42 protein-coding genes (2 of these 42 only partly in view) are annotated in these 57671 nt (G+C 67.2%); 27 read left to right on the top strand and 15 right to left on the bottom strand.

Annotated elements, in window-relative coordinates:
• From AC1DCU_RS13750 to AC1DCU_RS13730, 5 genes are all read right to left on the bottom strand, one after another.
• Window positions 1–941 carry the 5' portion of a copper resistance protein B gene (locus AC1DCU_RS13750; protein WP_442252152.1) on the bottom strand. It extends 46 nt beyond the left edge of the window, so only the first 941 of its 987 coding nucleotides appear in the window; it begins with the start codon at window positions 939–941; its stop codon lies beyond the left edge, outside the window.
• Window positions 938–2782 carry a copper resistance system multicopper oxidase gene (locus tag AC1DCU_RS13745; protein ID WP_032975079.1) on the bottom strand — a complete coding sequence of 615 codons (1845 nt, stop codon included), beginning with the start codon at window positions 2780–2782 and terminating at the stop codon, window positions 938–940. The genes AC1DCU_RS13750 and AC1DCU_RS13745 overlap by 4 nt, the downstream gene beginning before the upstream one ends.
• A gap of 75 nt (window positions 2783–2857) precedes the next feature.
• A complete protein-coding gene (locus AC1DCU_RS13740) occupies window positions 2858–3244 on the bottom strand; it encodes a CopL family metal-binding regulatory protein (RefSeq protein WP_442252153.1) in 387 nt (128 codons plus the stop codon).
• A gap of 174 nt (window positions 3245–3418) precedes the next feature.
• Window positions 3419–5224 (bottom strand): DNA helicase RecQ, encoded by a 1806-nt coding sequence (recQ, locus tag AC1DCU_RS13735; protein WP_025874645.1) that lies wholly within the window; start codon window positions 5222–5224, stop codon window positions 3419–3421.
• A 603-nt stretch (window positions 5225–5827) separates the two neighbouring features.
• Window positions 5828–6376 (bottom strand): Dps family protein, encoded by a 549-nt coding sequence (locus AC1DCU_RS13730; protein ID WP_025879374.1) that lies wholly within the window; start codon window positions 6374–6376, stop codon window positions 5828–5830.
• A gap of 86 nt (window positions 6377–6462) precedes the next feature.
• Here AC1DCU_RS13730 and hrpA point away from each other — a divergent pair, with 86 nt between their 5' ends.
• On the top strand, window positions 6463–10548 hold the full coding sequence (gene hrpA, locus AC1DCU_RS13725; RefSeq protein WP_442252302.1) for an ATP-dependent RNA helicase HrpA: 4086 nt from the start codon (window positions 6463–6465) through the stop codon (window positions 10546–10548).
• A 138-nt stretch (window positions 10549–10686) separates the two neighbouring features.
• Here hrpA and AC1DCU_RS13720 read toward each other — a convergent pair whose 3' ends face one another.
• Window positions 10687–11223: a hypothetical protein gene (locus tag AC1DCU_RS13720; RefSeq protein ID WP_025879372.1), complete on the bottom strand. Its 537-nt coding sequence runs from the start codon at window positions 11221–11223 to the stop codon at window positions 10687–10689.
• A gap of 130 nt (window positions 11224–11353) precedes the next feature.
• On the opposite strand from AC1DCU_RS13720, the gene AC1DCU_RS13715 reads away from it, so the two are divergent.
• The 8 genes from AC1DCU_RS13715 to tsaB all read left to right on the top strand — a co-directional run bounded on the left by AC1DCU_RS13715 (window position 11354) and on the right by tsaB (window position 23504).
• Window positions 11354–13510, top strand: a complete 2157-nt coding sequence (locus AC1DCU_RS13715) for a bifunctional (p)ppGpp synthetase/guanosine-3',5'-bis(diphosphate) 3'-pyrophosphohydrolase (RefSeq protein ID WP_032974983.1) — start codon at window positions 11354–11356, stop codon at window positions 13508–13510.
• Window positions 13511–13540: 30 nt separating this feature from the next.
• Window positions 13541–15112, top strand: coding sequence for a hypothetical protein (locus AC1DCU_RS13710; protein WP_442252304.1), 1572 nt, complete (start codon window positions 13541–13543; stop codon window positions 15110–15112).
• A 63-nt stretch (window positions 15113–15175) separates the two neighbouring features.
• The gene (locus AC1DCU_RS13705; protein WP_032974981.1) at window positions 15176–16072 is read left to right on the top strand and encodes an NAD-dependent epimerase/dehydratase family protein; all 897 of its coding nucleotides are present in this window, start codon (window positions 15176–15178) and stop codon (window positions 16070–16072) included.
• A complete protein-coding gene (locus tag AC1DCU_RS13700; protein WP_032974980.1) occupies window positions 16069–17103 on the top strand; it encodes a glycosyltransferase family 2 protein in 1035 nt (344 codons plus the stop codon). Before AC1DCU_RS13705 ends, AC1DCU_RS13700 begins: the two co-directional genes overlap by 4 nt.
• Window positions 17104–17187: 84 nt before the next feature.
• Complete coding sequence (gene mrcB / locus AC1DCU_RS13695; RefSeq protein ID WP_032974979.1) at window positions 17188–19629, top strand: penicillin-binding protein 1B; 2442 nt, start codon at window positions 17188–17190, stop codon at window positions 19627–19629.
• Window positions 19626–20162: a hypothetical protein gene (locus AC1DCU_RS13690; protein WP_080150494.1), complete on the top strand. Its 537-nt coding sequence runs from the start codon at window positions 19626–19628 to the stop codon at window positions 20160–20162. The genes mrcB and AC1DCU_RS13690 overlap by 4 nt, the downstream gene beginning before the upstream one ends.
• Window positions 20163–20732: 570 nt before the next feature.
• Window positions 20733–22781: a DNA repair helicase YoaA gene (locus AC1DCU_RS13685; RefSeq protein WP_442252407.1), complete on the top strand. Its 2049-nt coding sequence runs from the start codon at window positions 20733–20735 to the stop codon at window positions 22779–22781.
• 9 nt (window positions 22782–22790) lie between these two features.
• The gene (gene tsaB, locus AC1DCU_RS13680; protein WP_025877742.1) at window positions 22791–23504 is read left to right on the top strand and encodes a tRNA (adenosine(37)-N6)-threonylcarbamoyltransferase complex dimerization subunit type 1 TsaB; all 714 of its coding nucleotides are present in this window, start codon (window positions 22791–22793) and stop codon (window positions 23502–23504) included.
• A gap of 543 nt (window positions 23505–24047) precedes the next feature.
• Here tsaB and AC1DCU_RS13675 read toward each other — a convergent pair.
• Both AC1DCU_RS13675 and gshB read right to left on the bottom strand, forming a co-directional pair.
• Entirely contained in the window at window positions 24048–24932 is an 885-nt protein-coding gene (locus AC1DCU_RS13675; protein WP_025877745.1) for an energy transducer TonB family protein, read from the bottom strand.
• A complete protein-coding gene (gshB, locus tag AC1DCU_RS13670) occupies window positions 24932–25879 on the bottom strand; it encodes a glutathione synthase (protein ID WP_049466293.1) in 948 nt (315 codons plus the stop codon). The genes AC1DCU_RS13675 and gshB overlap by 1 nt, the downstream gene beginning before the upstream one ends.
• Window positions 25880–26119: 240 nt before the next feature.
• On the opposite strand from gshB, the gene pilG reads away from it, so the two are divergent.
• The 7 genes from pilG (at window position 26120) to AC1DCU_RS13635 (ending at window position 38073) form a co-directional block, all read left to right on the top strand.
• On the top strand, window positions 26120–26521 hold the full coding sequence (gene pilG, locus AC1DCU_RS13665; protein ID WP_005418455.1) for a twitching motility response regulator PilG: 402 nt from the start codon (window positions 26120–26122) through the stop codon (window positions 26519–26521).
• Window positions 26522–26539: 18 nt separating this feature from the next.
• Window positions 26540–26902 carry a response regulator gene (locus AC1DCU_RS13660; RefSeq protein ID WP_025877749.1) on the top strand — a complete coding sequence of 121 codons (363 nt, stop codon included), beginning with the start codon at window positions 26540–26542 and terminating at the stop codon, window positions 26900–26902.
• Window positions 26902–27432, top strand: coding sequence for a chemotaxis protein CheW (locus tag AC1DCU_RS13655; protein WP_025877750.1), 531 nt, complete (start codon window positions 26902–26904; stop codon window positions 27430–27432). Before AC1DCU_RS13660 ends, AC1DCU_RS13655 begins: the two co-directional genes overlap by 1 nt.
• Before the next feature lie 41 nt (window positions 27433–27473).
• Window positions 27474–29510 (top strand): methyl-accepting chemotaxis protein, encoded by a 2037-nt coding sequence (locus AC1DCU_RS13650; protein ID WP_032974974.1) that lies wholly within the window; start codon window positions 27474–27476, stop codon window positions 29508–29510.
• 100 nt (window positions 29511–29610) lie between these two features.
• Window positions 29611–36294, top strand: coding sequence for an Hpt domain-containing protein (locus AC1DCU_RS13645; protein ID WP_478014192.1), 6684 nt, complete (start codon window positions 29611–29613; stop codon window positions 36292–36294).
• Window positions 36281–37612: a chemotaxis protein CheB gene (locus tag AC1DCU_RS13640; RefSeq protein ID WP_032974989.1), complete on the top strand. Its 1332-nt coding sequence runs from the start codon at window positions 36281–36283 to the stop codon at window positions 37610–37612. Before AC1DCU_RS13645 ends, AC1DCU_RS13640 begins: the two co-directional genes overlap by 14 nt.
• Window positions 37609–38073, top strand: a complete 465-nt coding sequence (locus tag AC1DCU_RS13635; protein WP_025877758.1) for a chemotaxis protein CheW — start codon at window positions 37609–37611, stop codon at window positions 38071–38073. Before AC1DCU_RS13640 ends, AC1DCU_RS13635 begins: the two co-directional genes overlap by 4 nt.
• Before the next feature lie 53 nt (window positions 38074–38126).
• Here AC1DCU_RS13635 and AC1DCU_RS13630 read toward each other — a convergent pair whose 3' ends face one another.
• A complete protein-coding gene (locus AC1DCU_RS13630) occupies window positions 38127–38864 on the bottom strand; it encodes a 16S rRNA (uracil(1498)-N(3))-methyltransferase (RefSeq protein WP_442251820.1) in 738 nt (245 codons plus the stop codon).
• Entirely contained in the window at window positions 38855–40246 is a 1392-nt protein-coding gene (bioA, locus tag AC1DCU_RS13625) for an adenosylmethionine--8-amino-7-oxononanoate transaminase (RefSeq protein WP_059064850.1), read from the bottom strand. The genes AC1DCU_RS13630 and bioA overlap by 10 nt, the downstream gene beginning before the upstream one ends.
• Window positions 40247–40323: 77 nt before the next feature.
• Here bioA and nudE point away from each other — a divergent pair, with 77 nt between their 5' ends.
• From nudE to AC1DCU_RS13600, 5 genes are all read left to right on the top strand, one after another.
• Window positions 40324–40887, top strand: a complete 564-nt coding sequence (gene nudE, locus AC1DCU_RS13620; protein ID WP_025877762.1) for an ADP compounds hydrolase NudE — start codon at window positions 40324–40326, stop codon at window positions 40885–40887.
• Window positions 40884–41687, top strand: a complete 804-nt coding sequence (gene cysQ / locus AC1DCU_RS13615; RefSeq protein ID WP_025877764.1) for a 3'(2'),5'-bisphosphate nucleotidase CysQ — start codon at window positions 40884–40886, stop codon at window positions 41685–41687. The genes nudE and cysQ overlap by 4 nt, the downstream gene beginning before the upstream one ends.
• A gap of 14 nt (window positions 41688–41701) precedes the next feature.
• Complete coding sequence (gene mazG, locus AC1DCU_RS13610; protein WP_442251821.1) at window positions 41702–42538, top strand: nucleoside triphosphate pyrophosphohydrolase; 837 nt, start codon at window positions 41702–41704, stop codon at window positions 42536–42538.
• Complete coding sequence (locus AC1DCU_RS13605; protein WP_032974968.1) at window positions 42535–42861, top strand: YnfA family protein; 327 nt, start codon at window positions 42535–42537, stop codon at window positions 42859–42861. The genes mazG and AC1DCU_RS13605 overlap by 4 nt, the downstream gene beginning before the upstream one ends.
• Window positions 42862–42954: 93 nt before the next feature.
• The gene (locus AC1DCU_RS13600) at window positions 42955–43257 is read left to right on the top strand and encodes an Mpo1-like protein (protein ID WP_032974966.1); all 303 of its coding nucleotides are present in this window, start codon (window positions 42955–42957) and stop codon (window positions 43255–43257) included.
• Window positions 43258–43290: 33 nt separating this feature from the next.
• Here the strand turns inward: AC1DCU_RS13600 and AC1DCU_RS13595 are convergent, their stop codons facing one another.
• The 5 genes from AC1DCU_RS13595 to AC1DCU_RS13575 are packed head-to-tail and all read right to left on the bottom strand — an operon-like array spanning window position 43291 to window position 50193.
• The gene (locus AC1DCU_RS13595; protein ID WP_442251822.1) at window positions 43291–44475 is read right to left on the bottom strand and encodes a GDSL-type esterase/lipase family protein; all 1185 of its coding nucleotides are present in this window, start codon (window positions 44473–44475) and stop codon (window positions 43291–43293) included.
• 14 nt (window positions 44476–44489) lie between these two features.
• The gene (locus AC1DCU_RS13590) at window positions 44490–45242 is read right to left on the bottom strand and encodes an SDR family NAD(P)-dependent oxidoreductase (protein ID WP_032974965.1); all 753 of its coding nucleotides are present in this window, start codon (window positions 45240–45242) and stop codon (window positions 44490–44492) included.
• 51 nt (window positions 45243–45293) lie between these two features.
• Complete coding sequence (locus AC1DCU_RS13585) at window positions 45294–46598, bottom strand: MFS transporter (RefSeq protein ID WP_033831792.1); 1305 nt, start codon at window positions 46596–46598, stop codon at window positions 45294–45296.
• Window positions 46595–48844, bottom strand: a complete 2250-nt coding sequence (locus tag AC1DCU_RS13580) for an oligoalginate lyase (RefSeq protein ID WP_313283501.1) — start codon at window positions 48842–48844, stop codon at window positions 46595–46597. Before AC1DCU_RS13580 ends, AC1DCU_RS13585 begins: the two co-directional genes overlap by 4 nt.
• Window positions 48841–50193: a polysaccharide lyase 6 family protein gene (locus AC1DCU_RS13575; RefSeq protein ID WP_234003379.1), complete on the bottom strand. Its 1353-nt coding sequence runs from the start codon at window positions 50191–50193 to the stop codon at window positions 48841–48843. Before AC1DCU_RS13575 ends, AC1DCU_RS13580 begins: the two co-directional genes overlap by 4 nt.
• 330 nt (window positions 50194–50523) lie before the next feature.
• On the opposite strand from AC1DCU_RS13575, the gene AC1DCU_RS13570 reads away from it, so the two are divergent.
• The 6 genes from AC1DCU_RS13570 to gcvH all read left to right on the top strand — a co-directional run.
• Window positions 50524–53415, top strand: coding sequence for a TonB-dependent receptor (locus AC1DCU_RS13570; RefSeq protein WP_442251824.1), 2892 nt, complete (start codon window positions 50524–50526; stop codon window positions 53413–53415).
• Window positions 53416–53517: 102 nt separating this feature from the next.
• Window positions 53518–54261: a FadR/GntR family transcriptional regulator gene (locus tag AC1DCU_RS13565; RefSeq protein WP_025877780.1), complete on the top strand. Its 744-nt coding sequence runs from the start codon at window positions 53518–53520 to the stop codon at window positions 54259–54261.
• 121 nt (window positions 54262–54382) lie between these two features.
• A complete protein-coding gene (locus AC1DCU_RS13560; protein ID WP_025877782.1) occupies window positions 54383–55342 on the top strand; it encodes an SPFH domain-containing protein in 960 nt (319 codons plus the stop codon).
• 1 nt (window position 55343) lies between these two features.
• A complete protein-coding gene (locus AC1DCU_RS13555; RefSeq protein WP_025877784.1) occupies window positions 55344–55778 on the top strand; it encodes an NfeD family protein in 435 nt (144 codons plus the stop codon).
• A gap of 552 nt (window positions 55779–56330) precedes the next feature.
• Window positions 56331–57443: a glycine cleavage system aminomethyltransferase GcvT gene (gene gcvT / locus AC1DCU_RS13550; protein ID WP_032974958.1), complete on the top strand. Its 1113-nt coding sequence runs from the start codon at window positions 56331–56333 to the stop codon at window positions 57441–57443.
• Window positions 57444–57537: 94 nt separating this feature from the next.
• On the top strand, window positions 57538–57671 hold the beginning of the coding sequence (gene gcvH / locus AC1DCU_RS13545; RefSeq protein ID WP_025877788.1) for a glycine cleavage system protein GcvH. It continues 262 nt past the right edge of the window; 134 of the gene's 396 nt are visible here — the first part of the coding sequence; its start codon is at window positions 57538–57540; its stop codon lies off the right edge, out of view.

The following is a 57671-nucleotide window of genomic DNA, read 5'->3' as shown; positions in this document are numbered from 1 at the left end:
TGGTCGCCCGCATAGTCGGCGGTATCGCCGAAGGCGCGTTCGTGGCTGATGCCGATGTACGGCGCGAAGCGGCGATTGAACTCGTAGCGCAGGCGCAGGCCGGCTTCGACCTTGTTGAGGCCGCGGCCGATGCCGTGCTCCGGTTCGTCCTTGCTGGCCACGGTAGCTTCCAGCAGGGGCTGCAGGATCAACCGGTTGGTCAACAGCACGTCGTATTCGATCTCGGCCTTGGCCATCAGCTGGCCACCGGAACCGGCATACAGCGTGGCCGAGCTTTCGAACTTGTACGGCGCCAAGCCCTGGATGCCGATCGCCGCCCAGGTGCGTGAATCGGCGGGGCGGAAGTCCTGGCGTACACCGACCAGCACGTCCCACCACGGCGAAATTGCACGCCCGTACAGCGCTTCCACGCCTGATGATTCCGTGCGGCCTTCGCTGCGTTCGCCATCGGTGCGCAGCCACAGGCGGTTGATGTTGCCGCCGATCCAGCCACTGGCCTCCCAGGCTTGGCCGTTGCCGTTCTTTCCATCCCAGTGTTCCAGGCGATCGATCAGCAGCAGGCTGTGGATTTCCGGTGGGTGCTCCATCGCACCATGCGCGATGGGTGGAAACGCGGCCGCACGATCGGCATCGGTAGGGACAGGTATCGGTTCGCGCGGCTGCGTCGGCGCGGGCGTGCCGTGGCCCATTGTCGCGTGATCCATCGCGCCATGGTCCATCGTTGAATGGTCCATCGTTGAATGATCCATCGCACCGTGGTCCATCTTCGAATGGTCCATCTTCGAATGATCCACGTCGGCCGCTGCCGCTGCCGCTGGCGTGGCATCGGCAGGAGGCGAGTGCGCTGTCATGTCATGGCCGGCATGGGACTGCGCAAACGTGGGCAGCGCGGCCAACAGGCCGAGGGTCAACAGGCTTGGGGCAAGCAGGGAACGGCTCATTCTTCGATCCTCACTTCGCGCATCATGCCTGCTTCCATGTGGTACAGCAGGTGGCAGTGGTAGGCCCAGCGGCCGAGGGCATCGGCACGTACGCGATAGGTGCGGCGTGTACCGGGCGGCATGTCGATGGTGTGCTTGCGCAGCTGGAATTCACCCTGCGCGTTTTCCAGGTCGCTCCACACGCCATGCAGGTGGATCGGGTGCTGCATCATGGTGTCGTTGACCAGCACGATGCGCATGCGCTCGCCGTAGTTCAGACGCAGCGGTTCGGCACCGGCGAAGGGAATGCCGTCGAACGACCAGGAGAACTTTTCCATGTGGCCGGTCAGGTGCAGCTCGATCTCGCGGCCGGGCTCGCGGCCATCGGGGTCTTCGAACAGGCTGCGCATCGCACCATAGGTCAGCACCTGGCGGCCGTTGTCGCGCAGGCCGATGCCGGGGTCGTCCAGCTTGGGCTCGGTGGCCGAACTCTGCATGTCCACCAGCGGATTGTTGCGCTCGCTGGCCGGATGTTTTGGCGCTTTGCTGGCGGTATCGCCGCCGCCATGTGCGCCGTGGCCCATGCTGGCACCGCAGCCGCCTTCCATGCCCTTCATTGCTGCCATGTCGTGTCCGCCGTGGCCACCGCCGCCCATGTCGTGACCCGACATTCCTGTGACATGGGCCATGTCATGGCCCATGTCGCCCATCGTCAGCAACGGGCGCGGATCGCGCGCGGGAATCGGTGCCTGCAGCCCATGGCGCACGGCGAGGGTGCCGGCGGCATAGCCCGTGCGGCCCATGTCCTGGCAGAAGATGGTGAAGGCATCCTGGCCGCTGGGTTCCACCAGTACGTCGTAGGTTTCGGCCGGGGCGATGCGGAACTCGTCGATGCTGACCGGATGGATGTACTGGCCGTCGGCGGCGACCACGGTCATCTTCAGGCCGGGAATGCGCACGTCGAAGTAGGTCATCGACGCACCGTTGATGAAACGCAGCAGCACCTTTTCGCCACTGCGGAACAGCCCGGTCCAGTTGCCGGCCGGCGCGGTCCCGTTCATCAGGTAGGTATAAGTGTGCGCGTTGATGTCGGAGATGTCGCTGGGCGTCATCCGCATCCGGCCCCACATGCCGCGGTCGGACAGCGCGGCCGACCAGCCATCGCGACGGGCGTCGCGCAGGAAGTCGGGCAGGGTGCGCTTGTAGTAGTTGTCGTGCTCGGCGAGCTTCTTCATGCGCCGGAACAACGCGCCGGGATCCATGTCGGTCCAGTCGGACAGCATGATCACGTGCTCGCGGTCATGCCGGTACGGCGCCGGTTCGGCCGGGTCGATGATCAGCGCGCCGTACAGCCCCGCCTGTTCCTGGAACAGCGAATGGCTGTGATACCAGTAGGTGCCGGACTGCTTGAGGTCGAAGTGGTAGTGGTAGGTCTCGCCGGGGCCGATGCCGTTGAAGCTCAGGCCCGGCACGCCATCCATGTTGGCCGGCAGCAGGATGCCGTGCCAGTGGATCGAAGTAGGGTGCTGGCCGAGCGTGTTGCGCACGAACAGGTCCACGGTCTGGCCTTCGCGCCAGCGCAGGATCGGTGCCGGCAGCGATCCGTTGACGGTGATCGCCGGGCGGGTGCGTCCGGTGAAGTTGGCCAGCGACTCGCCGATCGCCAGTTCGACGCGGGTATCGCTGATGACCGAAGGTGCGCCGGCCAGGCGTGGCGCGGCAGAAGCGGCGGCGAGCGCGCGCTGCGGGATGCCGGCCGCGGCGATGCCGGCGACCACGCCGCCAGCAGCGATGCCCTGCACGAACAGACGGCGCGACGGCATGGGCACAGCGCCCGGGCCGGGAGGAATACGGGTACTCATGGTGGTGACTCCAAACACGGAAAGACGCCAGCGCAGGGCCGGCTTCAGTGCGCAGCGCGCACGAGGTGTGTTGGATCAGCCGATGGGAGGGCGCGAGATCGGCGGCAGCGGCGGTGCCGGGCGGCCATTGGCAGGCATCGGCTGCGGGGTCAGGGAAAGACCGGGACCGGTCAGGAAAGGCAGTGCCTGCACGGCCAGCAGCGGGTGCTGGGCACAGCTGCGCATGCAGTCCTTGATCTGGCAGTGTGCGTCGTGGGCGGGGGCCTTGGCCTGCGGCGCCTCGTCTGCAGTCATGCCGGCGTGGTGGTGGCAGTCAGCGTCGCCTTCATCGGTCGTTGCCGAGGCCATCGCATGGGCCATGCAGCCCATGTCCTCGTGCCCGCTGGCCATGGCCGCGTTCAGCCCGTTGAGAAACAGGCTGAGCATGAGCACGACACGGAGCAGGGTCGAGGCGAGGGACATGGCGCTAATCTAGCGGCAAGTGGGCGGACATGCACATCCGGCTGAACGGGTGGTTCAAGGTTTGAGCCGGGCGAGGGTGCGCAATCGCGCAGCCTGGTAGCTTCTGGCCATGCCCGGCGAGCGTGAGGCCCGGTCGATATGCGGGCCGCCGGGCATGGCCCGGCGCTACCGGGGTCATCCCTCTTCGCGCACGATCTCGACCAATCTCGGGCCATAGCGGCTGAGCTTGGTGCCGCCGATGCCACCGACCCGGGCCAGCTCGTCCAGCGAGGTCGGGCGCTGTTCGGCGATGTTGCGCAGGGTGCTGTCGTGGAAGATCACGAAGGCCGGCACGTTCTGCTCGCGCGCCAGCTCGGCGCGCAGGCCGCGCAGCGCATTGAACAGGGCCAGGTCCTGCGGCAGCACCGACAGGCCGGTGCGTTGCGCGCTGCGTTCGCGCCCGGCGCTGGCACTGACTGCATCGCGGCGCATGCTGATCTGGCGGCGACCGGTCAGCACATCGCGGCTGGCATCGGTCAGGCGCAGGCCACCGTGGCCCTCGCTGTCCACTTCCAGCAGGCTGGCGGCCACCAGCTGGCGGAACACGCTGCGCCAGGTGCGCGCGTCCAGGTCGCGGCCGATGGCGTAGGTGCTCAGCTTGTCGTGGCCCTGCTGCTTGACCTTCTCGTTCTCGCTGCCGCGCAGGACGTCGATCAGGTGGCCGACGCCGAAGCGCTGGCCACTGCGGTATACACAGCTCAACGCCTTCTGCGCGGGGATGGTGGCGTCCCAGGCCGCCGGCGGAGTCAGGCAGTTGTCGCAGTTGCCGCAGGGCTTGGGGTAGGTCTCGCCGAAACCGGCCAGCAGCACCTGCCGGCGGCACTGCATCGATTCGCAGTACCCCAGCAGGTGGTCGAGCTTGGACCGCTCCAGCTGCTTGCGCTCCTCGCTGGCCTCGGACTGCTCGATCATCTGCTTGAGCAGCACCACATCGCCCAGGCCGTAGCAGAGCCAGGCCTCGGCAGCTTCGCCATCGCGCCCGGCGCGGCCGGTTTCCTGGTAGTAGCCTTCCATCGACTTGGGCAGGTCGGTATGGGCGACAAAGCGTACGTCCGGCTTGTCGATGCCCATGCCGAAGGCGATGGTCGCGCACATGACGATGCCGTCTTCGCGCAGGAAACGGCGCTGGTTGTTGGCACGCACTTCCGCGGGCAGGCCGGCGTGGTAGGGCAGGGCATTGAACCCCTGCGTGCACAGGAACTCGGCGGTTTCCTCCACCTTGCGCCGTGACATGCAGTAGACGATGCCGGCCTCGCTGCGATGGCTGCGCAGGAAATCGCTCAGCTGCTTGCGGGCGTTGTCCTTCTGCACCACGGTGTAGCGGATGTTGGGGCGATCGAAGGAGCTGACGAAGTGACGTGCTTCGGCCAGGTCCAGGCGCTCGGCGATCTCGCGCTGGGTTGGCGGGTCGGCGGTGGCGGTCAGGGCGATCCGCGGAATCTCCGGCCAGCGCTCGTGCAGGACGGTCAGCTGCCGGTATTCGGGGCGGAAGTCGTGGCCCCATTGCGACACGCAGTGGGCTTCGTCGATGGCGAACAGGGCGATCCGGCTGCGCGACAGCAGCGACAGGAAGCGGCCGGTCAGCAGGCGTTCGGGAGCGACATAGAGCATGTCGAGCTCACCGGCGAGCAGTTCGCGTTCGACCCGGCCAGCCGTTTCGGCGTCCAGGGTCGAGTTCAGGAATTCGGCGCGCACGCCGAGCTGGCGCAGGGCTTCGACCTGGTCCTGCATCAGCGCGATCAGCGGCGAGATGACGATGCCACAGCCGTCACGCAGCAGGGCGGGCACCTGGTAGCACAGTGATTTGCCGCCGCCGGTAGGCATCAGCACCAGGGCATCGTGACCGGCAGCCACATGCTCCACGATGTCCTGCTGCGGACCACGGAAATCGTCGTAACCAAAGACGCGGCGGAGCAGGTCGTGCGCGGGACGGGAAGCCATCCAGCTAGTTTACCCCGGCGGGGGTTCGGCCGGGTTGCACCCGGCACCTGCCGTGGTGCCGGCCGCTGGCCGGCAATCCTGGCAACAGCAACAGCAACAGCAACAGCAACAGCAACAGCCGGCTCTGGGGTGATCCGTGGTTTGGCGGGGTGGTGTGGGCTTGCAGGACACGCCGTAAATCCGTCCATGGGGCTCGATGGCGCCATCCATGGCACCAACGGTCCTGCAAACCCACACCGCCCCACCCCCGACAGATTTCCGGTGACGGTTGGTAGATCCACGCCATGCGTGGATGAAATCTGTCAGATATCGACAAATAAAATGGGGTCGGATCCGTTTTCCTGCGGAAAACGGATCCGACCCCAAGCTTTAAGAGTTGGCCCGACAGATTGCGGAAGACTGTCGAAGGCGGGGTGGGTCCGGTGGCAGGGGTGTCCGCGGCATGGATGCCGCGGCCAAGCCCCCATGGACGGGTTTACGGCGTCCCCTGCCATCGGACCCACCCCGCCTACCCACAGGAAGCCAGCTTTTGCTCTGGCTCTGGCCTTGGCTTCAAGGCCTCTGCAGGTGCAGGGCGCAGCCCTGCCGAACCACCCAAAACCCTTACTGGAGCAGCGAGCGCAGCATCCACGCGTATTTCTCGTGGGTCTGCAGGCGCTGGGTCATCAGATCCTCGGTCGGGGCGTCGTCAGCGTCGTCGGCCACATCCAGCACTTCACGTGCCGTACGGCATACCGCTTCGTTGGCGACCACCAACTGGCGTACCATTTCACGCCAGTCCGCACTGTCGGTCAGGCCCGGCTCCTCGACGATCGAGGTCAGCGCAGCAAATTCCCGGTAGGAGCCCGGGGCATTGAAGCCCAGTGCGCGGATGCGCTCGGCCACATCGTCCAGTGCCGCCCACTGCTCGGTGTACTGCGTCTCGAACATGGTGTGCAGCGAGTTGAACATCGACCCGGTGACATTCCAGTGGAAGTTGTGGGTCTTCAGATAGAGCGTGAACGCATCGGCCTGGAACCGCGCCAATCCGTCGGCGATCTTCTTGCGGTCGCCCTGGGTGATCCCGATATCGATGTTGGGGGCCGACGGCGCGGAAGCCGCAAGCTTCTGCTTGCCGGTCTTGGGCTTGGTCGTGCTCTTGGTCTTCGCCATGGGGTTCCTCCTTATGGAATCGTTGGCCTTCACAATAAATCAGTCTTGATGACTGGTCGCATTCAAAGTTTTAAACGAACCGATTGATGAACGCTATCGACAAAATGCCGCAGTCCCGCCAGCGCCAACAGCGTGCCGCCATCGACGGCGCCATGAGCCGCGACCGTGGACGATTGCTGGGAATGCTCTCGCGTTGCCAAGCCAAGCCACAGGATGCGGCGTTGGCCGCCAGTTTCGAGCAGGCCTTGCAGGTTTCGGTGCAGCGCCGCCACGCGCGGGCGCAACAACAGCCGGCCATTACTCTGGACCCACAGCTGCCGATTGCGCGTGAAGCCGAGACCATCACCCAGTTGATCCGCGACCACCAGGTGGTGGTGATCGCCGGTGAAACCGGCTCGGGCAAGACCACCCAGCTACCGAAGCTGTGCCTGGCCGCCGGCCGTGGCCAGGCCGGCATGATCGGCTGCACGCAGCCGCGCCGGATCGCCGCACGTGCGGTGGCCAGTCGTGTCGCGCAGGAACTGCAGAGTGAACTGGGCCAGCTGGTGGGCTACCAGGTGCGCTTCAACGACAAGGTCGGCGAAGACACCCGCATCAAGTTCATGACCGACGGCATCCTGCTGGCCGAAATCGCCAGTGATCGCTGGCTGTCGAACTACGACACGATCATCGTCGACGAAGCGCACGAACGCAGCCTCAACATCGACTTCCTGCTTGGCTATCTCAAGCAGCTGCTGCGCAAGCGCCCGGACCTGAAGCTGATCGTCACTTCGGCGACCATCGACACCGAGCGCTTCGCCCAGCATTTCGACAATGCGCCGGTGATCAGCGTCGAAGGCCGTACCTATCCGGTGGAGGTGCGCTATCGCGCGCTGGAAGGCGAGGGCGAAGACCAGGGCGAACGCACGGTCAACGATGCGATCGTTGCGGCCATCGACGAAATCACCCGCCTGGATTCCCGTGGCGACGTGCTGATCTTCCTGCCGGGCGAGCGTGAGATCCGCGATGCACACCAGTCACTGGAGCGGCGCAAGTACCGCAGTACCGAAGTGCTGCCGCTGTACGCGCGGCTGTCCAACCAGGACCAGGACCGGGTGTTCAACCCCGGCCCGAACCGGCGCATCGTGCTGGCCACCAATGTGGCCGAGACCTCGTTGACGGTGCCGCGCATCCGTTATGTGGTCGACCCCGGTTTCGCCCGCGTCAAGCGTTACAGCCCGCGCAACAAGCTGGACCGGCTGCACATCGAGCCGATCTCGCAGGCCAGTGCCAACCAGCGCAAGGGCCGCTGTGGCCGCGTGGCCGAGGGCATCTGCTATCGCCTGTATGCCGAGGCCGATTTCCAGGCGCGGGCGGAGTTCACCGATCCGGAAATCCGTCGTTCCAGCCTGGCCGGGGTGATCCTGCGCATGCTGCAGCTTGGCCTGGGCCGCATCGAGGATTTCCCGTTCCTTGAGGCGCCGGATGAGCGGGCCGTCGCTGACGGTTGGCAGCATCTGACCGAGCTGGGGGCGATCGACAGCGAACGCCACCTGACCGCGATCGGCAAGCAGATGGCGCGCCTGCCGGTGGACGTGAAACTGGCGCGCATGCTGGTGGCGGCGCAGGCGGCAGGCTGCCTGCGACCGATGCTGGTGATCGCCTCGTTCCTGGGCATCCAGGATCCGCGCGAGCGGCCGCCCGAGGCGCGTGGCGCCGCCGACAACGCACACGCGCAGTTCGCCGATGGCCGCTCCGAGTTCGTCGGTGTGCTGCGTCTGTGGGACGCCTATCGCCAGTCCCATGAGGATCTGACCCAGTCCAAGCTGCGCGACTGGTGCGGCCGCCACTTCCTCGGCTTCCTGCGCATGCGTGAATGGCGCGAGCTGCATCGACAGCTGCGCCTGCTGTGCGAGGAACTGGGCTGGAAGGAAGAGGCCAACGAGGCATCGATGGCCCCGCTGCTGGCCCGCAGCAGTGCGCCGGCTCCGGCGCGCGATGATGCTGCTGCGGTGAAGGCGACCCGTGGCCAGCTGCACCGTGCTGCGCGCCTGGCCCGCGAGGGCAAGGCCGAAACGGCGCCCGCGCCGGTCGCTGCCCGTGCGCAGAAGGACCAGGCGCCCGACGGCGGTGGTTACAGCGAACGCGTTCGCGCCACGGCTTACCAGACCCTGCATCGGGCCCTGGTGGCGGGCCTGCCCACGCAGATCGGCCATCGCAGCGAGAAGGGTGATTTCCAGGCGCCGCGCCAACGCCGTTTCCTGCCATTCCCCGGTTCGACGCTGTCCAAGCGGCCGCCACCGTGGCTGCTGGCCGCCAACCTGCTGGATACGCAGAAGGTGTGGGGCATGACCCTGGCGGCGATCGAGCCGGACTGGGTGATCGCCGAACTGCCGCACCTGCTGCTGCGCAAGCACTTCGACCCGCATTGGTCGCGTGCGCAGGGCCAGGTGCTGGCCTCCGAGCAGATCAGCCTGTTCGGGCTGGTGCTGGCGCCGAAGAAGCCGGTGCATTACGGCCGCATCAACGCCGGCGAGGCGCATGACATCTTCGTGCGCCAGGCACTGGTGACCGGTGAGATCAACACCCGTGCCAGCTTCGTGGCCGACAACCAGAAGGTGCTGGAGCAGGCACGCGAGGAAGAAGCCAAGCTGCGCCGTGCCGGCATCGTTGCCGACGAGGACTGGCAGGCACGCTGGTACCTGGACCGGGTGCCGCCGCAGATCCATTCCGCGTCCGGGCTGGATGCGTGGTGGAAGGCGCTGCCGCCGGAACAACGCAAGGGCCTGCACTGGTCGTTGATGGATCTGCTGCCGGGCGAAGGCAGCGAGCAGGAGCGCTACCCGAAGTACCTGGCGTTGGGCCAGGCGCGGTTGCCGCTGCACTACCGCTTCGAACCGGGAGCCGACGATGACGGCGTGACCCTGGACGTGCCGCTGCACCTGCTCAATGCATTGGATGCGGTGCAGTTGGGATGGCTGGCGCCGGGTTTCGTTGCCGACAAGGCGGCGGCCTTGATCCGCAGCCTGCCCAAGGCAATGCGGCGCAACTACGTGCCGGCACCGGATTTCGCGCGCGCGTTCTACGAGGCCTTCCCGCAGCCCAGCGCGGACGCGATCACCGGCGAGCTGGCGCGCTTCCTGTCCCGCGCAACCGGGGCAACCGTGGCCGCTACCGATTTCGATCCCGGTTCAATCGAACCGCACCTGCACATGAACCTGCGCCTGCGCGATGAGCAGGGCAAGGTGCTGGCAACCTCGCGCGACCTCGATGTGCTGCGTGCGAAGTTCGGTGGCCGTGCCGGCGATGCGTTCGCCGCACGTGCCGGGCGCGAGATGGCGGCCGATGGCCTGCGCACGTTCCCGGCCTCGCCGATTCCGCTGCAGGTACCGGGCGAGGCCGGCGTGCCGGCCTATCCCGCGCTGAAGGATGAGGGTGACAGCGTTGCACTGCGCATCTTTGCTGATCGCCAACAGGCCGAGGAAGCACACCCGCTGGGCGTGCGTCGACTGCTGGAGATCGGCCTGGGCGAGAAGATCAAACAGGCACGCAAGCAGTTGCCGGTAGCAGCGAAAACCGGCCTGTTGTACGCCTCGATCGAAACCCAGGAACGCCTGCGTGGCGATCTGGTCGATGCGGCGCTGAATGCCGTGCTGGCCGACGGCCTGGGCGATATCCGCGATGCGGCGGCGTTCGAACAGCGTCGCGAGCACGCCGCAAAAACGCTGTTCGGCGAGGCCATGCAGCGGTTGAAGCTGGCCGAGACGATCCTTGCCCTGGTGGCCGAATTGAAGCCGATGCTGGAAGCACCGTTGATGGGCTGGGCGCGCGGCAATCTGGATGACATGGAAGCGCAGCTGGTTGGGCTGATCCATCCCGGCTTCCTGCGCGACACGCCGGCCGACGCCCTGGCGCAGTACCCGCGCTACCTGAAAGCGATGATCCTGCGCACCGAACGCGCCAAGCGCGATCCCCCGCGTGACCAGGCGCGCATGCTGGAACTGCACCCGTTCCTGGAGGCATTGCAGGTGGGCGAGCAGCAGGGCCTGCGCGAGCGGCCGCAGTGGCAGGCCTTGCGCTGGGATCTGGAGGAGCTGAGGGTATCGTTGTTCGCGCAGGAGCTGGGCGCACGCACCGGCGTTTCGGCGAAGAAGCTGGCGCAGCGGGTGACCGCACTGCGCCAGGCCTCGTAATCCCTGGGCTGGCCCCGCCGGGCACTGGCTGGCGGGGTCAAACGGAATGGCATCCACGCATGGCGTGGATCTACTGCGGGACGTGGCGCAGCAGGTTGCCGCCAAACGTTGGCTTGGCTCTACAGCAAAACCAGGCCGTTACTTGGTGCGGCGCACCTTGGGCTGGGTGTTCACGCCTTCGACCTTCAGGTACCACACGCCCATCACTCCGGGGCTGATGCTGACCTTCGGCGACTGCTTGCGTACGCCGGAAATCGAGGTGGCATCGGTCTGTTCCCACTGCTGGCCATTGTCCAGCACGTAGATCCGGCCCTTGCCGAAACCGCGGAACTCGCCCTGCAGCACGCCGCTGATCGGCTCGTTGCTGCCGAAGTCGAAGAAGCCGCGGTTCTTCACGATCACTTCCTGGCGGCCTTCCTCGCGCGCTTCTTCGCGCACCGCAGCGACGGCCTCGGTGGTGGCGGCTTCAACCTTGCCCTGCAGCCAGCGGTTCAGCGTGGCCAGCTCGGCGGCATTGAGCTTGTCCAGGCCAGCGGCCTTGAATTCGGCCGGTGACATCTGCTGCTGCAGGTCACCCTGCACCACGCGCTGGGCCAGCGCAGGCGTCGACAGGGACAGCAGCACGGCGGCACAGGCCAGCAGGCGAGGGCGGAAAGGCAGGGTGATCGAAGGCATGGCGGAACTCTCCCGTGGATGTCGGCGAGTGTAGCGGCATGTCCACATTCCCGGCGATGCTGGCCGCGGCGATTGTTCCTGAACGGCTGCGGCGCTAGTGTAGGGGCTTCTGTCTTGCCTGCTCGATGCTGTGAACCGCGCTTCCGTCCCCGGCCTGGATGCCTTGTTGAACCGCCCCTCGGCAGCCGTGCTGCCGGCTCCGCTGCGCCAGGCCCTGCGCGGGTATTGGGAAGCGCCCGACTGCGACCCGCAGATGCGTGCCAGCTGGTCGGTGCTGGGCGATACCCTGGACGCGCTCGCGATGCTCTCGGCAGACGAGGGCGCCGTGGTGGCGGCCCTGCTGTTCGATCTGCCGGGCCTGCGCGTCCACCTTGATGCATTGCCGCTGGGCAGCCACAAAGCGGCGGTGATCGGCCTGCTCGATGGACAGGACGCGGCCGATCCCGTCTGGGCACTGCATGCCGGTCGCGAGGCCGGCCGCAACAGCGAAGGCCTGCGCCGGTTGCTGCTGGCGATCATCCGCGACCTGCGGGTGGTACCGATCCTGCTGGCCCGGCAGCTGGCGCGCATGCGCGCGGCCGACAAGCTCGAAGAGGAGCAGCGCCGCGCGCTGGCCCAGTTGACCCGCGACATCCATGCGCCGCTGGCCAACCGGCTCGGCATCTGGCAGTTGAAGTGGGAGCTGGAAGACCTGGCCTTCCGTCACCTGGAGCCGGAAACCTACCGGCGCATCGCGCGTGAGGTCGACGAAACCCGCATCGCCCGCGAGCGCTACGTCGAGAATGTGAAGAAGGTGCTGTCGCGCGAACTGGGCGTGCAGGGCATCCGCGCCGAGGTCAGCGGCCGCCCCAAGCACATCTACAGCATCTGGCGGAAGATGCAGAAGAAGCGCCTGGCCTTCGACCAGCTGTATGACATCCGAGCGGTACGGGTGATGGTCGACGACGTCGCCGCCTGCTACGCCGCGCTCGGCGTGGTGCATGCGCTGTGGGCACCGGTGCCGAGCGAGTTCGACGATTACATCGCCCGGCCCAAGGCCAACGATTACCGCTCGCTGCACACGGCGGTGGTTGGCCCGGAAGGGCGCACCATCGAAGTGCAGATCCGCACCCACGACATGCACGCGCAGGCCGAGCTGGGCGTGGCCGCGCACTGGAAGTACAAGGAAGGCGGCAAGGGCGCGGAGAAGTCGTTCGATCGCAAGATCACCTGGATGCGGCAGCTGCTGGAGCAGGCGCAGGACGGGCAGGGCAATGAACTGGCCGGGGCGCTTGATGCCGAGCTGACCGAAGACCGTGTCTACGCGCTGACCCCGAAGGACGAGGTGCTGGACCTGCCGCAGGGCGCAACACCGCTGGATTTTGCCTACCAGGTGCACACCATGGTCGGACACCGCTGCCGTGGGGCCAAGGTCAACGGCCGCATCGTGCCGTTGACCTACCGCCTGCGCAGCGGGGATCGCGTCGAGATCCTCACCGGCAAGGAGGCCGACCCGCGCCGCGACTGGCTGATGCCGGCCAACGGCTTCCTGGCCAGCAACCGCTCGCGCGAGAAGGTGCGCAGCTGGTTCCACAAGCTGGACCGTGCGCGCAACGTGCAGGCGGGGCGCGAGCTGCTGGAGCGCGAACTGAAGCGGCTGGGCCTGCAGCATTCGGACCTGTCCGCGGCGGCGAAGAAGTTCCACGCCGACAGCGTCGACGACCTGTACATCCAGGTTGCCCTGGGCGATACCGGCCCCAACCAGGTCAGCCGTTCGCTGCTGGAGGCCGAGCGTGCGGCCAGCCAGCCGGCGCCGACGTCGGCCTTGCCGCGGCCGACCGCGCGCCGCGAGAACCTGGGCAAGTCCAAGTTCACCGTACAGGGCGTGGGCAACCTGCTGGTGCAGCTGGCGCGTTGCTGCCAGCCGGTGGCGGGTGAACCGATCGTCGGCTACCTGACCCGTAGCCGTGGTGTCACGGTACATCGTGCAGACTGCGTGGCATTGGCACGGCTGGCTGCGACCAGCCCGCAGCGGATCCTGCCGGTGGAATGGGGCCAGGCCGGCGGTGGCTATGAAGTGGACGTGGTGGTCGACGCGGTCGACCGCCGCTGGCTGCTGAAGGACATCACCAACCTGATCGCACAGGAAGACGCCTACGTGCTGGACATCCACAGCGACAACGTCCGCAACAGTGGCCGCGCGCATCTGCGCCTGCGGTTGAAGGTCAGCGACTACGGCCAGTTGTCGACTCTGCTGGGCAAGCTCGATGCGTTGCCGGGCGTGAGCGAGGCGCGTCGTCTGGGCTGAGCTTCACGCTGCCCCGGCTACCCTGCACGCATGGAACGCGAGCCCCCGCATCGTTCACACGGCGCCGCACATCCGGCGCTGGATCGCGTTCGCCGTGAAAGCCGCTGGTGGTGGCTGCAGGCGCGCCACGCACGACGGGTGTGGCGTTGGGCATTGCTGGCTGCCGCAGCCGTGTTCGTGCTGCTGGTACTGGTGCGCAAACCGCTGGCGGACTGGTTCTGGGATGAGCCACAGATAGAACAGCTGCTGGCCGAGGGCGATCGCGCAGTGAGCGAAGGACGCCTGACCGCGGCCGACGGCAGCGGCGCGCGTGAACGCTACCAGGCGGTGCTGGCCCTTGATGGCGACCGCCCGCAGGCGCGACAGGGCCTGGCCCGCACCGGCGCGGCAGCGTTGCAGCAGTCGCGTGAGCGGCTGCAGGCGGGCGACCTGGACGGCTGCGCGCAGGCGCTGGCGTTGGCACGTGAGCTGCAGGTGCCGCGCGCCGAGGCAGATGCGGTGGCCCAGCAGCTGCAGGCGCGTCGTCGCGCCGGTGCTGGCATCGGTGCATTGCTTGCGCAGGCCCGCAATGCCTTTGCAGCGGGGCGGCTGGACGACGGCGACAGCAGCGCGCTGCCGTTGTTCCAGCGCGTGCTGGCACTGCAGCCGGACAACCTGCCTGCACTGGAAGGTCGCGAGGATGCATTGAGCGATCTGCTGCAGCAGGCGCGTGCACAGGCCGCACGCGGTGAACTGGCCACGGGGGCAGCGATCCTGCAGCGCGCACGCCAGTTCGATCCAGGTCATTCCGAACTTCCTGCCAGCCAGGAAGCGCTGGCCCGTGCAATCGACCAGCGCCTGCAGCAGGGGCATCGCGCGCTCAAACGGCAGCAGCTCGAGACGGCTGCGGATAGCTTCCAGGCGGTGCTGGCGGTCACCGCCGATGATCCTACGGCACTGCGTGGGCGTGAGCAGACCGTGCAGGCGTTGCTGGCGCGCAGCCAGAAGCGGGCCGACGACTTCCAGTTCGAGGCGGCCGACAAGGATGCCGCGCTGGCCGCGGGGCTGGGTGCCTCGCAGGCAGCGCAGCAGCAGCTTGCACAGCGCCTGCAGCGTGCGCGGCAGGCGCGCCAGTCGTTGCAGCAGCCGGGTATCAGCACGGCCCAGCGTGAGCGCCAGCTGCGTGATCGGTTGCGCCAGATCGACCGCGCCGAGCGTGCCGGGCAGTGGATCAGCCCTCCCGGCCACAGCGCCTTCGATGCGCTGCGCGAAGCGCAGGCACTGGCGCCGCGCGACAGCCGGGTCAAGGCAGCGGCAGCACGGCTGCTGCCCGCCAGCCGGTCCTGTTTTGATGACAACCTGCGGCAGAACCGGGTGCAGGCTGCGGGCGCCTGCCTGCAGGCCTGGCAGACCCTGGCGCCGACCGCCACAGGGTTGCCCGATGCGCGTGCCCGCCTGGCACAACGCTGGCTGGCGATCGGCAGCGAACGGCTGGGTCGCGGTGATGTGGCTTTTGCCGAACGTGCACTGGAACAGGCGAACCAGCTGGGTGCCGGTCCGGCCACCGCCGAATACCAGCAGTTGCAGGAGCGGCTGCGCGACATCGGTAGCGTGCCGCCGTGACCCGATGGATCGCGTTGACGCAGCTATAGTAATGGCCCCCTGTTGCCTTGCCCTGGATAGTAGATGACCGTTCTTGTTTCCGGCGCGACCAGCCAGATCGGTCGTTACCTGTTGCCACGGCTGGTCCAGGCCGGCATGGACGTGCAGGCGGTAAGCCGACGTCCACAGGCGGAGCAGCCAGGAGTGCAGTGGCTGGGCGGCGACCTTTACGATGCACTTGACCAGAGTGGCCCGCACGCTTGGCAGGCCATTGCCAGCTCCAGCCCGATGGAGCTCTGGGCGGAATGGCTTTCCCGGCAGACGGTGGCACCGGCGCCCCGGATCATCGTCACCAGTTCGATGAGCGTGCTCACCAAGCAGGAATCGGCGCAGGCCGATGAGCAGGATGTGGTTGCAATGCTGCAGCGCGGGGAACGGGGGCTGATTGCGCAGGCCGAGCGTCTTGGCATGGAGTGGACGATCCTGCGGCCGACGCTGATCTACGGTGCCGGCATCGATCGCAGCATCTCCCCGATCGTGGCGCGCGCGCGCCGTCTTCGAGTGTTTCCCATTCCGATGACCCATGGCATGCGTCAGCCGGTGCACGCCGACGACATCGCCCAGGCCATGGTGCAGGCCATACGAACCGGGGCCGCCGCAGGCCGGGTGTTGGAAATCGGTGGCGGTGAACGGCTGCCTTACCACGAGATGTTCCGTCGCATGCGTGCCAGCCTGGTGGAATCGACCCTGCCTGTGCGACTCCCGGATCTGTCGCTGCGCGCGCTGGCTGCGGTTCTGCCCCGCGCGCGCGGCCCGGTGTCGCGCCTGCAGCAGGACCTGATCGCCGACAACAGCGAATTGACGGCGCTGCTGGGCGTGCGGCCGCGCGCTTTCCGGCCGGATGCTGGTACCTGGCAGCCCATGACCCCCGAACTGGCATCCGCACGCGTTGCGGCCTCTCCGCCAGGGGTAGTGGCATGACGTCCGTACGTCCCAGCGTGGGAGTTGCGTTGTGTACCTACAACGGTGCGCGCTACCTGCAGGCGCAGTTGGACAGCATCCTGGCGCAGAGCGAGCCGGTGGATGAGGTGGTCATCGGCGACGATGGCTCTTCGGATCAGACCATGGCCCTGCTGCAGGTATTCAGCAGCCGGGCGGGCGCGATGGGCATACGCGTCGAGGTCGTGCAGCATGCACGCAATCTCGGCTACATCCTGAATTTTGCCGATGCGCTGCAGCGCTGTCGGTCCGACATCCTGTTCCTGTGCGACCAGGACGACGTCTGGTATGTCGATCGGGTTGCAACTTACCTGCAACGGTTCCAGGCCGATCCGGGCCTGCTGCTGCTGCACAGCGATGCGCGCCTGGTCGATGGCGATGGCGTTGCGCTGGGTGGACACCTGCTTGAAGTGCTGGGAGTGCATCCGGCCGAAGTGGCGCTGGAGCGATCCGGGCTTGTGATCGATGCGGTTCTGCTGCGCAACTTCATTACCGGGGCAACCTGTGCGCTGCGCCGGGGGCTGCTGGAGAGTGCGTTGCCGATCGCTCCGTGCTGGAGCCACGACGAGTGGCTGGCTGTAGTCGCCTCGCTGGACGGTGGGCTGGACATGATCGCGCGGCCTACCATTGATTATCGCCAGCATGGCAACAACCAGATCGGTGCCGGCCGCCGTGGACTGATGCGGCACCTGCGCCAGCTTGACCTGTTTGAACGCCAACGCCGGCAACGCACGGCCGATCGCCTGCTGGCGCTGGATGCGCTGCTGCGTCGGCGTGACGTGCTGATTGCGCCTGTTCGTTTCCACGGCCTGGCAGCGCTGGCCTGGCGCATGGCCTGGTCGCGGCTGCAGCTGTATCGGCGGGCCGATGTGTCGCTGCGCTGGATTGCCCAGGACGCGCCTCGCCTGCTGGCCCGGCTCGCCAATGTGTGCCTCGCCGGGGCAGGCTGGAGAGGCATTCACGCGGCCGCGGCCGGCGCCCGCAGGGGCTGGACGGAATCGCACACAGCTTGAACTGCAGTGAAACCCGGGGCCGGCGCCTGCCTGCCTTCGCGGCGGCTGCGTTAGACTCGCCGGACCCTATCAATCCGCATTCCCGTGCCCCGACGCTACGATTCCGACGACATCGACGATTCCGACGACGACCTGCAGGACGATGGCAGCCCGCTCTGGCGGCGCCGACTGATCACCTGGACCATGGCTGCGGTCGCGTTGGGATTGGGTTTCCTGATCCCCTATACGCTGTACCTGAACCAGCAGGTGACGCAACGCTTCGGTGAACTGCGCTGGCAGATCCCGACGCGCGTCTATGCACGCCCGCTGGTGCTGATGCCCGGCAAGGCGATGGATGCGGCAACCCTGAAAACCGAACTGGCCGCCTCGGCCTATCGCGATGATGGCCAGGGCAAGGATCCGGCAACCTATGCGGTGCAGGGCGGCCGCTTCGTCATCTCCAGCCGCGGCTACAACGATGTCGACGGCCACGTTGCTGCGCGCCGGGTCGAGCTGTCGCTGTCCGGCGGCAGCATCGCATCGTTGCGGGACGCCGACAGCCGCAAGGCGCTGAAGGCGGCCCGCATGGATCCCGCGCGCATCGCCACGCTGTATGGGCAGAAGCAGGAAGAGCGCCGCCTGATCCGCATGAACGAGGCCCCGGACCTGTTGGTCACTGGCCTGCAGGCGGTCGAGGACAAGGACTTCAACCGCCATCACGGCATCGATCTGTCCGGTATCGCGCGCGCGGTCTGGGTGACTGTCCGCTCCGGTGGGCAGAGCCGCCAGGGCGCTTCCACCCTGACCCAGCAGCTGGCCCGCAGCGGCCTGCTGGGAATCGGCAAGGAACAGACCGTCACCCGCAAGTTCAACGAAGTGCTGTATGCATTGATCATGGAAGCACGCTATGACAAGCGCACCATCTTCGAGGCGTACCTCAACCAGGTGTATCTGGGCCAGCGCGGCAGCCAGGCGATCCACGGCATGTCCTCCGGTGCCGAGTTCTGGTTCGGCCGCGATCTCTCCTCGCTGGAAACCGAGCAGATCGCGCTGCTGATCGGCCTGGTCAAGGGACCGTCCTACTACGACCCGCGGCGCAATCCCGAGCGCGCGCTGGACCGTCGCAACTTCGTGCTGGGCAAACTGCACGAGGCGACCCTGATCGACGATGCCGAGTACCAGCGCGCGTTGAAGGCGCCGCTGGGCGTGCCCAAGACCCCGGGCCTGGTGGCGGCCAACCGCTTCCCGGCCTACGTTGACCTGGTGCGTCGCCAGCTTGCCCACGACTATCCGGAATCCGCCCTGCAGGGCGCTGGCCTGAGCGTGATGAGCGGCATGTCGCCGTCCGCGCAGGCTTATGCCGAAGGTGCGGTCACGCGCACCATCAAGTCGCTGGAAAGCAAGCGTCGCCCCGAGCTGCAGGCCGGCCTGGTGATGACCGACGTGCACAACGGTGACGTGGTGGCGGTGATCGGCAGCCGTGAAGTGTCCGAGGTCGGTTTCAACCGCGCCATCGAGGCGCAGCGCCCGGTCGGTTCGCTGCTCAAGCCGTTCGTGTACCTGCTGGCACTGGCGCAGCCGGACCGCTATTCGCTGGCCAGCTGGGTCGATGATTCACCGGTGACCGTGCAGCTCAGCCGCGGCCGCAACTGGAACCCCGGCAATGCGGACAACCGCAGCCACGGCACCGTGCGCCTGATCGATGCGCTCGCCCACTCCTACAACCAGGCGACGGTACGGGTGGGCATGCAGGTCGGCCCGGAACGGGTGACGCAGCTGATCCACGTGCTGGCCGGCATCAAGGCCGAGGCGAACCCGGCGGTGATCCTCGGCTCGACCGACCAGAGCCCGTACGCGATGGCGCAGCTGTACCAGTTCCTGGCATCGGGCGGCGAGATCCAGCCGCTGCACGCGGTGCGTGGCGTCCTTGATCCGCAGGGCAAGCTGCTCAAGCGTTACGACAAGACCCCGGCACCGGCACAGGAAGGTGACTCGATTGCCGCCAACCTGATCAGCATCGGCCTGCAGCAGGTGGTGGCCAGTGGTACCGCGCAGCGTTTGAACGCCGATGGCCTGGGCCGCCTGCAGCCGGCCGGCAAGACCGGCACCACCAACGATGGCCGCGACAGCTGGTATGCCGGTTACACCGGCGATCACCTGGCGGTGATCTGGATGGGCAATGACCAGAACGAACAGGCCGGCCTGTATGGCGCCACCGGCGCGATGCGGGTGTGGTCGGGCATCTTCCAGCGCCTGCCGACGGCGCCGTTGAAGGTCAGCAACAAGGGCCTCGACTGGCAGCCGGTTGCGGCCACGGGAACCAACAGCACCGATGAAGGGTGCCCGGGTGCCCGCCGCTTCCCGTTCGTGGTGGGCTATGCGCCTGCGTATGAACCGTGCGCACCGGCGGCCTTGCCGGACGCGCAGGGCGGTGCGGAAGGCGAGGGCGGCGGCTGGCGCAGCTGGTTCGGCCTTGACCGTAAGCCCGAACCCGCCGCTGAACCTGCCGCAGCACCCGCTGCAGCGACTCCTCCTCCAAGCCGATGATGCCGATGACTATCCGTTCGCTGTTCCAGCCCCTGGTCCTGAGTGGCCTCAGCCTGGCCCTGGCGGCCTGCGTGAGCAGCGCGCCGCAGGTGGTCAAGCCGGTGGATACCACCACGCCCGCACAGCGGCTGGCAGCCGTGGAAGCCGCAGCCGGGCCGGATGACAAGGAACTGTCGGTGCAGCCACTGCGCGATTCCCAAGTTGAGGATCTGCGGCAGACGGCGCTGACCCAGCGCAAGGCCAATGATCTGGCTGGCGCGGCCGGCAGCCTGGACCAGGCGTTGCAGATCGTGGCCGGTGATCCGTCGGTATTGCAGGAACGCGCGGAACTGGCGCTGCTGCAGGGCCAGTGGGCGGAGGCGGAAACGTTCGCACGCAAGGCTGTGGACCTTGGCTCGAAGACGGGGCCGTTGTGCCGCCGGCACTGGGCGACGATCGAGCAGGCGCGCCTGGCGCGGGGCGAGAAGGAGAATGCGGTGTCCGCGCACGCGCAGATTGAAGGCTGCACGGTGCCGGGGATCAAGCGGTACTGAGTTTCCCAGCCAACGGCGCAGCCCCTCGTGGCTGGCTGCTTGGTCGCGCAAAAGCCGCGCTGGCCGGGCAGGTTGGATTCGCGGGGGACGCCGTGAACCCATCCCTGGGGGCTTGGCCGCGGCATCCATGCCGCGGACACCCCCGCGAACCCAACCTGCCCGGCCTCTGACAGTTTCCGTGTGCGGCCAGCCACGGAAAAGAAAAAGAAAATCAATAGCGGGTCGCGCGCTGCGCGCACTCGCTGCGGGGTCGGATCCGTTTTCCGCAGGAGAACGGATCCGGCCCCTTCTACTTTCTCCGTTACACCAACCGCTTCCGCTCTGCCTTTGCATTCCGTCACCGGGAAACTGTCGAAGGGGGGGGGCTGTGGGTTTGCGGGGTGTCCGCGGCATGGATGCCGCGGCCAACCCCCCAGGGATGGGTTTACGGCGTCCCCGCAAACCCACAGTCCCCCGCCAGCCCTCAGTCCAACCCAGAGCCATGAACAAACGCTGTTGCCGTTGCTTTTGCTTGTGCTCTGGCCTGAAACGGGTGCCGGGCAACGCCCGGCCGGGTATCCTTTCCACCTGATGTCCGACCTTGTCCATGCCAGCCGCGAAGCCCTCAGCGAAGGCGGCGCGCTCGCCTCCCATCTGGATGCGTTCGTCCCGCGTCCTGCGCAGCTGCGCCTTACCGAGGCCATTGCCGCGTCGATGCAGCAGCGCGACCTGCTGCTCGCCGAAGCCGGTACCGGCACCGGCAAGACCTTTGCCTATCTGGTGCCGGTGCTGCTGTCCGGAATGCGCACCATCATTTCCACCGGCACGCGCGCGCTGCAGGACCAGCTCTACCACCGTGACCTGCCGCGCGTGCGCCAGGCACTGGGCGTCGGCGTGCGCAGCGCGCTGCTGAAGGGGCGCAGCAACTACCTGTGCCGCTACCGCCTGCAGCAGGCACGCGGCGAGCCGCGCTTCTCCAGCCCGGAACAGGCGGCACAGTTCCAGCGCATCCTGGCTTGGTCCGGCCGCTCGGAATCAGGCGATATCGCCGAACTCGATGGCCTGGCCGACGACTCGCCGCTGCTGCCGATGGTCACTTCCACCGTCGACAACTGCTTGGGCAACGAGTGTCCGTTCTGGGATGACTGTTTCGTCGTGCGGGCCCGCCAGCGTGCACAGGCCGCCGATCTGGTCGTGGTCAACCACCACCTGCTGCTGGCCGATCTCGCGCTGAAGCAGGAGGGCTTCGGTGAACTGCTGCCCGGTGCGCAGGCCTTCGTCATCGACGAGGCCCATCAGCTGCCCGAACTGGCCGCGCAGTTCTTCGGCGAAGGCTTCGGCATGCGCCCCTGGCAGGAACTGGGCCGTGACTGCCTGGTTGAAGCGCGCGGCGTGGGTGGCGCACAGTCTGCACTGCAGGAACCGGTCGATCATCTGCAGCAGGCATTGTCTGCACTGCGTGCTGCGATGGAGGGGCTGCCAGCGCGTGGCACCCAATGGCGCGCGCTGGCAATGCCGCAGGTACGCGAGGGTTTCGATGCGGTGATGTCCAGCCTGGTGGTGCTGGAGCAGGCATTGCAACCGCTGCGCGAAGCCGCTGCTGGCCTCGATGCCTGCCATGCGCGCGCACGTGAGGCGATTTCGCGGCTGGGCCGTTGGCTGGGGGATGAAGAACCCGCGCTCGACTTCGATGCCGATCCTGCAGAAGCGACCGCCGTCGCTGGTGACGTGCTCTGGTATGAATTGACCGCGCGCGGTTTCCGCTGCCAGCGCACGCCGATGGATGTGTCCGCACCGCTGCGCGAACATCGCGAGCGCAGCCATGCCGCATGGATTTTCACCTCCGCCACGCTGACCGTTGGCGGTGGCTTCGAGCACATCGCCACGCGCCTGGGCCTGGATGATCCGCAGACGCTGGTACAGCCCAGTCCGTTCAACTGGCCCGAGCAGGCACTGTGCTACCTGCCTGAAGGCCTGCCGGATCCGGCTGCGCGCGGTTTCGGAACCGCACTGATCCAGGTCCTGCGTCCGGTGCTGCAGGCGTCGCAGGGCAGGGCGTTCCTGTTGTTTGCTTCGCATCGTGCGCTGCGCGAGGCGGCCGAGGCGCTGCGTGATGGGCCCTGGCCGCTGTTCGTGCAGGGCGAAGCGCCGCGCGCGACCCTGCTGCAGCGTTTCCGCGAATCCGGCAATGGCGTGCTGCTGGGCTCGGCCAGCTTCCGCGAGGGCGTGGATGTGGTCGGCGAGGCATTGAGCGTGGTGGTGATCGACAAGCTGCCCTTCGCCACGCCCGATGATCCGGTGTACGAAGCGCGGCTGGATGCCATACGCACCCAGGGCGGCAATCCCTTCCGCGACGAGCAGTTGCCGCAGGCGGTGATTGCCCTGAAGCAGGGCGTTGGCCGCCTGATCCGCAGCGAGACCGACCGTGGCGTGCTGGTGCTGTGCGACCCGCGCCTGCTCAACCGGGGTTATGGCAAGGTCTTCCTGCAGTCGCTGCCGCCGTTCCGGCGAACCCGGGCCCTGGCCGATGTGCAGGCCTTCTTTGCGCCACAATGGGCGCCCGTGGCGGATGCCGCTGCCCCGACCGCTGCCGTGGCGGGGCCGGAGCCGGCTCCCGGCGCCACGTTCCCCCTGTTCTGACCCGATCCGATGAAACTGCTCGCCTTTGAAACCGCCACCGAAGCCTGTTCCGTAGCCCTGCATGTCGATGGGCAGGTACGGGAACGCTTCGAGATCGCCCCCCGCCGGCATGCCGAACTGAGCCTGCCGTGGGCGGAGGAGCTGCTGGCCGAGGCCGGCATCAGCCGCCGCCAGCTGGACGGCATCGCGCTCAGCCGTGGTCCCGGTGCGTTCACCGGTGTGCGCCTGGCGATCGCGTTGGCGCAGGGCATCGCGCTGGCGCTGGATCGGCCGTTGCTGCCGGTGTCGACGCTGCAGGTGCTGGCGCTGCGCGCGCCGGTGGAAGAGAAGCAGATCCTGTCGGCGATCGATGCGCGGATGGGCGAGTTGTACGTGGCACGCTTCGAGCGCGTGGATGGACTGCCGGTGGCGCGGGATGCCGAGCGCGTGTGCGTGCCGGCGGCGGTGTCGTTGCCGGATGCTGCGTCCGTCTACGGCGTCGGCACCGGGTTTGCCGCGGCCGAGGGCGCGCTGGTCGCGCAGCTGGGGGCTGGCCTGCGCCGCTTCGATGCAACGGCGCTGCCACGTGCAGCGGATGTGCTGGCACTGGCGGTACCGGCGTTCGCGCGCGGCGAAGGCATTGCGCCGGAGAAGGTCGAGCCGGCGTACCTGCGGGACAACGTGGCGCTGACGCTGGTCGAGCAGCAGGCGGCGCGGGATGCCAAGGCGAAGGCCAACGGCTGAGCCCCTCGTGGCGGGGTGGTGGGTCGCTGACAGCAGAAGCCGTGGGTTGGCCGGGCGGGTGGGCTGCGCAGGGGGCGCCGTGAATACGTCCATGTAGGCTCGGGCGCGCCGTCCATGGCGCTTACGCCCCTGCGCAGCCCACCCGCCCGGCCACGGACAGTTTCCGTGCGCGTTCGCCACGGAAAATCAAAAAAAATCAAATTCAAAAGCCGGTCGCTTCGCTCGCATCCACGCATGGCTTGGATCTACCGTGCAGGCATGGCGTGGATGCATCGTGTCGACCAAGGTCGACAGCTACCAACAGCAAAGATGCGCCGCGATTGGTCAGGGGTGGGGCGGTGTGGGCTTGCAGGACCGTTGGCGCCATGGATGGCGCCATCGAGCCCCCATGGATGGGTTTACGGCGTGTCCTGCAAGCCCACACCGCCCCGCCAAACCGAACAGCCCAACCGCGGCTCTTGATCTTGACGTTGCAGTTGCCGTTGCCGTTGCTGTTGCTGTTGCTTGCAGCGGGTCCCGGGCCGCAGGCCCGGGCAGAAAACCTTACCGGTCGTCGCGCAGTTCGCCACCGGGCAGGAACACCCACGTGCGGGTGACCTGCAGGATGTCGATCTGGTCTTCGCTGTCGGGCAACGGCGGGAACGGTTGTGCCAGCTGGATCACCCGCAGCGCGGCCTCGTCCAGCAGCGGCGTGCCGCTGGACTTCAACACCCGGCTGCTTTCCACGCTGCCGTCGCGGCGTACCCCCACGCTGATCACCACCTGTCCCCCCAGCCGGCGCTGCCGTGCTTCGTCGGGGTAGTTCAGGTTGCCGACCTGCTCGGCGCGGTCCACCCACGCACGCAGGTAATTGGCGTAGGCGTATTCGCGCGTACTGGCCGAAACGAATTTCCGGTTCGGCCGCTTGGCGTACTGCGCCGAACGCAGGTGCACTTCCGCCGCCAGCCGCGCCATTTCAGCATCGCGCTGTTCGCGCGCGGTCATCGGTGCATCCGGTGTTGGTTGCAGCGGGGTAGGGCGCGACTGCGCCACGGCCACGGTGTCCTGGCCATTGCGGCTGCTGACCACCCGCGCCTGCGGCGGCGGTACCGGTGCTGCCGACTGCTGCTGCTGGGGTACCGGACTGATGCCGGCCTGGGCCTGCGGCACGATGCCGGCCTGGTTGTCGCGGGGGCGCTGCGCACGATCGTGCTCGCCACCGCCTTCCTGGCTGGCGGCGGCCAGGAAATCGGCCTGCTTCGGGGTCAGCGCGGTGCGGGTCTGGCTGAAGATCACTTCCAGGGTCGGCACCAGGGGCGCGTCGCCTTTCACGGCAAAGCCGACCCCGAGGATCAGCAGGGCGTGCACCAGCACCGACAGGGCGATGGTGGCGCCCAGCCGCTGCGCTTCACGCGGCGGCGGGGCGAGGACGGCAGGTGCGGCATCCATCAGCGCAGATCGGCCTCGATCGCGTCGAACAGGGTGCCGGCGATGTTCAGGCCGTACTGCGCGTCCAGCTCGCGCACGCAGGTCGGGCTGGTCACGTTGACCTCGGTCAGGTAGTCGCCGATGACGTCCAGGCCGACGAAACGCATGCCACGACGCTTCATTTCCGGGCCGACCTGGGCGGCGATCCAGCGATCGCGTTCGCTCAGCGGACGGCCTTCGCCACGGCCACCGGCGGCCAGGTTGCCGCGGAACTCATCGCCCTGCGGAATGCGCGCCAGGCAGTAATCGACCGGCTCGCCATCGACCAGCAGGATGCGCTTGTCGCCGGCAGTGATGTCGGGAATGAACTTCTGGGCCAGGGCGAGCTTGCGGCCGCCGTCGGTCAGCGTTTCCAGGATCACGTTCAGGTTGGGGTCGCCCTGTCCGCTGCGGAAGATCGAGCGCCCGCCCATGCCATCCAGCGGCTTCAGTACCGCCTGGCCGTGTTCCAGCGCGAAGGCCTTCAGTGCCTTGGCGTCGCGGCTGACCAGGGTCGGCGGGCAGCACTGCGGGAACAGCAGCGCGGCCAGCTTCTCGTTGTAGTCGCGCAGGCCCTGCGGGTTGTTGACCACGCACGCACCGGCGGCGGCAGCGACATCCAACACCTGGGTGTCGTAGACATACTCGGCGTCGACCGGCGGGTCCTTGCGCATCAGCACGATCTGGCCGGGACCGAATTCGGTCCGGCTGAATGCGCCCAGCTCGTACCAGCCGGCCGGGTCGTCGCGCACCTGCAGGGGGGCGGTCCAGGCCACGGCCACCCCGCCTTCCAGCGCCAGCCCGCCCGGGCGCACGTAGTGCAGGGCATGGCCGCGGCGCTGGGCTTCCAGCAGCATGGCGAACGTGGTGTCCTTGGCGATCTTGATGTGGGCGATGGGGTCCATCACCACGATGACGTTCAACGGCATGGGTGCACCTGTCAGGCAAGGCGTTGATGGTAGCGGCAACGCCGGCCGTGCGCCTCCCCGGCGATGTGCAACGCAGCGTCCCTTGCCGGGCTGCGCAGTGATTGCCAATCCGGTCACGTTCAGCCCGGCGCCACGCCCCGCGCCACGGACCGCCCTTGAAGCGGGCGCGGGAAGTGCGATATAGATACGCTTTCGCAGCGGCTCCCGCCAAAGATTGGGCCGTGCGCTTGGGGAATGGCAATGACTGAAAACACGACTGCGGGCGGGGAGCTCGCAGGACTCCGGGTGATGGTCATCGATGACTCGAAGACCATCCGCAGGACTGCGGAAACACTGCTGAAGCGCGAAGGCTGCGAAGTAGTGACCGCGACGGACGGTTTCGAGGCCCTGGCCAAGATTGCCGACCAGCAGCCGCAGATCATCTTCGTCGACATCATGATGCCGCGCCTGGATGGCTACCAGACCTGCGCACTGATCAAGGGTAACCAGCTGTTCAAGGCGACCCCGGTGATCATGCTGTCGTCCAAGGATGGTCTGTTCGACAAGGCGCGGGGGCGCATCGTCGGCTCGGAGCAATACCTGACCAAGCCATTCACGCGCGAAGAACTGCTGGGTGCCATCCGCACGTACGTCAACGCCTGACCAGGGGGGAAAGGCACAATGGCTCGTATCGTCCTGATCGAGGATTCACCGACCGACCGCGCGGTGTTCACCCAATGGCTGCGCCGTGCCGGCCATGAGGTGCTGGAAGCGGACAATGCCGAAGATGGCCTGCAGCTGGTCCGCGACCAGGTGCCGCAGCTGGTCCTGATGGACGTGGTGCTGCCGGGCATGAGCGGTTTCCAGGCGACCCGGGCGATGGCCCGCGACGCAGCGATCAAGCACATCCCGGTCATCATCGTCAGCACCAAGGCGATGGAAACCGACAAGGCCTGGGGGCTGCGCCAAGGCGCCGCCGACTACATCGTCAAGCCGCCGCGCGAGGAAGAACTCATCGCCCGGATCAACGAGCTGGTGGCCTGATGCGCTCGCCCTTCGACATTCTTGAAGCCTACGAACGGCGCAGCCTGGCCCACGCGGTGCAGCTGCCCGGGCGGCAGTTCGCGCAGGACCTGTGGCGTGGCGTCGGTTTCCGTGTTGGCCAGCGTCGGCTGGTGTCCGATTTCCGCGAAGTGGTGGAGATCGTGCCGATGCCGCCGGTGACCCCGGTGCCATGCGCGCAGCCGTGGCTGCTGGGCGTGGGCAACCTGCGCGGCAACCTGTTCCCGGTGGTCGACCTGAAGTACTTCCTGGAAGGGGCGCGCACTGTCCAGCAGGAAGGCCAGCGCGTGCTGATCATGCGCCAGGCCGGTGGCGACGTCGCCCTGACCATCGATGAACTGTTCGGCCAGCGCAGCTTCGAGCTGACCCAGCAGATCGAGGCCGGTTCACTGGCCGAGGGACGCTACGGCCACTTCGTCGATCGCGCTTTCCATGCCGATGGCAACGATTGGGGCGTGTTCTCGCTCTCGCTGCTGTCGCGTACCCCTGAATTCCGGCAAGCCGCGGCCTGAGGCCGGGCATCGCCCCCTGCATTGAAAATCGAGGTTGAACGATGAGTACTGCTTCGGATGCCACCAAGTCCGGCAAGCTGCGGCTGGGCGGCAGCAACCTCTGGCTGGCGCTGCTGGCCCTGTCGATGATCCTGTTCGGTGTGAACACCGGCGTGTCCACCTGGCAGGGCAGCCGCCTGGCCGATGCCGGTTCCAAGGCCGCGGACCTGCAGGTGCTGTCGCAGCAGCTGGCCAACCAGGGCCGTGACGCGGTCGGCGGCAACGCGCAGGCCTTCACCGCCTTCAAGGCCACCCGCAACGCGATCGAGCAGAACGTGTCGACCCTGCAGGGCCGCTACGGCAACGAGCCGGGCGTCTCCCGGGCGATCTCGACCCTGGCCGACACCTGGGCGCCGCTGGGCAAGCAGGCTGGCCAGCTGGTGGCCAGTGAACCGGCAGTACTGGCCCTGGCCGGCAACGCCAACAACTTCTCCGGTGCGGTGCCGGGCCTGCAGGCCCAGTTGAACGAGCTGGTGCGTGCGATGTCCGCCTCCGGCGCGCCGTCGTCGCAGGTCTACAGCGCCCTGCAGCAGGTGGTGGTCGCCGGTTCGATGGCGCGTCGCGTGACTGAAATCCGCGCCGGCGGCACGGCTGCGGCCGCTGCCGGTGACGCGCTGGCCCGCGACATCACCGTGTTCTCGCAGGTGCTCGATGCGCTGCGCAATGGCAACGAGGACCTGGGCATCACCGCCGTGCGCGGCGCTGCCGCCGTCGCTGCGCTGGAGCAGTCGCAGCAGAAGTGGCAGGCGATGAAGCAGGACGCCGACGCGATCCTGGCCAGCTCGCGCCAGCTGTTCGCCGCGCAGTCCGCTGCCTCCGCACTGGGCCAGGGTTCGGCGAAGATGCTGACCGACAGCCGCAAGCTGTTCGAAGCCTTCTCCTCGTTCGGTTCGGTGTCCGACACCCGCCTGTTCCCGAATTTCTGGATCGGCGTGGTGTCCGGTGCGCTGTCGCTGATCGCGATCATCGGTTTCGTCTCCACCAACGTGCGCAGCCGCTCGCGCGAGCAGGAACTGCGCTACCAGACCCAGGTGGAGTTCAACAGCCGCAACCAGCAGGCGATCATGCGGCTGCTGGACGAAATCTCCTCGCTCGGTGAGGGCGATCTGACCGTGAAAGCCTCGGTGACCGAGGACATGACCGGCGCGATCGCGGACGCCATCAACTACGCGGTGGATGAACTGCGCCACCTGGTGACCACCATCAACGACACCTCGGCCAAGGTCGCGCTGTCGACCCAGGAAACGCAGGCCACCGCGATGCAGCTGGCCGAAGCGGCCGGCCACCAGGCCAACCAGATCACCTCGGCGTCGGACCGGATCGGCGAAATCGCCGCCAGCATCGAACAGGTATCGCGCAACTCGGCCGAGTCGGCCGACGTGGCACAGCGTTCGGTGGTGATCGCCGCCGAAGGTGCCGGCGTGGTCCGCGAGACCATCCAGGGCATGGACCAGATCCGCGACCAGATCCAGGAGACCTCCAAGCGCATCAAGCGACTGGGCGAATCTTCGCAGGAGATCGGCTCGATCGTGGAACTGATCAACGACATTTCCGAGCAGACCAACATCCTGGCATTGAACGCGGCCGTGCAGGCGGCTTCGGCCGGTGAAGCCGGTCGTGGTTTCGCGGTCGTGGCCGACGAAGTGCAGCGCCTGGCAGAGCGCACCTCCGGTGCGACCCGACGTATCGAGAACCTGGTGCAGGCGATCCAGGCCGACACCAACGAAGCGGTCACCTCGATGGAACAGACCACCGCCGAAGTGGTGTCCGGTGCACGCTTGGCCGAGGACGCCGGCACCGCGCTGACCGAGATCGAGCGCGTGTCCAACGCACTCAATACCCTCATCAAGAACATCTCCATCGCCGCCCAGCAGCAGTCGTCGGCGGCGTCGGACATCACCCGCACGATGGGCGTGATCCGCCAGATCACCGGCCAGACCTCGCAGGGTGCCGGGCAGACCGCCGAGTCGATCGGCCACCTGGCGCAGCTGGCGGCCGACCTGCGTCGTTCGGTCGCCGACTTCAAGCTGCCGGCGTGACACGGGCAGGGCGGCGAGCAAGGAACCAGTCGATGAAGCATTTCCATTCCCCACGCCAGGATCCGCGCGACCGTCGCGCGGCGGCGACCGGAGCGCATCCATGAGCAGCCTGCGCGATGCGATGAGCCACGCAGCCCTGGGCTGGGTCAAGCCCGAGCTGGACGAGACCCTGCGCCTGGTGCGCAACGAGGTCGAGTACTTCGCCGAAGATCCGGCCGACAGCAGCCGCATGCGCATCTGCGCCGGCTACCTGCACCAGGTGCAGGGCACGCTGCGCATGGTCGAACTGTATGCACCGGCGATGGTGGCCGAGGAGCTGGAACAGCTCGCCATCGCCGTCGGCAAGGGCGAGGTCGCCGAGCGCGACGAGGCCTGCGCCACCCTGATGCGCGGCAGCGTGCTGCTGCCCGATTACCTGGAGCGCCTGCAGAACGGACACCGTGACATCCCGATCGTGCTGCAGCCGCTGCTCAACGAGATCCGCGCCGCCCGTGGCGAAGCGCTGATCAACGACAGCGTGCTGTTCGCGTTCGCGCCCGATTCGGTGACCGCCACCGAAGCGGAACTGGACCATGCACGCGGCAGCCTCAGCGGCCGCAACCGCGAGCTGCTGGACACCGTTGGCAACGCGGTCAAGGAAGAACTGCTGCAGGTCAAGGACGCGCTGGACCTGCACCTGCGTACCGACGGTTCGCCGCAGCAGCTGCAGGAGCAGGTGACCAAGCTGGGTTCGGTGGCCGATACGCTGGGCATGCTCGGCCTGGGCGCTGCGCGGGGCGTGGTCGTGCAGCAGCGCGACGCGCTGCGCGGGGTCGTCGAGGGCCGCCAGCAGATCGACGAAGACATGCTGCTGGATATCGCCGGTGCGCTGCTCTATGTCGATGCATCGCTGGATGACCAGGTCGCACACCTCGGTGCCAGTGGCAGTGGCCAGGATGATCCGAGCGCGGTGGAGAACCGGCGCACGGTGGAAGTGCTGGCGCACGAGGCGATCGCCAATTTCGCCGCCGCCCGCGAGCATTTCGTCGCTTTCATCGAAACCAGCTGGAACCACGCCGAACTGCAGGACGTGCCGCGCCTGCTCGGCGATGTCTCCGGCGCATTGCGCATGCTCGACCTGGGCACCGCGGCAGACTATCTGCGCGGCGTGCAGCAGTACATCGAAGCCGAACTGATCGGTCGTCAGCGGGTGCCCAGTGGTCGCCAGCTGGACACCCTGGCCGACGCCATGGCCAGCCTGGAGTACTACCTGGAAGCCCTGCGTGACCGCCGTCCGGGTCGCGAGGACATCCTCGACATCACCCGCAGCAGCCTGGAAGCGCTGCGCTACTGGCCGCTGCCCGAGCGCGGCGTGGTCGCTGTCGAAGACGTGCAGCCGGTCATGCGCGAAGCTGTGGTCTTGCCAGCCGAGCCGCTGCAGATCGAACCGCTGGATATCGACGTGCAGGCCTCCGCGCCGGCACCGGGTGACGTGCCGGCGTCGCTGCCCGATTTCACCTTCGACCCGCTGCCGGAGGCTACGCCCGCCGACAACGGCCTGATGTTCGGATCGCTGGGTACGCCAGCGTTGTCGGCCGAACCGCACGGCACCCCGGCGCCCCTGTTGTTCGCTGCCTCCAGCGCCCCCGCGCCGGAAGTGCCGCAGTGGGAACTGGGTGGATTCGACGCGCCGGCAGGGAGTGCTGCCGAACGCAGCGACGAGCGTGCGCCGACGTTCGACAGCTTCGATCCGGTCAGTTTCGATCCTGTGTCCGTCGAACGGTCCGACGCTGCTGCCTGGACGTTGTCCGCGATTCCGGTGCCGGAAGAGGACGACACGCAGGCAAGCGCCGTAGACGGCAATGATGACGCCTTCCTGGCGACGTCGTTGGACGAGACGTCGTCTGCCGCGTCGCTGGACGTGGTCATTTCGCTGGCCTTCGATCCGGTTGYCGCCGAGCAGGACGGCCAGACGTCGCTGAGCGACGATGTGGTGTTCCGTTTCGACAGCAGCCTGCTGCACAACGCCGATGACGTGTTGTCGCTGGAGACAATGGAAACGCTGTCGTTGGACGACGAGCAGGCCTCGCCTGCGACGCTGGAGTTCATTGACGCCGGTGCGGTGGTGCAGGCCGACGATGGCCTGGCCATCAACGAACGGCTCGACTCCACCGTTGACGGCGACGCGGCGACCGATGCGGCAGTCTACGTCGCACCGGCCGCTGATCTGCCCGCATCCGAAGACCTGTCGGCAGTGTCTGCTGCGCCGACCGTGGCGCTGGTCGATGTGGATACCATCGCGCCGATCGACTTCAGCGAAGCCGATGCGCAGTTCTTCGCAGAGCTGAATGCCGCTGCCGCCGGCTTCAATCCCCAGGCCATGCCGGCCGCCGTCGTGCCGACCGAAACCGTGCCGCCAGCCGTGGCCGAGGGCGGGTTCGATGCGGGTTTCGACGACGATGCCGAGAACATCGACCAGGACATCCGCGAGGTGTTCCTGGAAGAATTCGACGACGAGCTGGGCAATCTCGGCACGCTGCTGCCGGCATGGCGCATGCAACCGGACAACATGGACCGGCTGCGGCCGATCCGCCGCATTTTCCACACACTGAAGGGCAGTGGCCGCCTCGTCGGCGCACGTACCCTGGGTGAGTTCGCGTGGAAGATCGAGGGCATGCTCAACCGCGTGCTCGATGGCACCCGCGCCCCCACGCCGGCGGTACTGGCGATGGTCGATCACGCATACACGGCACTGCCGCAGTTGAACGCGGCACTGCGCGATGGCCAGCGGGTCAGCGTCGACCTGCAGGCGATGCAGGCCATCGCCGATCGCGTGGGTGCAGGCGAAGAAACGTTCTACGTTGCGCTGCCGGGCGCCACCGCGCCGACGGCCGAGGCGCCGACCGATGCTGCCGCGCCGCTGGACAGCGCCGTGCAGGATGTCGATGCCCCCGCACAGAGCGCTGTTGAAGCGCCGGGTACCCCGGCCAACATCGACAGCGTGCTGCGTGAGATCCTGGAGGCCGAGGTGGAACTCCACCAGGCCACGCTGCAGGGCTGGTTGCGCTCGGCGCAGCAGGCGCCACAGCCGGTCAGCGATGCGTTGCTGCGCGCGGTGCACACCATGAACGGTGCCTTCGCGATGACCGAGGTGCCGGAAATCACCGCTGTCACTGGCGGCGCCGAGTCGTACATCAAGCGCGCGCTGGCCGCCGAGGTGGTGCCGGGTGATGACGCCGTGGCAGCCCTGGACGAAACCGCGCAGGCGATCAACGCGACCATGGACGCGCTGCAGGCCGAGCAGCCGCGGATTGCGCCGCAGGCTGAACTGGCGCAGCGCCTGCAGGCGCTGGCCGGCGAGCTGCCGGAAGCACGCTGGCCGATGGCCGGGCTGGACGTCGAGGATGAAGACGAAGACCCGCTGCTTCCGCTGGTCGCAGAAGCAGATGCCGCCGACGCCGACATGGTCGAGCCGGGGCATGCGGTAGAGATCGAGCCGGAGGTCGAACGCGACACCGGTGCCGAGGTGCTGGAGGCGCTGCAGGTCAGCGAGGACGCGTTGAGCGATGCGGGCCTGGAGTCCGCCGAATTGACCGGCAGCGATGATCTGTCGCGCTACTTCGATGCAGGGTGGCCGTCGATGCCGGACGGCCCGGCGCCGCAGTCGACGCTGGAAGTGGCTGCTTCCACGCTCGTTGCCGCGGAAATTGAAGCCGGACAGGCGGTGGCGACATCGGAAGACACCGCATTGGAAGACACCGCGCTGACTGCGGCGGATGATCTGTCGCCGTATCTGGATGCCAGTGCGCTGCCGGTTGACGACCGCGATCCGGATGTCCTGGATGTCGCAAACGACCTGAATACGCCGCTGCCATCCACACCTGAAACGGCGGTGGATGAAGACGCTGCTGCGCTGCCGCTCGACAGCGAGCTGTCCAGCCTGCAGGATGAAATGGCTGTGCCGGGCTTCGCAGACCCGGTCACGCTGGAAGCCGCGCTCGAGGCCGGCCTGCACGTGATCGACGAGGAGCAGGGCCAGGACGAAGACGGGCAATGGCCCGTGCTCGGCCTGCAGGCCAGCGAACTCGCGCCTGGCGAGGCGGAAGCCTTTGCCGAGGATGCGGACGTCGGCGGGGAGGCGGCGGTCGGTGAAGGAGAGAGCACCGACCAGCCGTCCCCGGCGACGGTGGAAGACGTCGGGGCCGCGGAGACGGCGCAGGACGCCATCTCGCCCTCGCGTTTCTTCGAGCTGGAAGATGCTCCGGGCCAGGCTGCCGCGGCGGACAGCGGCATGATCGTGGTGCCGGTCGCGGCGGAGGCTGCGGCGGTCGAGGTCGAACCTGTCGCCGTCGACAGCGTCGATGCGGCGGTACCGGCGGATGCGCCCCTGCCCGAAGCCCAGACCGAAGAAGCCCGGACCGACTCCGAAGCCGAAGAGAGCGCCGACCTGCTCGACTTCAGCATCTATGATCGCGAGCTGGTCGACATCTTCGTCGAGGAAGGCAAGGACCTGCTGGATCATTGCGATGGGCTGATCAGCGAGCTGCGCGAAGCGCCGCAGGATCGCGAAGCCCTGGCCGGCCTGCAGCGCGATCTGCATACGCTCAAGGGCGGCGCGCGCATGGCGGGCATCAATGCCATCGGTGATCTCGGCCACAGCATCGAATCGCTGCTGGAGGCTGTCGCTGGCGGGCGCACCGAGATCGAACGTCGTGATGTGCAGTTGCTGGAACGCGGTTTCGACCGTCTGCACCAGCTGCTGACCCGTACCGGCGAACATCGCATCGTCGAGCCGGCACAGGATCTGCTCGACGCCTTTGAAGCACGCACCACCACCGACATCACCGCCGCTGCCAGCGCAGCTGCAGCCAGTGCTGTCGTCGTGGCGGAGCAGGCCCCACAGGCGGCTCCGGCCGTGGCCGTGGTCGATGCCCCGTTGTCGGCACCGTTGCCGGTGGAAGGTTCCAGCGAGGAAGACCCGCTGGCCCGTCCGCAGCAGGAACAGGTGCGTGTGCGCGCCGACCTGCTCGACCGCCTGGTCAACCACGCCGGTGAAGTGGCGATCTATCGTTCGCGCCTGGAACAGCAGCTCGGCGCCTTCCGTGGCGCGATGGGCGAACTGGAACGCACCAATGCGCGTCTGCGCGACCAGCTGCGTCGCCTGGACCTGGAAACCGAAGCGCAGATCGTGGCCCGCTACCAGCGCGAGCAGGACCAGGCCGACCAGAAGTTCGATCCACTGGAACTGGACCGTTTCTCCACCCTGCAGCAGCTCAGCCGCGCGCTGAACGAGTCGGCCGCCGATCTGGGTGGCCTGCAGGGCGTGCTGGATGATCTGTCGCGCCAGTACGATTCGCTCCTGCAGCAGCAGTCGCGTGTCAGTTCGGAACTGCAGGATGGCCTGATGCGCGCGCGCATGGTGCCGTTCGACGGCCTGGTGCCGCGCCTGCGCCGTGTGGTCCGCCAGGCCGGCATGGATACCGGCAAGCAGGTTCACCTGACCCTGGAAGGCACCCACGGCGAGCTCGATCGCAACGTGCTCGATCGCATGGTCGCGCCGCTGGAGCACATGCTGCGCAACTCGGTTGCCCATGGCCTGGAAGCGCCGGAACAGCGTCGTGCCGCCGGCAAGCCGGAAGAAGGCGAAATCGCCATCCGCCTGCACCGCGAGGGCTCGGAAATCGTACTGGACGTGGCCGATGATGGCGCTGGCCTGGATCGTGAAGCGATCCGCCGTCGCGCCATCGACCGCGGCCTGCTGCCTGCCGATGCACAGCCGAGCGAACAGGAACTGGACAACCTGATCTTCGCGTCGGGCTTCTCCACCGCCGACCAGGTCAGCCAGCTGGCGGGCCGTGGCGTCGGCATGGACGTGGTCGGCAACGAAGTGCGCCAGCTCGGCGGCTCGGTCGACATCCAGTCGGTGCGTGGCCAGGGCGTGCGTTTCACCCTGCGCCTGCCGCAGACGCTGGCGGTCACCCAGGCGGTATTCGTGCAGATCGGCGAAACCACCTTCGCGGTGCCGGTCGCCTCGGTCAGTGGTATTGGCCGGCTGTCGCACGAGCGCTTCGAAGCAGCCGACAGCAGCTACCGGTACGGTGGCGAAGACTATCCGCTGTACGACCTCGGCAGTCTGGTCGGCCAGGCCCCGGCACGCGCTGACGGCCAGGCCCAGGTGCCGCTGCTGCTGGTCCGCGCCGGCGACCTGCGCGCCGCCGTTGCGATCGATCAGGTGCTGGGCAACCGCGAAGTCGTGGTCAAGCCGGTGGGCCTGCAGATCGCCTCGGTGCCGGGCATCTACGGCGCCACCATCACCGGCGATGGCCGGGTGGTGGTGATCCTGGACGTGGCCCCGCTGGTGCGTCGTTTCCTGGCCAACCCGACCGCGCCGGTGCTGGTCAACGCACCCCGCCAGGAACGGCAGGTGCCGTTGGTGATGGTGGTGGATGATTCGCTGACCATGCGCAAGGTCACCGGCCGTATCCTGGAGCGTCACAACTTCGAGGTGAGCGTCGCCCGCGATGGCGTCGAAGCCCTGGAACAGCTGGAAGAGCGCGTGCCGGACCTGATGCTGCTGGACATCGAAATGCCGCGGATGGACGGCTACGAGCTGGCCACCGCGATGCGTGCCGACCCGCGCTACAAGGACGTGCCGATCGTGATGATCACCTCGCGCAGCGGCGACAAGCACCGCCAGCGCGCCTTCGAAATCGGTGTGCAGCGCTACCTGGGCAAGCCGTACCAGGAGCTGGACCTGATGCGTAACGTGTACGACTTGCTGGGGATTGCCCGTGTCCGTGAGTGACCTCGATCCGGTTCCGGCCGTAGCCCTGCTGGCCCGCCCGGGTGCGGCGCGTGAGCGCCTGCGCGAGGCGTTGGCCCATGCCGACGTGCAGATCGTGCTGGAAGACGATCCCATGACGCTGGAACCGCAGGCGCTGCATGATGCGCGCCCGCAGTTCGTGGTGATCGCGCTGGAAGCGGCCATTGAAGACGCGCTGGAGCGCCTGGAACCGGCGCTGTCGGCGCCCGGCTTGACCCTGGTGTTCGATGAGGCTGAACTGGCCGCGCGTCGCGATGGTTGGGAAGCGCAGCGCTGGGGCCGTCACCTTGCCGCCAAGCTGCACGGCCACCAGCAGGTGCTGCCGCCCGGCGCCGAGGACGAACCGGCACTGCAGCTGGAGCCGGGCCTGCCGTCGACGCCGCCGGTGCCGAAGGAAACCGCGCTGCAGACGCACCTGGAACAGGCCCGTTCGTGGGCCGACGACGTGCCGGCTGATGGCCTCTATTCGCCGCCGGCACACCTGCACGAGCCCGTCGCGCTGGAGCAGGCGCTGGCTGCGCTGCAGCCGGTGCTGCCGGAAACGGCAGCGCCTGTGCAAGCCGCGCCGGAACCGCCGCCGGTACCGGCAGCTGCGCCGTCGGTATTCACCGACCACACGGCCTGGTCGCTGGTTGACGAGGCCAGCGACGCGCCGGCAGTTGCATCGGCTGCCACCTCGACCGAATCGGCGGAACCTGCATTCGATACCGGACATCTTTCACTGGTCGACCTGGACGCTGCCGCGCCTGCAGGCAGTCGCTCCGGCGCACTGCTGGTACTGGCCGGTATCGGCGGTCCCGATGCGTTGCGTCGCCTGCTCGCTGCACTGCCCAGCGGGCTGGCCGTGCCGGTGCTGGTGCACATGCGCCTGGACGGCGGCCGCTACGGCAACCTGGTCAAGCAGATGGCGCGCGTATCGCCGCTGCCGGTGCAGCTGGCCGAAGCCGGCCAGCGCGCCACCGCTGGCGAAGTGCACGTGCTGGCCGATGACATCGGCGTGCACGCTGCTGCCGATGGCCTGTATTTCCAGAGCGAAGCGCAGGGCATCTCGATTGCCGCGCTGTCGGCCGAGCACAGCGCGCTGGTGCTGCTCAGCGGTGCCGATCTGGCCCATGTGGGCCCGGCGTTGGACCTCGCCGCCGCCGGTGCCTGGGTGGCCGGGCAGGTGGGCGAAGGCTGCTACGACCCGGCTGCGGCGACGGCGGTGGTCGCCGCCGGCATGGTGGCCGGTGAACCGCAGGAACTGGCGCAGGTGATCGCCGCGCGCTGGGGCCTGGATGACGACGGAGATGCCGCATGAGCTACGCCAGCAATGATGAGATCCGTGGCGTCCTGATCTCGGCCGGTGCCGAACGGGTCCTGCTGCCCAATGCAACCGTGGCCGAGATGATGTCGCGGGTGCCGGTGCAGGCGGTAGCCGACGCGCCGCGCTGGCTGGTGGGTGAGATCGGCTGGCACGGCTGGCAGGTGCCCCTGGTGTCGTTCGCACGGCTCTCCGGGTTGGGCGAAGAGACGGTGGCCGGCCACAACAAGGTGGTGGTGCTCAAGACCCTCAACGGCAACCCGCAGCGCCCCTACTACGCGCTGTTGACGCAGAGCTTCCCGCAGCTGATTTCGGTACCGCGCGATGGCCTGCTGGCCGACGCGTCCGAGGAAAACCTGCCTGACATCGTGCACATGCGCGTGCTGCTGGGCGAACAGAGCGCGCTGTTGCCGAATCTCGACGCGCTGGAAGCTGCGCTGGATTCGCTGACGGCCTGACCGGAATCCGCCGGGCGATGCCCGGCGAGCGCAGCGGCCACCGGACCGGAGCCTTACCCCAGATCGCCCAGCCGTGCCTGCAACGCTGCGATCGCGGCCAGGCCTGCGGTTTCCGTGCGCAGGATGCGAGGGCCCAGCTGCAGGCCCTGGAAGCCTGCGGCGGCGAGCTGCTCACGGTCACGCGGCGACCAGCCACCTTCCGGGCCGATGGCGATCACCACGCCGCCGGCCGGCGCTGCCTGCAGTGTCGACAGCCGGTGCGCTCCCAGCGGGTCCAGGGTCAACCGCAACGTATCGGCGGGCAGTGCCGCGCTGGCCTGTGCCAGCGACTGCGGCGGTCCTACCTGCGGAATGCGCGCACGACCGGACTGCCCGCAGGCCGACTGCACGACGTTGTTCCAGTGCGCCACGCGTTTTTCCGCGCGAGCTGCATCCAGCTTCACTTCGGTGCGCTCGGCATTCACCGGCGCGATGGCGCTCACCCCCAGTTCGGTGGCCTTCTGCAGGATCAGGTCCATCTTCTCGCCGCGTGCAATGCCCTGCAGCAGGGTGATGGTCAGCGGCGACTCGTTGGCGATCACCTGCACCGCGTCGATGCGTACCTGTACCTCGCGTTTGCCGGCCATGGTCAGCGTCGCGGTGTAGTCATGGCCATCGCCGTTGAACAGCACGCAGGTATCACCCTCGCGCAGGCGCATCACCCGCACCAGGTGGTTGGCCGTCTCTTCCGGCAGGGTCACGGTCTGGCCGCTGTGCAGCGCCAGGTCGATGGGGCAGCGGGTCACGCGCATGCAATCGCCTCGTCGATGGCCGCCAGCGTGGTATGCGCCAGCAGCTCCAGTTGTTCATCGTCCACGCAGTACGGTGGCATCCAGTACAGCACGTTGCCCAGCGGGCGCAGCACCACGCCGCGCTTCAGCGCCGCCTTGTAGGCGTGCAGCCCCAGCCGCAGGGCCGGATCGAAGGGCGTGCGCTTGTCACCGTTGCGGGTCAGTTCGAAGGCCACCACCATTCCGGCCTGGCGCACATCGGCCACGTGCGGATGGTCGGCAAACGGCGCAGCCAAGGTGCCCATCACCGAGGCGATGCCGCGATTGCGCGCGATCACATCGTCCTCGCCGAAGATGTCCAGCGTGGCCAGCGCCGCCGCGCAGGCCAGCGGATTGCCGGTGTAGCTGTGCGAATGCAGGAAGGCACGTTCGCGCGAATCATCAAGGAAGGCGTCGTACAGCGCCTGCGTGGCCAGCACCGCAGCCAAGGGCAGGAAACCACCGGTCAGGCCCTTGGACAGGCACAGCAGGTCCGGCATCACCCCGGCCTGCTCGCAGGCGAACATCGTGCCGGTGCGGCCGAAGCCGGTGGCGATTTCGTCGGCGATCAGGAACGCTCCATGGGCATCACACAGTTCACGCACGCGCTGCAGATAGGCCGGATCGTGCATGCGCATGCCACCGGCACACTGCAGCCGTGGCTCCAGGATCACGGCGCAGATCTCGCCCGGATGCTGGTCGAACAGCGTGGCCAGGCCATCGGCGGCCTGGCGTGCGCGGTCGGCCGCACTCTGCCCGGGTTCGGCCAGGTAGGCGTCAGGCGAGGGCGCAAACAGGCCCTCGGCCAGCAGCGGCGCGTAGACCCGGCGGTACAGCGGAATGTCGGCCAGTGCGAGGGCGCCCAGCGTCTCGCCGTGGTAGCCGTTTTCCAGCGAGACGAAGCGCGTGCGCCGGGTCTCACCGCGGTTCTGGAAATACTGGAAGGCCATCTTCAGCGCCACTTCGACGCCGGCCGAACCGTTGTCGGCGTAGAACACCTTGGCCAGTGGCGCGCGGCCGGGCTGGCGCGGCGCGAGGGCCAACAGGCGCTCAGCCAGGGTGATCGCGGGCTCGTGGCCGAACCCGGCCAGCATCACCTGTTCCAGCTGTCCGGCCTGGGCGGCGATGGCACCGCCGATGCGCGGCTCGGCATGGCCGAACAGGTTGGTCCACCAGCTGCTGACCGCATCCAGGTAGCGGTTGCCGTCGTGATCGATCAGCCAGGCGCCTTCGCCGCGGGCGATCGGCACCAGCGGCAACGTGTCCGGATGCTCGCGCATCTGCGTGCACGGGTGCCACAGGACCTTGAGGTCGCGTTGCCGCCAGTGCTGGACCAGCGGAGAGGGGGTTGGGTCTGCTAGCATTTCGGGCTCATGAACATGTTGCTGCCTGCACATTCTATCGGCCTCGGCGCACGCGCCGTCTGCCCCGGAGATTCCGCGTGAACGATGACCGCGCAAGGCGTCCTCTGCCGATCATCCATCGGATCACCGACGAGGAGAACGGGCCCTTCCAGCGCCAGCACCTGGACCTGGAGTTCTCCAACGGCGAACGCCGCCGCTTCGAACGCCTGGTCAGCCGTGGCCATGGCGCGGTGGTGGTGGTGCCGATGCTGGATGAAGAAACCGTGCTGCTGGTACGTGAATACGCGGCCGGCATGCACCGCTACGAGCTTGGCCTGGTGAAGGGCCGGATCGATGCCGGCGAAACGCCGGAGCAGGCCGCCGACCGTGAGCTGAAGGAAGAGGCCGGCTATGGCGCTCGGCGGGTCGACGTGCTGCGCGCGATGACCCTGGCGCCGACCTACATGAGCCATCAGTCCTGGCTGGTGGTCGCGCGCGACCTGTATCCGGAGAAGCTGGCCGGCGACGAGCCGGAGGAACTGGAAGTGGTGCCGTGGAAGCTGGCCGATCTGGACCAGTTGATGCTGCGCGAGGACTTTTCCGAAGGGCGTTCGCTGGCGGCGCTGTTCATCGCCCGCCAGTGGCTGCAGGGAGCACGATGATCAAGCTGACCACGGAACTGCGCGAAACCGCGATCGCCATCGCCCAGGAAGCCGGGCAGGCGATCATGCAGGTCTACAGCAACGGTTTCGATGTGACACTCAAGGACGACGACAGCCCGGTCACCGCTGCCGACCTTGCCGCCGACCGGGTGATCCAGCAGGGGCTGCGCCAGCTGACACCGGACCTGCCGATCCTGTCGGAGGAGTCGCCGCTGGTGCCCTGGGAGCAGCGTCAGCACTGGGGCGCGTACTGGCTGGTCGACCCGCTTGATGGCACCCGCGATTTCGTCAAGCGCAATGGCGAGTTCAGCGTCAACATCGCGCTGATCTACCAGGGCGCCCCGGCCTTCGGCGTGGTCCAGTCGCCGGTCACCGGCATTGTCTGGCACGCGATGCGAGGCGAGCTGGCGTATCGCCGGCAGGGTGTGCATGACACCGTGCTGCGTACCCGTACACCTGCGACTGCGCCCCTTCGCGTCGCCGCCAGCCGCTCGCATCGTTCAGCGGAGACGAATGCCCTGCTGGCCCGCATGGGCGACATCGAGACCGTGGTGCAGGGCTCTTCGCTGAAATTCTGCCGGATCGCCGAAGGCGGACTGGATGTCTATCCGCGGCTGGGCCCGACCTCCGAATGGGATACCGCTGCTGGCCAGTGCGTGCTGCACGCGGCCGGTGGCGCGGTGCTCTCGGTCGGGACCGGCAAGCCGTTCCGCTACAACCGCCGGCCGACRCTGTTGAACGGCGATTTCATGGCGCTGGGCGATACCAGCCTGCCGTGGCGGGACTGGTTGTCCGATTGATCCAGGAGAAACGCATGAGCACGCACGAAACCCCTGCCACCGGCAACGCCAGCGCGGAGCTGGAGCGCCTGCTGGCCATCATGGCGCGCCTGCGCGACCCGCAGGGTGGCTGTCCCTGGGACCTGGAACAGAACTTCGCCACCATCGCCCCCTATACGATCGAAGAAGCCTACGAAGTGGCCGACGCGATCGATCGGGGCGACCTCGACGACCTCTGCGATGAACTGGGTGACCTGCTGCTGCAGGTCGTGTTTCATGCGCGCATGGCTGAAGAACAGGGTGCGTTTGCCTTCGCCGAGGTCGCGCGCGCGATCAGCGACAAGATGCAGCGGCGGCACCCGCATGTGTTTGCCGATGTCAGCGTCGAGGATGCCGACGGCGTGATGCGTAACTGGGACGCGATCAAGCGTGCCGAGCGCGCGGCAAAGGGCGATAAGGACACCTCGGCGCTGGCCGGGATCTCCCGTGGCCTGCCGGAATGGCAGCGGGCGGTGAAGCTGCAGTCGCGCGCGGCCAAGGTGGGTTTCGATTGGCCCGGTCCGCTGCCGGTACTGGACAAGGCGGCCGAGGAACTGCAGGAACTGCGCGAAGAGTTCGAACGCGGTGACATCGTGGGCAACAAGGCGCGCCTGCAGGAGGAACTGGGTGACCTGCTGTTCGTGTGCGCCAACCTGGCGCGCCATGCGGACATCGATCTGGGTGCCGCGCTGCGTGGGGCCAACCACAAGTTCGAACGTCGCTTCCGTTCGATGGAGGCGCAGGCCGAGGCACAAGGCGATTCGCTGGCCGCACTCGATCTGGATGCGCAGGAAGCGCTCTGGCAGCACGCCAAGGCCACCGAAAAAGCGTGAAAACGCTCGGTCTGTTCCTGCTGACCGCGCTGGCCGAGATCATCGGCTGCTACCTGCCGTGGCTGTGGCTGCGCAAGGGTGGCAGTATCTGGCTGCTGTTGCCGGCGGCGGCCAGCCTGGCGTTGTTCGCCTGGCTGCTGACCCTGCACCCGACCGCCAGCGGACGCGTGTACGCAGCGTACGGTGGCGTGTACATCGGCACGGCGCTGTTCTGGCTGTGGCTCGTCGATGGCATCCGTCCCAGCCGTTGGGACATGCTGGGGGCTGCGCTTTGCCTGGCCGGCATGGCGGTGATCATGTTCGGGCCGCGGCAACCGGGGTAAGCCGGGCAGGTGTAGAGTCGAGCAATGCTCGACCGTTGTTGTGGCAACAACAGCCGGGCATGGCTCGGCACCTTCAACGAACGGAGCACGCGCATGTCCCGCTTCGCCAGCTTCCGCGAGTTCTATCCGTTCTACCTCAGCGAGCACCGCAACACGACATCACGACGCCTGCACTTCATCGGCAGCTGCGGCGTACTGCTGCTGGTCGCCATCGCCGCACTGCGCGGACAGCCGCTGCTGCTGTTGGCGGCATTGGCCTGCGGCTACGGCTTTGCCTGGGTCGGTCACTTCTTCTTCGAGAAGAACCGCCCTGCAACATTTCGTCATCCACTGTATTCGTTCATCGGTGACTGGGTGATGTTCGCCGACATCCTGCGTGGCAGGGTGAAGTGGTGATCTCGCCGTGCGCGCCGGCCGGCGCCGTACGACTCAACGCACGTTGCAGCCCACCGCCGCCAGGTTGATCGCGTCGGCCATGCGCCGATAGCCCTCGTCGTTCGGGTGCAGATGATCGCGGGTGATGTCCGCCGGCAATGATTCCGGCTCTTTCGGATCACGCAGGGCTGCATCGAAATCCACCACGCCATCGAAGCCGGTGTCCTGGCCACGCGCCCATTGGTTGATCGCGGTGCGGGTGGTGGCCGATACCGGTTCGTAGCGCTCCGAATCGCCGAAGGGCGTCAGTGTGCCGAGATGAGCGCGGATACCATGTGCATGCAGCCGGGCGGCGACCTGGCGGTAGCCCAGCAGCATGTCTGCCGCGCTGCGTCCCGGCAGCGGCTGTGCGCCGCCACCGTGGCGGATGTCATTGATGCCTTCGAACAGGATCACCTGGTCGGCGTCGGCCACTGCGATCACGTCGCGATCCAGCCGTGACAGCGCGCTGTGGCTGCGGCCATGGTCCAGCAGCTTGTTGCCGCTGATGCCCTGGTTGAGCACCACGAAGCGGTCCGGGCACGCCTGCTGCAGGCGCTGGCCCAAGCGCTCGGGCCATTGGTTGAACGAGCCACGCGAGGCCGTCGCGCCCTCGGTGATGGAATCACCCAGGGCCACGATCACCTGCGGCCGGTCCGCGCGCTGCACCAGTACCGCGGAGAACACGTTCTGCTGGTAGCCCACGCGCACGCTGTCGGCCACCGCGTCCTGCTTTCCGTCGACCACCCGCACCACCGTACGGCGCACTGCAGGGCGGGTGGGCTGCGGGAAGTACGCGGTCACGCTGATCTCCTGCAGGGCGGCAACCCGCAAGGGCAGTGCATCACTGAGCAGCGCTGCGCCCACCGGTACGTCGATGGACGTGCGTCCATCGACGGTGACCGGCAGCGCTGCCGCCTTGCCATCCTTCAGGCGCACCCGTACATCTTCCACATGCAGCGGCGTGGTGCCCAGTTCGTTGCTGATGCGCAGCCGCAGCGCATCGCCCCTGCTACCCAGGCGCATGTCCTGGCGCACGGTCTGCGCTGCGAACTGCACGGGCGCGTCAGCGCTGCCATCCTTGCGGTCAGGCGCGGGCGAAGCGGTCCAGGCGGTGACCCAGACCGGTGCGGCCAGCGCCACGGGGGCGGCCACGGCGGTGCCGATGGCCAGGGAAAGCAGGGTGATCCAGCGCTGCATGGGCTTCGATCCGGTCAGGAGAAGTAGGTGCCGCCGTTGACGTCCAGATTGGCACCGGTGATGAACGCTGCCGCTGCCGACGCCAGGTAGACCGCCGCATCGGCGGCTTCCTCCGGCAGGCCCTGGCGACGCAGCGGCGTCGCGCCGGCCACCGCCGTACGCACTTCCGGTTTGGTGAATTCGTCATGGAAGCGGGTGGCGATCATGCCGCAGCACAGTGCGTTGACGCGGATACCCTTCGGCCCCAGCTCCTTGGCCATGGCCCGGGTGAAGGTCATCACAGCCGCCTTGGCAGTGGCATAGATCGCCGCACCAGGGCCTCCGCCATCACGACCGGCCTGCGAGGCGAAGTTCACGATCGCCGCGCCTTCGCCCATGTGCGGTACCACCGCGTGGGTGGTCAGGTAGGTGGAGGTCAGGTTGAGGTCGATGACCTTGTGGAAGAACGCCGGGTCGATGTCGGCCAGCGGACGACGCTCGACCATGCCGCCGGCCACGTTCACCAGCACGTCGATGCGCTGGCCGAATGCAGCCTGCGTTGCTGCGACCAAGCCGGCCACGGCGGCGGGATCGGTGACGTCGGCGCGGTGGGCGATGGCCTGGCCACCGGCCGCCTTGATCAGCGCCAGCGTTTCCTGCGCGCTGGCTTCGTCGTTGGCGTAGTTGAGGCAGACGCGTGCACCGGCCGCAGCCAGCTTGATCGAGACGGCACGGCCGATATCACGGCCACCACCGGTGACGATGGCCACCTTGTCCTGGAACGACATGCGGGAAACTCCTTGGTTTGCGGGGGAATGCGAGGAAATGGGGGGGGGGGCTCAACCGTCGGTGCGGTCGAGCTTGTGGATCGGTCCGGTCCACCACCACAGCGCGGCCAGCGACAGCGGCACCAGTGCGGCGACGAGGATGAAGATCGGTGCATAGGAATGGCGGGTCAGCACCGGTACCAGCCAGGTGGTGATCAACGTTCCGGCTACGGCGGCCAGGCCGCCGAGACCGGCCAGCGTGCCCACCGAGCGGCCATCGAACAGATCGCCGGGCAGGGTCTGGATGTTGCCGATGGCGATCTGGAAACCGAACAGCACTGCTGCAATCGCCAGCACCGCAAACAGCGGCTGGTTGGCCAGTACCGCGCCCAGCAGGGCCGGTGCCATGATCACGCAGCCCAGCGAAATCGACAGCTTGCGCGCACGGTCCACGCTCTGGCCGGCATTGATCAGGCGCCCCGACAGCCAGCCGCCGCTCAGGCTGCCCAGCATGGCGCCGACGAAGGGCACCCAGGCGAACAGGCCGATCTGCTTGATGTCGAAGCCGAAGGTCTCGGCCAGATAGATCGGCAGCCACGATACGAACAGCCACCAGATCGGATCCAGCAGGAAACGGCAGGCGAGCATGCCCCAGCTCTGCCGGTGGGCCAGCAGCGAACGCACGCTGACCTTCGGTGCATCCACGCGTTGCTGGCCAGCCTGGTCTTCCATGATCAGGCGCCGCTCGGCGTCACTCACCCACGGATGCTTGTCCGGGCCGGCGCGATAGACGAACAGCCATGGCAACAGCCACAGGAAGCCAAGTGCACCGACCAGTACGAAGGTGCCGCGCCAGCCAAGCCACAGGTACAGGCCGGCGATGGCCGGCGCCGAAACGATGGCACCGATGGACGCGCCCGCGTTGAAGATGCCCTGTGCGAGGGCACGCTCACGCGCGGGGAACCACTCGGCATTGGCTTTCACCGCGCCGGGCCAGGCACCGGCTTCGCTGATGCCCAGCATCGCCCGCACCACGCTGAAGGAGAGCATGGAGTGGGTGACCGAATGCAGCGCGATCGAGATCGACCACACACTGATCGACAACGCGAACCCCAGCCGCGTCCCGATCATGTCGAACAGGCGCCCGAACAGGAACTGGCCGGCGGCATAGAACAGCATGAACACGGTCACCAGCAGTGCGTAATCGTCCTTGGTCGCGCCGACTTCCCTGGCGATCTCCGGCCACATCACCGCCAGTGCATTGCGGTCGATGTAGTTGATCACCGTGGCCACCGCGATCAGGCCGACGATCAGCCAGCGCACGGCCGAGCGCACCGGCACCTTGCGCAGCGTGGCCACGGCCGAGGGGCCGTTCATCGTGCCTCACCCTTGCTGCGGTCCATGCGCGCATGGCTGCCGCTCCAGCGGTAGGCATGGCCATCCACCGTCACGCTGTGTTCGCCCTTCGCGTCGCTGTCGTCGGCCACGCCGAGTGCGATGCGGGCGCCGCTGGCCAGGCGCAGCTCGAGCACCTCGGCATCATTGCCGCGGGTGCGGATGATCTGCTTGATGCGGCTGTCGGCACCGTGCACGTACTCGGCGGTGCCGTTGTACTCGCCATGCGGCTCCAGCACGCTGAAGAAGGTCACATCCTTCTGTCCTTCCACGCGCTGCAGCAGCGCCGGTTCGCGGCGCAGGTTGAACTCGGGATCATTGGCACCGCTCTCCACCAGCAACGCCTGCGCCGGCGCACTGCTGCCGAAGCGGTAGGTGTAGAAGCGTCCGTCGAGCAGCCACGCCAGCGTGCGCGGCTCACTGCCGGCCTTGCTGCGTGCGTCCAGCCACAGGTGCTGGTAGCCGTTGTCGCTGCCGAGCACCGGGCGCTGGGCAGGGAAATGCTCGGCCTCGAAACCGGTGGTGACGATGTGGCCGTTGAAGTGCAGCGGCAGGTCGTAGCGTGCAGCCTTGTCGCCGTGCACCTGCAGCAGGTCCAGCACCACCGGCAGGCCCAGTTCGGGGTGGCGCAGCAGTGCCTGGGTGCGGGTGAACACCACGCCCGGATAGGCATCGCGCATCGTCGCCGAGGCGATCTGGGTATCTGCGTCGGCCTGGAAGAAGCGCACCTGCGGGGCGAGTTCCTCACCGCGCTTCCAGTCGCCCTTGAAGTGGCTCTGCTCGTTCACCACCAGCGTGTTGTGGGCCACGGTCTGCTTGGCCCAGCTGCGGTTCTCGGCCAGATAGATGCCACCGCGCTTGGCTTCCACGTTGAGGAAGCGCGCCGCGCCGTAGTCGGTCACCACGGCGTTGCCATTGTCGTAGAACAGCCAGTTGAGCTTGTCGAAGTGGCCGTGGCCCATGCCCTGCATGGTGTCCTTCTGCACCAGCGCCTGGCCGCGTTCGCCACCCATGCGCAGGATCGCCAGGCCGCCGCGTTCACCGTCCGGGCCGTCGCGCAGCAGCATCGGCCGGTAGTCGAACGGTTTGGCTTTGTTGGCTGCCAACGCCTGCGCCACCTGCAGCCCTTCCGGCGACAGCAGCAGGCGTTTCTGCTGCTGGGCGACCGACAGCAGACGGTCATCGCCGGCCTGCGCATAGGCGATGCCGATGCCAGCCACCAGCTCTTCGGTATCGATGCCCTTGTCCAGGATCGCATCGTTGATCGGGAAGAACAGGCCGTCGTAGCTGGTCTGCACCAGCACGTCCACCGCCTTCAGCAGCACGCCGTCGCGGCGCGCGAAGATCTTCCGCTGCGGCTCGTTGCGTTCGATCGCGTTGGCAAACAGCAGGAACGGCGCCAGCGCATAGCGCTGGTAGTAGGGGCCTTCCTCGTAATACCCATCGGGCGAGAACAGCAGGTCGATCTGCCGCAGGAAACCGAACTGGTCATCCTTGCGGCTGCCGCGCAGCGATTTCTCCACCAGTTCGCGATCACGCAGCACGTAGCCGGTCAAGCCGGTGGCGGCCACCGCCCAGGTCGCGTGGTTGTGGATCTGGTCGTAGTTCTTCGGCTCGCTGGCCAGGAACTCGGCCATCGGCCGGAACACCTGCGATTCGATGGTCTGCCGATCCTGCGGCGACAGCGCATCGCGGATCGCGTCGTAGCCCTGGATGGCGTTGACCAGCCAGACCGAATCGTTGAGCACCTGCCAGAACACCCGGCCGGGAATCTGTCCGCGTCCTTCCGGATGCGGGCCGAGGGTCGGGTAGAGCTTGGCGTACTGCAGCAGCATGTCGCGCGAATAGGCGACATAGGCCTTGTCGCCGGTCAGCCGGTACAGGGTGCCGGCGGCCAGCAGTGCCTGGTAGTTGCGCTTGTGCTGCTCATGGGTGCGACCGCCGCCCTTGTCCTTCGGCACCGGCACGTCGATGCCGGCCTTCATCATCTTCTGCAGCGATTTCTGCGTACGCGCCTGTTCCTTGGCGAACCACGGATAGCGGCTGCCTTCGCTGGCCATCTGCTGCCACTGCGCGGCGGTCACCAGTACCGGCGCGGTATCGCCTTGTCGCGCGGCTGCGGCAGGTGCCGCATGCAGCGGTGCCGTCGGCAACAGGGCGAAGGGAGCGGCCAGGGCGAGGGCGATCGCCAGACGGTGGGAACAAAGGGACAGTGGCTGCAACCTCATCGATCAACTCCGGTGCTGGTGCGTGACAGGGCAACCTCGCCCACCTTGGGATACCAGTCCACCCCCGTCTGTTCGCGCGGGGTCATTGCCAGCGCCGGATCGGCGCCGATGGTGGGCAGGGGCGTTGCCGGCACCCACAGGCCGCTGGCGGCCTGCTGCAGGGTGATGCTGGCGCTGCTCACCCCGCCCGGGAATACGCTGCTGGCCTGCGGCGACTGCACGTTGTTGCTGAAGGCGATGCCGGCCAGCGAACTGGCCGCATTCGGTGGATTCTTGCTGGTGCGGTTGACGATCAGGTTGCCGCTGAAGTGGCTGTTGCTGGCGGCAACCACGATCCCCTTGGTTTCGTCATGGCCCACACCGAAGCTGATCTTCGCCACGTCGACGAAGGTGTTGCGGCTGATGGTCGCGTTGACCACCGGCGCGTAGCCGGACAACGGCGGATTGGCCTGTGCATCCATCACCGCCAGTGCCGAGCGGTTGCTGGAGCCGGCCAGCCGTTCGAAGTAGTTGTTGCTGACGGTCTGGTCGGCATTGATGATGCGCACGCCGCCGGTGCCGGCCTTGTCGTCGCCGAGGAAGAGGTTGTCGACCACCCGGTTGCCGTTGCCATGGCGCAGGGTCAGCGCGCCGGCCGAACGATAGAACACGTTGCCGCGGAAGGTATTGCCGCCGGACTTGTTGGAGACGATCTCGGTCTCGCCATCGCAGCCCTCGAACCAGTTGTTCTCCACCGTGCTGTTGGAATCGCTCAGCGAGGTGTCGCTGGTGCCTACACGGATCGTCTCTCCGCCATTGACGCCCAGCGCTGGCCGCGGGCCGAACCAGTTGTGGTCGATGCGGTGCTGGTTGTCCAGGCCCTGGGTGGCATCGCGCACCACCACCACCGTCGGGCCAGCGTTGGTCTTGCCGCGCAGCTGGCTGTGGTCGAGGCGGTTGTTGCTGCCGTACAGCGACACCCAGTAGTCCTGGTCGCTGCCATCGGGGTTGCTGTAGTCATCGATGACCAGGCCGGTGACGCGGCTGTGGCTGGCCACTGCCTTGCTCGACTCGCGGAACGCCACCACGGCGTCGCCCGGGGTGTAGCCGTTGCGGAATACCAGGTTGGAGACCTGCAGGTAGCTGCCGGCCAGGCGCAGGTCCGACCCCCCGCTGAGGATCACCTTGCCCGGCGTCTGCGCGCGCAGCACGATCGGTGCGGCGGCGGTGCCCTGGCCCTTCAGCAGCAGGCGCGCATCGGTCCAGGTGCCATCGGCCAGCACGATTTCATCGCCGGGTTGCAGTGCGGCAGCGGCGGTGGCGAACTCGGCGGCATCATGGACCAGCCAGCTCGCAGCGTTCGCCGGCAAACTGGTCAGGCAGGTTGCCAGTCCAATTGCCAGGCAATATCCAAGGGTGGGTTTCGAAAGGCGGTGCGAAGTCGGTTGAATGCGCATGAAGTCCTTCCAGAGACGGCGATGCCGCGGTTTCGGAGTGGGTGTGCATACCACTTGGTAGGTGTGTTGTAAGCCACGTTGCGCGCAAAGTCATGCTGCATCAGCACATGAAATGCCGGGCAACCGGTCTGAATCAAAGGTATTACGAAAAATCCAGTCCAGTTGGTTGACATTTCTGTGTCGGCGTGTCGAAGCTGCGTCCCACGCCTACCGTCCGGGCGATCCTTTGGGAGGAGGAAAACCATGCGGCAACCAGCCGGAGTTGTACGTCGTACACCGTTGTCACCCACACCGCTGATCGTGGCACTGCTCGCTGCGCTGGCGGCTTCGCCGGCCGTGCAGGCGCAGTCTGCCGGCAGCGGTTCCGGGCAGGACGCCACCACCCTGGACCAGGTCCAGGTCACGGGCATCCGCGAATCGATGCAGAGCTCGATCAACAAGAAGCGCGACGACACGGTGATCGCCGATGTGTTGTCGGCCGACGACATCGGCGACCTGCCCGCGCCATCACTGGCCGATGCGATCGAAACGCTGACCGGTGCCGCCTCGACCCGCGACAAGACCGGCGCATCGGAAATCTCGATCCGTGGTCTCGGCGCCTTCCTCAGCAGCACCAATTTCAACGGCCGCGAGATCACCAACGGCAGCGGCGACCGCTCGGTGAACTTCAACATGTTCCCGGCCGAGCTGATCAATACGGTGGCGATCTACAAGACCCAGCGTGCCGACATCATCGAAGGCGGTGTCGCCGGGACCATCGGGCTGGAGACGGTCAAGCCGCTGGAGTACGGCAAGCGCTCGGCGCAGATCGATCTGCGCGGCAGCTGGGCCGAGTATGACAAGAAGTACCGCGACGACGATGGCATCGGCTATCGCGGTACCGCCAGCTACATCGACCAGTTCGAATTCGGCAACGGCCAGAAGCTCGGCATCTCGCTGGGCATCCAGCGGCTGGAGGGCACCGATCCGGAGGAGAGCATCACCAGCGGCTCCACCTGGTATGCCTGCGATGGCAGGCAGAACGTGGCCAATGCCAACTGCAATGAAGTCAGCGCCCAGGCCATCGCCAACGGCGCGCCGTACTACCTGGTGCCAAGCAGCCGCATCTATCGCCTGAAGCAGGAGCGCAATGATCGCCAGAGCGAATTCGCGGCGATCCAATGGCGGCCCAACGACGTGGTCGAGGTCAACCTCGATTTCGAACATACCGAGCGCAACTGGGACGAGGACCGCAGCGACCTGAGCCTGTCCAATGCACGACGCGGCATCACCCAGCGCGAGGTGGACGAGGACGGCATCGTCCGCCACCTGCATGGCAGCACTTCCATCGATTCGACCTCCAACCGCTATTGGCGCGGCGAGGAATACACCGGTGGTGGCCTCAATCTGATCCTGCGCCCCAGCCCGGTCTGGGAGCTGTCCACCGATCTTTCCTATTCGCATACCAACCGCCTGGACAGCGAGCGCATGACCCGGCTGCGCGCCAACCAGCGCGACGTCAACAATGCCATCGTGCCGGGCATCAGCAGCGGCGCCACCGGCTATGTCGACTACGACTGGGACTGGCATGGCGAGGTGCCGAGCGTGGCGCTGGCGCCGAACTTCGACCCGAACAACTGGGACGCCTACACCGGCGCGGCGCGGGTGACCTCCAGCGCGACCGAGAACGACCACAAGATCAAGGCCGGCCGCTTCGATGCCAGCTTCATGCCCGAGTCCGGTTTCTTCACCCGCATCAAGGGCGGCGTGCGCGCCAGCCAGGCCGACTACCGGCTGCGCGACAACACCCTGGTGACCGACTACGACCAGCGCGTAGCGGCCGACAAGGCGAAGATCATTGCCGCCAACCGTGCCTGCCGTGCACCGTTCCCGCAGGACGATTTCATGGATGCGGCCAGCGGCAATACGATCTCCTCGTGGGCGTACTTCGATCCGAGCTGCCTCTACGCGTCCTTCCGCGGCACCAGCGACAGTGGCCTGGACCCGGACTTCCAGGACCCGAACAACGTCGATGTGACCGAGACAACCCGCGCGCTGTACCTGATGGGTGAATTCAGCAGCACGCTGTTCGGCCTGCCGGTCACCGGCAATGTCGGCCTGCGCTGGGTCAAGACCGACGTGCGTTCGGAAGGCGTGCGCACCGACCTGGCGGTCATCGACAACGGCGACGGCACGATCCGCCTGCAACCCACTGGTGATTTCACCACCCAGGTGTTCAAGGCTGGCAACGACAAGCTGCTGCCAAGCCTGAATGCCGCATTCGAGCTGAAGCCGGACCTGTTGCTGCGGTTGGGCGCGTACCGGGCGATGTCACGCCCGGATATCGCCGCACTCGGTGCCGGGCGAACCATCAATGTCAGCAGCGATGCCACCTATACGGGCCTGGCCGACGCGCTGGACGACATCAGTGCCAGCGGCAATCCGGCTGCGCAGCCGCTTATGTCCTGGAACGGCGATGTCTCGCTTGAGTGGTATGCGAACCCGGATACGCTGCTGGCCGGTGCGGTGTACTGGAAGCAGTTCAACGGCGGCACCGCCACCGCGCTGGTGCCGGAGACCTACACCCTCAACGGACAGACGGTGACCGTGCCGGTGCGCCAGCAGGTGACCACCGATGAAGACAGCACCCTGACCGGTATCGAGCTCAGTGCCACCCACCGGTTCTCGTACCTGCCCAAGCCGTTCGATGGCCTCGGCTTCAAGGTCAGCTACAACTATGCCGACGCCGACTACCAGACGCAGGATTCGCGGTTGGGCGAGCAGTTGGCCGCCGATGGATCGATCATTCCGGCCATCGTTCCGCCGGCCGGCCTGAGCGGCTTCTCGCGGCATGTGCTGTCCGGTTCCCTCTACTGGGATGTGGGCCGCTTCAACATCCAGGCCATCGGCAAGTTCCGTTCGCACTATTACCAGGACTTCACCGGCAACACGGCGCAGCAGAACCGCTACTACGATGACAACACCAGCGTCGACCTGCGCCTGCGTTACCGGGTGAACAAGCAGCTGTCGCTGTCGCTGGAACTGATGAACCTGACCGACGAGCCACGCGTGGCGTACCAGCCGCTTTACGGGAATTTCCGCGAGGTGGTGAGCTACGGGCGGCGCGCGTATTTCGGTGTACGATACAAGTTCTGAACAGGGCGGCGCGGCCAATGGTCGCGCCGTCGCTCCAACCGGACCCGCACCGTGCCCGGTGGCCGGGGACGGGCCCGGAGGGAACCGCCAAGGGTCAGCCGCATGTCCGCCAACCGTCTCTACCAGACCATCGCCGCCAAGCTCCGCAAGCTGATCGAGGATGGCGAATATCCGTCGGGTTCGCGCCTGCCGGGCGAACGTGAACTTGCCGAACGCTTCGGCGTCAGCCGGGTCACCATCCGTGAGGCGGAAATCGCCCTGGAAGCGCAGGGCTGGATCGCGATCCGTATCGGTTCGGGCGTCTATGTGAAGCCGCGCCCGGCCCAGGCTGCCGGCGGGCTGCCCGATATCAGCGCCTTCGACCTGACCGCGGCGCGTGCCGTGTTCGAAGCGGAAGCTGCAGCGCTGGCGGCAAGCAATATCGATGAGGCCGGCATCGCCGAGCTGCAGGTGCTGGCTGAAGCGCTGTGCCGTCGTGACCTTACCGATGAAGAGGCCGGCGACTACGACCGCCGCTTCCACCTGGCCATCGCCCGCCTCTCGGGCAACCCGGTGGTCGAGTATTTCGTGCAGCAGATCTGGCGCATGCGCAGCGAGCTGCCGCGGGTGACCGAGGTCTACGCACGGGTGTGCCATGACGATGGTGCCAGCCGCGCCGACGAGCACATGGCGATCTTCGAGGGGCTGCGCGCGCGCGATCCCGTCGCTGCACGCAATGCGATGCGCCATCACTTCCAGCGCCTGTTCGAGGCGATGCTGGAGGCGACCGAAAGCCAGGCGCTGGCCGAGATCCGCCGGCAGACCCAGCAGGACCGCGAGCGCTTCCTGGCCACGACCCGGATCTGAGCGGGTTCATCCTGCAGCGCCGGGCCACGCTCGGCTGCTTTCGGCTGGAACGTGCGGTACCCGCACCGCCTGCATCCGCGCGCTATGCTGGGCTCCGGACGTCTCCCATAAGGAAAGCGCGATGTTCCCGACCATGTTCTTCAGCGCGGTGCTGGCCTTCGTGGCCGTGGTCATCCTGTTCAAGGCAGTGCGGATGGTGCCACAGGGCTATGAATGGACCGTCGAGCGGTTCGGCCGTTACACCCACACCATGTCGCCCGGCCTGCATTTCCTGATCCCGATCGTCTACGGGGTGGGGCGCAAGGTGAACATGATGGAACAGGTGCTGGACGTGCCCGGCCAGGAAGTGATCACCAAGGACAACGCCGCCGTGCGCGTCGATGGCGTGGTGTTCTTCCAGGTACTGGACGCGGCCAAGGCCGCCTACGAGGTATCGGTGCTGGAAGTGGCGATGATCGCCCTGGTGCAGACCAACATCCGTACCGTGATCGGCTCGATGGACCTGGATGAATCGCTCAGCCAGCGCGAGGTGATCAACGCCAAGCTGCTCAGCGTGGTCGATCATGCGACCAACCCGTGGGGCGTGAAGGTCAACCGCATCGAGATCCGCGACATCCAGCCGCCGCGCGACCTGCTCGATGCGATGGCACGGCAGATGAAGGCCGAGCGCGAGAAGCGCGCGCAGATCCTCGAGGCGGAAGGTTCGCGGCAGTCTGAGATCCTGCGTGCCGAAGGCGAGAAGCAGGCTACGGTGCTGGAGGCGGAGGGGCGGCGCGAGGCCGCATTCCGCGACGCCGAAGCACGCGAGCGCCTGGCCGAAGCCGAAGCCAAGGCGACCCAGGTGGTGTCGGCGGCGATCGCCGACGGCGACGTCCAGGCCATCAACTACTTCATCGCCCAGAAGTATGTGGAAGCGTTCAAGGAACTGGCCACGTCGCCGAACCAGAAGCTGGTGCTGATGCCGATGGAGGCCAGCGGAGTGATTGGTTCGATCGCCGGCGTGGCCGAGCTGGCCAAGCAGGCCCTGTCCAACCAGGAAACCCGGCCGCCGGCAAAGCGGCCGCCACCGATCGGAGGCTGACATGCGCTGGGAAGTCGTTGCCTGGGGTGCGTTGGCCTTGCTGCTGTTCGCCGCCGAAGCGCTGGCGCCCGGCGCGTTCATGCTGTGGATCGGCATCGGTGCGGCGGCGGTGTTCGCGCTGGTAGCGGTGTTCGCCGATATCCCGGTGCTGTGGCAGGTGGTCGCTTTCGTGGTGCTGAGCGTGCTGTCGATCCAGTGCTACCGGCACTGGGGCAAGCCGCGCGCGCGGCAGAGTGACGCGCCGCTGCTGAACCGCCGCGCTGAACAACTGGTCGGGCGGGTGGTGCCCTTGCAGCAGGCCATCGTTGCCGGGCAGGGCAGGGTCAGCATCGACGACGCGTCGTGGCAGGTGAGTGGGCCGGAGCTGCCGGCCGGCACGCTGGTGCGGGTGGTGGCGGTGCAGGGCAGTGCGCTGGTGGTCGAGGCGGTCGCCTAGGGTTTCCAGCCAACGGCGCAGCCCCTCGTGTGTGGTCGCTGAAAGCAGATGCTGGGTTGGGTCGGGCGGGTGGGCTGTGCAGGGGGCGCCGCAAGTACGTCCTTGTAGGCTTGGCCGCGGCATCCATGCCGCGGACACCCCCGCCGGTCGCTGCGCTCTGTGTGCCCGGGGTCGGATCCCTTTCCGCAGGCAATGGCTTCGACACTTCTCTCCATATATGTATCGACATCCACAACCGCTCTTGCCTTCCGTCCCGTCATCGGGAACCTGTCGGGGTGGGGCGGTGTGGGGTGGAGGGACCGCAGGCGCCATGGATGGCGCCTACGAGCCTACACGGACGTACTTGCGGCGCGTCCCGCAACCCCACATCGCCCCACCAGCCCACAGACGTCGCCGAGCCGATACGCTTTGGCCGTTGCCGTTGCCTGGCTTGTAGAAAGCGCCCGCCGGCCGCAGGCCGGCCAACATCCCCCCGCTGCGCTGCGGCGCGACCTGCGGCCGACCGATCTGGGATAATGCGCGTTCTTGTTTCCTCTGCTGCCGGACCCGGTCATGACCCAGAAGACGCTGCTCAACGATACCCACCGCGCCCTTGGCGCCAAGATGGTCGATTTCGGGGGTTGGGACATGCCCATCCACTACGGCTCGCAGCTGGACGAGCACCACCTGGTGCGTCGTGAGTCGGGCGTGTTCGACGTCAGCCACATGACCGTGGTCGACCTGCGCGGCGACCAGGTCAAGCCGTTCCTGCGCCGCCTGCTGGCCAACTCGGTCGACAAGCTCAAGGCCACCGGCAAGGCGTTGTACTCGTGCATGCTGAATCCGCAGGGCGGCGTCATCGACGACCTGATCGTCTATTACCTGGGCGACGACTTCTTCCGCATGGTGGTCAACGCCTCCACCCGCGAGAAGGATCTGGCGTGGCTGCGCGAGCAGGCTGCGCCGTTCAACGTCTCGGTCGAACAGCGTCCAGACCTGGCGATCCTCGCTGTGCAGGGTCCGCAGGCGCGCGACATCGTCATCGGCCTGGCCCGCGAAGCCGACCGTGAGTCGCTGGGCAAGCTCGGCCGTTTCGCCGCGCTGCAGGTGCAGTCCGACGACGGCGTTGAACTGTTCGTCGCCCGCACCGGCTACACCGGCGAAGACGGTTTCGAGATCCTGCTGCCGCAGGATGCCGTGGTCGCGTTCTGGAACCGCCTGCTTGCTGCCGGCGTGAAGCCGGCCGGTCTTGGCGCGCGCGATACCCTGCGCCTGGAAGCCGGCATGAATCTGTACGGCCAGGACATGGACGAAGCGATCAGCCCCTACGAAGCGGCGCTGGCCTGGACGGTGTCGCTGGACGAGGGTCGCGACTTCATCGGCCGCGACGTGCTGGAGGCGCAGAAGGCGGCTGGCAACGCACGTCAGATGATCGGCCTGGTGATGGATGAGAAGGGCGTGCTGCGCCATGGCCAGGCGGTCACCACTGCCGGCGGCCAGGGCGAGATCCTGTCCGGCACCTTCTCGCCGACCCTGGCCAAGGGCATCGCATTCGCGCGCGTGCCGGCCGGTGAACTCGGTCAGGTCACCGTCGACATCCGCGGCCGTCAGGTGCCGGTGCGGGTGGTCAAGTTCCCGTTCGTGCGCGAAGGCCAGGCCCAGCCCGGCGTGCTTGGCGACGCCTGATCCAAACATGCCGGTCGTCACTGCCAGCAGTGGCGGCCGGTTGGTTACACTAGCCCCGTTTTTTCCACCCCCTGCATATCTCTGGAGCAGTCCCATGAGCGAGATCCCCGGCGACCTCAAGTTCCTCAAGTCCCATGAGTGGGCCCGTGTCGAAGGCAATGGCCGCGTGACCGTCGGTATTTCCGACCACGCCCAGGGCCTGCTGGGTGACCTGGTCTACGTCGAGCT

It is taken from the genome of Stenotrophomonas sp. 10L48 (assembly GCF_056395105.1).
Note: the sequence above shows the minus strand (reverse complement) of the source record. Positions and strands in the feature narration are given on the sequence as shown.

Bases quoted from the DNA above. Each gene is read 5' to 3' on its own strand.
- AC1DCU_RS13745 (WP_032975079.1), bottom strand. From the start codon at position 2,782: ATGAGTACCCGTATTCCTCCCGGCCCGGGCGCTGTGCCCATGCCGTCG.
- AC1DCU_RS13740 (WP_442252153.1), bottom strand. From the start codon at position 3,244: ATGTCCCTCGCCTCGACCCTGCTCCGTGTCGTGCTCATGCTCAGCCTG.
- recQ (WP_025874645.1), bottom strand. From the start codon at position 5,224: ATGGCTTCCCGTCCCGCGCACGACCTGCTCCGCCGCGTCTTTGGTTAC.
- AC1DCU_RS13730 (WP_025879374.1), bottom strand. From the start codon at position 6,376: ATGGCGAAGACCAAGAGCACGACCAAGCCCAAGACCGGCAAGCAGAAG.
- hrpA (WP_442252302.1), top strand. From the start codon at position 6,463: ATGAACGCTATCGACAAAATGCCGCAGTCCCGCCAGCGCCAACAGCGT.
- AC1DCU_RS13720 (WP_025879372.1), bottom strand. From the start codon at position 11,223: ATGCCTTCGATCACCCTGCCTTTCCGCCCTCGCCTGCTGGCCTGTGCC.
- AC1DCU_RS13710 (WP_442252304.1), top strand. From the start codon at position 13,541: ATGGAACGCGAGCCCCCGCATCGTTCACACGGCGCCGCACATCCGGCG.
- AC1DCU_RS13705 (WP_032974981.1), top strand. From the start codon at position 15,176: ATGACCGTTCTTGTTTCCGGCGCGACCAGCCAGATCGGTCGTTACCTG.
- AC1DCU_RS13700 (WP_032974980.1), top strand. From the start codon at position 16,069: ATGACGTCCGTACGTCCCAGCGTGGGAGTTGCGTTGTGTACCTACAAC.
- AC1DCU_RS13690 (WP_080150494.1), top strand. From the start codon at position 19,626: ATGATGCCGATGACTATCCGTTCGCTGTTCCAGCCCCTGGTCCTGAGT.
- AC1DCU_RS13685 (WP_442252407.1), top strand. From the start codon at position 20,733: ATGTCCGACCTTGTCCATGCCAGCCGCGAAGCCCTCAGCGAAGGCGGC.
- tsaB (WP_025877742.1), top strand. From the start codon at position 22,791: ATGAAACTGCTCGCCTTTGAAACCGCCACCGAAGCCTGTTCCGTAGCC.
- AC1DCU_RS13675 (WP_025877745.1), bottom strand. From the start codon at position 24,932: ATGGATGCCGCACCTGCCGTCCTCGCCCCGCCGCCGCGTGAAGCGCAG.
- gshB (WP_049466293.1), bottom strand. From the start codon at position 25,879: ATGCCGTTGAACGTCATCGTGGTGATGGACCCCATCGCCCACATCAAG.
- pilG (WP_005418455.1), top strand. From the start codon at position 26,120: ATGACTGAAAACACGACTGCGGGCGGGGAGCTCGCAGGACTCCGGGTG.
- AC1DCU_RS13660 (WP_025877749.1), top strand. From the start codon at position 26,540: ATGGCTCGTATCGTCCTGATCGAGGATTCACCGACCGACCGCGCGGTG.
- AC1DCU_RS13655 (WP_025877750.1), top strand. From the start codon at position 26,902: ATGCGCTCGCCCTTCGACATTCTTGAAGCCTACGAACGGCGCAGCCTG.
- AC1DCU_RS13650 (WP_032974974.1), top strand. From the start codon at position 27,474: ATGAGTACTGCTTCGGATGCCACCAAGTCCGGCAAGCTGCGGCTGGGC.
- AC1DCU_RS13635 (WP_025877758.1), top strand. From the start codon at position 37,609: ATGAGCTACGCCAGCAATGATGAGATCCGTGGCGTCCTGATCTCGGCC.
- AC1DCU_RS13630 (WP_442251820.1), bottom strand. From the start codon at position 38,864: ATGCGCGTGACCCGCTGCCCCATCGACCTGGCGCTGCACAGCGGCCAG.
- bioA (WP_059064850.1), bottom strand. From the start codon at position 40,246: ATGCTAGCAGACCCAACCCCCTCTCCGCTGGTCCAGCACTGGCGGCAA.
- mazG (WP_442251821.1), top strand. From the start codon at position 41,702: ATGAGCACGCACGAAACCCCTGCCACCGGCAACGCCAGCGCGGAGCTG.
- AC1DCU_RS13600 (WP_032974966.1), top strand. From the start codon at position 42,955: ATGTCCCGCTTCGCCAGCTTCCGCGAGTTCTATCCGTTCTACCTCAGC.
- AC1DCU_RS13595 (WP_442251822.1), bottom strand. From the start codon at position 44,475: ATGCAGCGCTGGATCACCCTGCTTTCCCTGGCCATCGGCACCGCCGTG.
- AC1DCU_RS13590 (WP_032974965.1), bottom strand. From the start codon at position 45,242: ATGTCGTTCCAGGACAAGGTGGCCATCGTCACCGGTGGTGGCCGTGAT.
- AC1DCU_RS13585 (WP_033831792.1), bottom strand. From the start codon at position 46,598: ATGAACGGCCCCTCGGCCGTGGCCACGCTGCGCAAGGTGCCGGTGCGC.
- AC1DCU_RS13580 (WP_313283501.1), bottom strand. From the start codon at position 48,844: ATGAGGTTGCAGCCACTGTCCCTTTGTTCCCACCGTCTGGCGATCGCC.
- AC1DCU_RS13570 (WP_442251824.1), top strand. From the start codon at position 50,524: ATGCGGCAACCAGCCGGAGTTGTACGTCGTACACCGTTGTCACCCACA.
- AC1DCU_RS13565 (WP_025877780.1), top strand. From the start codon at position 53,518: ATGTCCGCCAACCGTCTCTACCAGACCATCGCCGCCAAGCTCCGCAAG.
- AC1DCU_RS13560 (WP_025877782.1), top strand. From the start codon at position 54,383: ATGTTCCCGACCATGTTCTTCAGCGCGGTGCTGGCCTTCGTGGCCGTG.
- AC1DCU_RS13555 (WP_025877784.1), top strand. From the start codon at position 55,344: ATGCGCTGGGAAGTCGTTGCCTGGGGTGCGTTGGCCTTGCTGCTGTTC.
- gcvT (WP_032974958.1), top strand. From the start codon at position 56,331: ATGACCCAGAAGACGCTGCTCAACGATACCCACCGCGCCCTTGGCGCC.